The organism is Roseomonas sp. HF4 (assembly GCF_005222755.1).
Lineage (GTDB): Bacteria > Pseudomonadota > Alphaproteobacteria > Acetobacterales > Acetobacteraceae > Neoroseomonas.
Window position 1 is genome coordinate 1 of the sequence record NZ_STGD01000019.1, and the last position, 54,000, is coordinate 54,000.

Here is a 54,000-nt window from a genome sequence, read left to right on the forward strand (position 1 = left end):
CGAGGACTACAACACCATCCATCCTCACAGCGGCTTGCGCATGCGTTCGCCGCGTGAGTTCATCGCTGCGCAGTCAGCAACCCAAGCCGCATGTCCGGTTTGATGGGGGCAACTCCAGCAATGATGCAAGGTGAGCAGGTACCGCCTTTCGAATCCGACCCGGGGTGGCGATCAAAGAGAACCCGTCAGGTCCCGCAGTTTCGCTAGCGCAGCGGCTACCACACGACCTTGGTCAGCGATCGAGTCTAGGATCTGCGCAGTGGTCCGGGTGTCGCGTTCAACGCGTGCTCGCGGATTGACCGCTTTCAGATCAAAGGTCGCGGCATCGATGGCGTCCGCGGCGGCCTGGGCCTCGCGGGCAGTCCTCTCCGCGGTCAGAATTTGCTCACGGCATTCAGCCAGAGCCTTGTCGCTGCCGCCGGCCCTTCTCAGGACGCCCAGCCGCTCCTTCACCGCTACAGCATCGCTCTTCGCGCGCTCCACTTCTGCCAGGTGGGGCGCCATCTCTTCGCGGGCCTTGGCGCGGCGAGCGGCAAAGTCCATCACCCACGAGAAATCGCTATCCGCCTCTGGGGCGCCCCGACGATCCAGCAGCCGAGCGAAGGTCGGAAACGGCTTCTCGGCGTTACCGTCCTGCTCGCGCCAATCGCCCACCAGCGTGGTTGGCAGATCCTCGTCTTCGAGCACTTCGAACTTCGGGCCCCAGCCGAAGTGCGCCAGGGTCATCGGCGTCTTCTTGCCAACCTTCACGTGCGACAGATCATAGTACCAGATACGCTCAGTCTTCTGTCCCCTGGTGAAGAAGAGGAGGTTGGTCTTCACTCCGGCGCCGGCGGTGGAAAAGAGACCGCCGGGCAGACTGACGATGCACCAGAGATCGCACTCGTCGAGCAGTTTCCGCTTGGTCTCCACGAAGGCAGTCTCATTCGTCCGGAACAGGAGGCCCTCGTCTACAACCACAGCACAACGGCCACCAAGCTTGCCGTCCAGGGCTTGCTTCAGGTCGGATAGGATGTGCTGGACGAACAGGACCTGCGTAGAGCTGGTCTCGAAGCTGTAATTCTTCTGCGCCTCTCTTCCTTCCTTTCCGCCGAAAGGAGGATTGGTGAGGATCACGTCGAATGTGGTCGGGGCTGCTTCAAACAGACCTTCGTAAGTCGGCGCACCCGACAGCGTGTTGCCGTGCCAAAGGTTAGGTTGGTCGATTCCGTGCAGCACCAGATTTGCGAGCGCGATCGGAAAGACGAGATTTTCCTTTTCCCGGCCGAAGAAGGTGTCGTGCTTCAGACGCTCAAGATCGGTTGCTGATGCCCCATCGCCGAGCGCCCGTGCCAGGTAGTCATAGGCTTGCGCCAGAAATCCGCCCGTTCCGCAGCAGGGATCGTAGACGGTCTCGCCCAACTGTGGATCGAGCGTGCGCACCATCGCCCGCACGACCTCCCGCGGCGTGAAGAACTGACCACCGTCAGAATTCTTCTCGCCCATCTTCAACAGTAGGTCCTCATAGACCTGAGACAGGGTAAAGAAGTGACGATCGTCGATGTGGTCGATACTGATCTGGTGCACCAGGTCGAGGATGTTTGCGAAATCCGTCTCTGAATCGACACGGACCTTCTCGACTGCCGTCATGATGCGGCCAATCACCCGCTGCTTCGGACTCGCCGAGGGGTTCAGCTGACCGGCGTTGGGCCCTTCGCGCACGACATCCAAGCCGTGGAGATAGGGCAGCAGTTCCTTGTTGATGAAGCCGAACAGGTCGCCCACCTTGGCCTTGAGCTGATCCCGCTTCCAGCCAACCGCTTGGCCCTCTGGCGTCAGCAACTTGCCGGCTGGATCTGTCGGTGCCGCCCAGTCCTGCCAGCGGTACGGCGCCCGCAACGCTGGCGTGTATGGTTTGCCAACTGCCTCAGCGGCCTCTCGGTCGCGAGCCTCCTGCGCGTCGAGGATGCGCAGGAACAGGATCCAGGTCAGTTCTGGCACATACTGTAGTGCACTGGCGCAATTGGACCGGCGCATGATGTCGCAGATCGACTTGACGAAGCTGGACAGCGACTGCGTCGATGCGATGGACCTGGGCGCTTTTGGCGCCTTGGCTTTGCTCAAGGCATCGGAGCTTTTCTTTGTGCGAGCCATCTTCACGATTCTTCAAATGTTTGGGCAAGCAGGCGGCCGGGCAGCAGATCAATATCCCGAAGCTGCGCCTCGACCTGCTGCTTCATGGGTCGAATCTGTGCCAATGCCTGGCTCGCTGCCCTCTGCACTTCATACGGTGGCAGAGCAATCTCGCCCTCCGCCAGACGACTGAACAGCATCCGCTCTCGCACCGCACCGCGCGCCAGCGACGTGATGCATCTCTCGCCCTCGGGTGAGCGGAGCCAATAGTAGAACCAGCGCGAATCAACGACACCATCGCGTCCACGCAAGACCACATAGTCGGGGCTGGTTATCCCCGCCGTGTCGACGTCATCGACCATAGCAATCGAGCCGATCAGGATGCGCATCGGGTTGTAAAAGACGGTGCCTTGTAAGACCGGCTTGTAGCGGCTCGGGTTCTTTCCGACCGGTTCCTTGGCGGGCGCTAAACCGTTACGGGTGGCCCCTAGGACTGGAAAATCCGTCCAACTCGCGCCGATGCCGTCCTTCACCTCGCTCAGCACTTCCCCAAGTGGACGTGGCTCATCACCCGAAACCGCAAGAGTTTCCCGGACAATCGCGTTAGCCAAATGGGTGCAGTCCTCGATTTGTGTAATCGCTGCGACGCGAGCGTCACGGGCCGCGCTCATGAGGCCTTCGAGGCGCTTGGCGATATCGCACTGCTTGTCGCGCTTGGGCAGCGCGATGGGTATCGACGCGATGACATCCTGGCCGATGTTCCGCATAGAATCACTTGCACCGGTTGCGTAACGCTCAATATGATTTCGCGCCGCGGGAGAACGGAGGGCATAAAGCAGGAATGATTTATCTATCTTATTGGTGTCAACTATGAGCCTAAGGGTCTTATCTGAGAGTAATCGATAAGGATGATCTTCTTTCACGAGAACGACAGCGCCAACAAGATCTTGTGTATTGGATCGTGATATTAAAAGATCTCCACATCGAATGCGGTGGTGATATTCCGGTGTGTAATCGCTGATCGCTTTTGCTTCTTCAGGACGGAATTCCGACCACGTAACGGCGCTGACTTTAAGCACGCCGAGCTCATCCTTTCGCGCGATCGTTTCTTTGGTTTGGAAGCTTTTTCCTGTTTCGATTCCAATAAGAACGTCGCCCAAGGTTTTGTCTGCGATCATGCTCCAAATAGCCTAGTCTTCGCTTCGATCACCACGGCGCTTGGTATACCCAGGGAGCGCAATGCGTGAAGGCCGCCTGCGCGCCTGATCTCCGGGACATTCCATAGTTCTGCCGATTCGAGGGCGTCCGTTCCACCAAGACCAAACTGGTGGCCCAAACCCCTCAAGACGATTGCTGCTTTTGGATCCGCAGACGCAAACCACGAGGCTTGCCGCTCGAGGTAAGCGCCCTCGCGTTCGCTCCGCTTAAGCGCCTTCTCTCGATAACCGTAATGGGCGAAGAGATCGAAGTGATCGCACTCACCAAGGCCCATCAGCTCGCGCACCGTATCTGGCGAGAAGCGCTCACCGAGTAGGTGCTCGATAAGCTTGCGGCGCCGCTGTGTTTCCACCCAGAGGCCCCGAAAGTCGTGGATGGTTGCAGCTTCGCGTAGCACGCGGGCAACCATATCCTGCCGGTATTCGTCCAGGGGCACCGGCACTTCGCGGCGCACCCCGTTCACCATGCGCTCCTGCAGGATGAAGCGCCCCTGAACCACCACCGTGCCGTTGTGCCCGGTCTTCATCTCCGGGAGAGGCAAGGGGTCGCGCCCGCCGTCGTCCCCACCTCCGTCGTCTCCGCCGCCGTCGTCGTCGTCCGGTGTGGGTAAGCGCGGCTGGGTCGGCGCCGTGATGAAATCTGTTCCGAACAGGTCGGTCACGCCGGTGTAGTCATAGAGCCAGAATTTGTATTTCTGCGTTTCCTCGTGAATGCGCGTGCCGCGGCCGACCATCTGGTAGAATGTGATGCTCGATTGGAGATAGCGGAAGAACACCACGGCGTTCAGCCGCTCGATATCCACCCCGGTAGCCAGCAGGTCCACGGTGCACGCGATGAAGCATCGCTCGCCGGAGCCGCGCATCTGTTCGATCAGTTCAGACCCGCCCTCGGCCGTGCATTTGAACGCGTAGTGGTCCTTCGGCGTAACGCCCTGCTCCTGGCACCAAACGGCGTAAAGGCGCTGCATCTGCATGGCGACGCGGTCAGCGTGCAGGTCGCGATTGCAGAAGATGATGACCTTCTGTTCTGGCCCGCCGTGCTCGCACAGGCGCTGAAACAGGTCAGCGCACATCGTGGCGATGCGCTCGGGCAGCAGGATGTCATTGTCGAAGGTATTGGCGGCGTACTGTGCCTTCAAATCCTCTTCGGAGATCGGCCGGCCCGTGCGTGCGTCGATAGGCTTCGCGGCCAGTACATCGTCCCGCGTGAAGGTCTTCCAGTCGATGGACGGCTTGAGCCTGACGATCTCACAGGCTGCCAGGTAGCCGTCTTCCTGCGCCTGGATCAGCGTGTACTCGTAAACCGGCTCGCCGAAGTAGTTGAGATTGTTGGCTGTGATGCCGGCATCGTCTGGGGTCTGGTGCTTGGAGTCGCGCAGCTGCCGCGGGGTGGCGGTCAATCCGATCTGGATCGCCTCTGGGTTCCGCTTCAGCACCTCGGACCATCTACCCCAAGCCGAACGATGGCACTCATCGATGATGATGACCGAAAAGGCGTTCTCCGCGTAATGCTCTGTGAGGAAGCTGGCGTAGCTCTGGTCTTCATCATCCAAACCGAGCGTGTGGTACGTCGCGATGTGCACCTTGGCGTTCTTCGCGGCGTTCTGGCCCCGCTCGGTTCTCACGATGCGAACGCTGCCTTTCGGGAAGGCCTTCGAGATCTTTTCCCAGGCCTGCTCGCGCAACTCGTCACGGTCGCACAGGAACAACGCCGGCTTCGCCAGCTGGCCGGCTTCGTGGAGACGCCAGAGTAGGTTGGCAGCGATCACCGTCTTGCCGGCGCCAGTTGCAAGCGACAGTAGGGCGCGGGGCGGGGTGCTCGACTGCTGGCACTGCAGCACCTTCTCGAACGCTGCTCGAATGGCGGCGTCCTGATAGTAGCGGGGTTTGTTGTAGGCAGGGGCGTCGGCCATGAAGAGCATCGCCGCCTCTGGCGCCGCGATGTCGATTTGAATGTCCTTGGCGTACCGAGCGGTCAAATCGTCATGGCTGGGGAAGTCTGGGAACGGGTGCGGTCCGGCAGGCATCTGGGTGCCCTTGTCGAACTCTCCGTATCGGTGGCCATTGGTGGCAAAGACGTACTGGACGGCAAACCGGAGGCATTCGGCATAACGCTTGCCCTGCTGCATTCCCTTGAGAGGATCCTCGGTCTCGGCCTTGGCCTCGATGACGCCCACCGGGAGGGGCTTCGGCATCTCGCCGACCTGGACGCACAGCAGGTAGTCGGTTCGGCCATTGCCCGCACGACGCCGGCCCTTGTTTCCGGTCGGCTCGACGGGAGCCGGCGTTTCCAGTTTGACGCGCCACTGCCGGTAGCCCTTGTCCCTTAGGACAGGGTCAATGAGCTCGTAGCGCGTTTCAGCTTCGTTGTACGGCATCTGGAACCCCTACACCCGAGGGCCCGAACCACAGCGGGTGCGGGACACGGGCGGGTTCCTGGTGCGGGTGGCGCGAGCGTGGCCGTAGTCTCCGACCGGCAGGGCACCCCGTTGTCTTGAGGGCTGTGCCCGCTGCCGTTCCGCCATTCCCGATTCCCCTTGCAACTCAAGCGGGAGAATACAGAAAGAGAGACGGATTGCGCAGTCATTGCGGAGGCCGGACTGACCCGAGTTTGCGGTTCTTCTCGGGAGGCTCGGGACTTGCGGCTCACGGTTGGAACCGGGCCGCGATCGCCCGAGCGGTCTCACCCCCAACCCCAAGCCGAATGGGCGCCCGGAGATCGGCCTTTTACCTAGTTTTCAGGCTTGTAGACTGAATCGCCCAAGTCCCGAGCTTCGGAGAGAGAGTGGCCCTGGGGAGACGGAAAAGCCGGTCGTTCCGGTCTCCAACCCCCAAGCCTTTGCGGCAAAACCCCAGGAAACCTGCGGTTCACGGCGCTACTTGCAAAGGGAAAACATGAGGTTGGAAAACCGACTGGAGCGGGCGAAGGGATTCGAACCCTCGACCCCGACCTTGGCAAGGTCGTGCTCTACCCCTGAGCTACGCCCGCGCTCCGTGCGGGCGGCGCTAATGGCATGCTGCGCACCGGATTGCAAGCCACCCCCCTCGACAATCCGGCCGCCGTCGCCCGATGCTCGCGCACCGGCAGCCCGCCGGGGGGAAAACGTCCATGAACCGCCGCACCGCGCTCGGCCTCGCCGCCAGCGCCCTCGCCCTGCCCGCCATCCACGGCGCCGCCGCCCAGGGGTTCGACCGCCAGGTCCGCTTCGTGGTGCCCTTCGCCCCCGGGGGCACCTCGGACATCCTGGCCCGGCTTCTCTCGCCGGAGCTCACGCGGGCGTTCGGGCAGACCGTGGTGGTGGAAAACCGCTCCGGCGCCGGCGGCAACATCGGTGCCGACCTCGTCGCGAAGTCCCCGCCCGACGGGCACACGCTCCTCGTGATCGACGTCTCGACGCTGGCCACCGCGCCGGCGCTCTACACGCGCCTCCCCTTCGACCTGAAGCGCGACCTCGCCCCCGTCACGATGCTGATCTACGCCCCCTACATCCTGGCGGTGCATCCCTCCGTGCCGGCGCGGAATGCAGCGGAACTCGTGGCCCTGGCCAAGGCGAGCCCCGAGCGCGTGAACGTCGCCCATGCCGGCATCGGCGTCGGCAACCACCTGACGGGGCTGCTGGTCGCGCAGCATTGGGGCGCGCAGCTGACGCAGGTGCCCTATCGCGGCGGCGCCGCGGCGCTGACGGCGGTCGCGGCCGGCGAAGCGCAGATGATCATCAACGGCGCGACGGCGACCGCGCCCTTCTGCAAGCAGGGCACCCTCCGCCCGATCGCCGTCACCGGCCCCGCCCGACTGGCCGACTTCCCGGACGTGCCGACCTTCCGCGAGCTCGGCTGGCCGGCGGCCGACAGCGGCACCTGGCAGGGCGTGCTCGTGCGCGGCGGCACCCCGGCGCCGATCGTCGACCGGATCGCCGGCGACCTCAGGTCCGCCATGGCGGCGCCCGCCGTTGCACAGCGCATCACGGCGCTCGGCGCCGTGAACCGGGTCGAGGGGCCGGACAGCTTCCGCACCTGGCTCGACAACGAGATCGAGGTCTGGTCCAGGGTGGTCCGCGCCAACAACCTGCAACTGGACTGAATGCCCGAAACGACCGAGGGCCTGCTGGCCCGCCTCGCCGCCGCCGGCATCGCCGCCGAGACCCGCCGCCACCCACCCGTCTTCACGGTGGCGGAAAGCCGGGGCTTGCGCGGCGACCTGCCCGGAGGACACACCAAGAACCTGTTCCTGAAGCCGGCGAAGGGGAATGGCCCCTACCTGCTCGCGACGCTGGAGGAGGACCGCCAGGTCTCGGTCAATGCGCTCGCGCGCATGGCCGGCGCCGGCAAGGTCGCGATGGCGAGCGCGGAGGACCTGCAGGCCACCCTCGGCGTGCCGCCCGGCGCGGTCACGCCCTTCGGCCTGGTCAATGCCGCGCCGGGATCGGTTCGTTTTGCGATCGACCGGCACCTGGTGGAGGGCTTCGGGCGCATCTGGGTCCATCCGCTGACGAACGCCGCCAGCACAGGCCTCGCGCCACGCGATCTGCTCCGCTTCCTGGCGGAGGCCGGGCACGCGGCGGCGCTGCTCGACTTCCCTCCGGCCGCCTAGGCCGTTACCACGCCTTGCGCCCCGCCCCGGACGGCGCATCTATGCGCGAAGACTCGAGGAAAGCCTGCCATGGAAGTTCTGTTCGACCCGGCCCGCCAGGGCGCCACGCCCGGTGCCGCCCCCGCGGGGGCGATCAAGGATGGCGACCAGAAGACCTTCATGCAGGACGTGGTCGAAGCCTCCCGCGAGGTGCCGGTCCTGGTCGATTTCTGGGCGACCTGGTGCGGCCCCTGCAAGACGCTGACCCCGGCGATCGAGAAGGTGGTCAATGCCGCCGGCGGCCGCGTGCGCCTGGTCAAGATCGACATCGACAAGAACCGGCAGCTGGTCCAGCAGCTGACCCAGATGGGCCTGCCGCTGCAGTCCGTTCCCACGGTCGTCGCCTTCTGGCAGGGCCAGATCCTCGACCTGTTCCAGGGCGCGCTGCCGGAATCCGAGGTGAAGCGCTTCGTCGAGGGCCTGCTCAAGGCCGCCGGCGGCCAGATGCCCGGCGCCGACCTGCTGGCCGAGGCCGAGGCCGCGACCGCGCAGGGCGACCACGCCGCGGCGCTCGAGCTCTACGGCGCGCTGTCCCAGCAGGAGCCCGAGAACGCCAAGGCGCTGGCCGGCGTCGCCCGCACCCTGCTCGCACTGGGGGAGGAGGACCAGGCCAAGGCCGTGCTCGACAGCGCCCCCGACAAGATCAAGGACGCCGCCGAGATCACGGCCGCGCGCAGCGCCATCGAGCTCGAGATCGAGGGCCGCCGCGCCGCCGCCATGCTGGCCGAGTTCGAGAGCCGGATCGCCGCCGATGCGGACGACCACGCCGCCCGCATCGACCTTGCGGTGGCGCTGAATGCCGCCGGCAACCGGGACGGCGCCGTCGATGCGCTGATCGAGGCGATCCGCCGCGACCGCGCCTGGAACGAGGAAGCCGCACGCAAGCAGTTGCTGAAGTTCTTCGAGGCCTGGGGCTTCGACGACCCGGCCACGCGGGCCGGCCGGCGCAAGCTCTCGACACTGCTGTTTCGCTGACGGCCTGATGAGCGTCTTCCTCCCCCGCCTGGCCGAACTGCCGGAGGAGATCGCGATCTTCCCGCTGGGCGGCGCCCTCCTCCTGCCGCAGGGCCGCCTGCCGCTCAATATCTTCGAGCCGCGCTACCTGGCCATGACGCTCGACAGCCTGGCGAACGGGCGGATGTTCGGCATGGTGCAGCCCGACACGCGGGCACCGAAGGGGGAGGCGGGGCCGGGCGTCTACAGGATCGGTTGCCTCGGCCGGCTCTCGTCCTTCAGCGAGACCGATGACGGGCGCCTGCTCATCACCCTGACCGGCGTGGCGCGCTTCCGCATCCTGGGCGAGCTACCGCTGGCGCCGGGCGGGTATCGCCGCGTGCGCGCCGACTACGCCGGCTTCGCCGCCGACCTGGCGGAGGACGAGGCGGCGCCCGCGATCGACCGCGCCGAGCTTCTCTCGGCGCTCCGGCCTTATTTCCGCGCCCGCGGCATCGACGCCAACTGGGAGGCGGTCGAGCAGATGGACGACGCCACGCTGGTCACCACGCTGTCGATGGTCTGCCCCTTCGAGGTGCCGGAGAAGCAGGCGCTGCTGGAAGCCCCCGATGCGACCGAACGGGCGCAGATGCTCGTGGCGCTGATGCGCATGGGCGCGGCGGCGAACGCGGCGCCCGATGGGCCACCGAGTTGACCACCGCCCTTCCCGCAGGACTCCACAAGGACCCGAGACCGATGTCCGACACCCCCCCGGCCGGCGGCGCCGTCGACCCCCGCCTGCTCGAGATCCTGGTCTGCCCCGTGACAAAGGGTCCGCTGCGCTACGACCGGGAGAAGGGCGAGTTGGTCAGCGAACGGGCCGGCCTCGCCTACCCGATCCGCGACGGCATCCCGATCATGCTGCCGGATGAGGCGCGCAAGCTCGACGCCTGATGACCGGCGCGCCCACCGAGATCCGCCTCAAGCGCGCGGAGCAGGCGGTCGAGGTCGCCTGGGCAGACGGCACGCGCTTCCGCCTGCCGGCGGAATACCTGCGCGTGGAAAGCCCGAGCGCCGAGGTGCAGGGGCATGGCCCCGGCCAGAAGGTGATCGTCGCCGGGCGTCGGCATGTCGGCATCCTGCGCATCGAGGCGGTGGGCAACTACGCGGTCAGGATCGTCTTCGACGACCTGCACGACACCGGCATCTACTCCTGGGACTACCTCCGCACGCTCGGACAGGAACAGGACGGCCGCTGGGCCACCTACCTGGCGGAACTCGGCGCGCGCGGCCTGACGCGCGACCCGCCCCGGCGCGGCTGAGGTTGCCGCCCCGCGGCCCCGCCGCTATGCCGCGCCATCCCGGCAGGAAGGCGCCCGCGCAATGACCACCCTCGATATCCTCGGCATCGGCAACGCCATCGTGGACGTGCTCGCGCGCGCCGAGGAGGAGGTGCTGGTCCGGCACGGCATGGCCAAGGGCGGCATGGCGCTGATCGGCCCCGACCAGGCCGAGACGATCTATGCCGACATGGGCCCGGGCGTTGAGAGCAGCGGCGGCTCGGCCGCCAATACCTGCGCCGCGGCAGCCGCGCTCGGCGCGCGCGTCGGCTATCTCGGCAAGGTGGCGGACGATGCGCTGGGCGCCGTGTTCCGCCACGACATCACCGCCGCCGGCGTCCATTTCCCGACCGCGCCGCTGGCCGGGGGCGCGCCGACCGCGCGTTGCCTCATCCTGGTGACGCCGGACGGGCAGCGGACGATGAACACCTTCCTCGGCGCCTGCGTCACCTTCGGGGAGGCCGACCTCGACGCCGCGGCGATCGCCGGCGCGTCCGTGACCTACCTGGAAGGCTACCTGTTCGACCCGCCGGCGGCGCAGGCGGCCTTCCGCGCCGCGGCGCGCATCGCCCACGCCGCAGGGCGCAAGGTCGCGATCACGCTGTCGGACCCGTTCTGCGTGGAGCGCCACCGCGAGGCCTTCCTGGCCTTCGTCCGGGAGGAGGCGGACATCGTGTTTGCGAACGAGGCCGAGATCCGCGCGCTGTACCACGCGCAGTCCTTCGAGCAGGCGGCGGCGGCGGTGCGCGCCGACGTGGGCCTGGCCGCCCTGACGCGGAGCGAGCAGGGCAGCGTCATCCTGGCGGGGGAGGCTATGCACCGGGTCGACGCCGCGCCCGCGCAGGTGGTCGACACGACGGGCGCGGGGGATTCCTATGCGGCCGGCTTCCTCGCCGCATTGACCGCGGGGCATCCGCTGCCGGAATGCGGCCGCTGGGCGTCCATCGCGGCGGCCGAGGCGATCAGCCATTTCGGCGCGCGGCCGCAGGCGGACCTCAAGGCGCTGGTGGCGGGCGGGCCGAAGGGTGTGGCCGCCGCGCTGGGGTGATCTGTGCGAAATCCTGCGGGCCGCGCGCTTCGCCCGTTCATCGCGCACGGTCCTGCAGGGAAGAAACAGCGCAATACCGTGACGTTTCCCCCATGCCCTGCGCGACCAATTCACGAATGAACACACGGAACCGTTTCACGCATTGGTGTATCGCGTGAAGTTGAGGGCCTCGGAAGGCATACTTCTCTGCTGCGACACAGAATGGCCTTATTCAGGATCATTCTAAGACAAGCCCATAACGGAGAGGAGAAGGGAATGCGCACCGACGCAATTCGTCTCGCGATATTTGTCCTGAGCCTGGCGGCAACGCCGTCCCTGGCGCAGCCCGTCCCACTCAACGGCGGCGACCCGGTCGCCGCGCAGGCCGACGCCCTGGGCGCGCAGCAGGTCGACGGGCTGTTGCGGCAGGCCGACCAGGCCGCCCGCCAGGGCCGGCTGCCGCTGGCGAATGAACTCGTCGAGCGGGCCGAGACACTGGTCCTGACGCGATCCACCCTGGCCGGCACCGAGACCGTGCCGCTGCAGGATGGCGCCGTCGCGCGCCTGGCCGCGGCACGCGTGGCGCTGGCCCGCCGCGACATCCCGACGGCCACGGCGCTGATGGCCGAGGCGGCGAGCCTCGCCCGCGCGCCGACGATGTGATGGGCTCGGCGCGGGTCATCCTCCCCGGCACCCGCGCCGGACCCCGACGCGGCGGTCCGCGGCGCCCCCCGCATTTCGGCGCCGCGGACCGTCCTGCGCCGGCCACGGTTGCCGACGGGCTTTTTTCCTCGCCTTTCCGCCCGCGAGCCCCTATGTGTGCGCCGCAATAAGCCCGCCCGAGGAAGGCCACGCCGCTCGCCCACGACCGGGGCAGGGGCTTGGTCGTGCGTGCAGGCCCCCAAAGTGACAGGAGTGCGCGATGAGCGCCGCCCGCATCCGCAACGTCGCCATCATCGCGCATGTCGACCACGGCAAGACCACCCTGGTCGACCAACTGCTGCGCCAGGCCGGCGCCTTCCGCGCCAACCAGCAGGTGGCCGAACGCGCGCTCGACCGCAACGACCTCGAGCGCGAACGCGGCATCACCATCCTGGCGAAGTCGACCGCCGTGGAATGGAAGGGCGTCAAGATCAACATCGTGGACACGCCGGGCCACGCCGATTTCGGCGGCGAGGTCGAGCGCATCCTGTCCATGGTCGACGGCGCCATCGTGCTGTGCGACGCGGCGGAAGGGCCGCTGCCGCAGACCAAGTTCGTGCTGACCAAGGCGCTCGCGCGCGGCATCCGCCCGATCGTCGTGATCAACAAGGTGGACCGCCAGGACGCCCGTCCGCACGAGGTGCATGACGAGGTCTTCGACCTGTTCGCCGCCCTGGGCGCGTCCGACGAGCAGCTCGACTTCCACACCCTGTTCGCCTCGGGCCGGCAGGGCTGGGCGGATCTCGACCTGGAAGGCCCGCGCAAGGACCTCTCGGCGATGTTCGACTTGATCCTGAGCCATGTGCCGGCGCCGACGGTAGACGACGAGGCACCCTTCGCGATGAACGCCTCGATCCTGGAGGCCGACAATTTCCTCGGCCGCATCCTGACAGGGCGCGTCGAGCAGGGCGTGGCCAGGCTGAACATGCCGGTGCGCGTGCTGCGCCAGGACGGATCGGTCGTCGAATCCGGCCGGCTGACCAAGCTGATGACATTCTCGGGCCTCGACCGGGTGCCGGTCGAGGAAGTGCGCGCGGGCGACATCATCGCCATCGCCGGCCTGTCGGACGCCACCATCCCCGACACCATCGCCGCGCCTGAAGTGACCGTGCCGCTGCCCGCCATCCCAGTCGATCCGCCCACGCTGGCGATGACCTTCCGCATCAATGACGGCCCCCTGGGCGGTCGCGAGGGCAAGAAGGTCACCTCCCGCCAGATCCGCGACCGCCTGATGAAGGAGACCGAGGGCAACGTCGCGATCAAGGTCAAGATCAGCGAGGAAGTGGACGCCTTCGAGGTGGCCGGCCGCGGCGAATTGCAGCTGGGCGTGCTGATCGAGCAGATGCGCCGCGAGGGCTTCGAGCTCACCATCGGCCGCCCGCGCGTGCTGACGCGCGAGAATCCCGAGACAGGCGAGAAGGAAGAGCCCTTCGAGGAATGCCTGATCGATGTCGATGAGCAGTATTCCGGCGTGGTCGTCGACAAGATGGCGCAGCGCAAGGGCATGATGCAGGACATGCGGCCGTCCGGCGGCGGCAAGGTCCGGCTGACCTTCCACATCCCGTCGCGCGGGCTGATCGGCTACCACGGCGAATTCCTGACCGACACGCGCGGCACGGGCATCATGAACCGGCTGTTCCTCGGCTATCAGCCCTGGGCCGGGGCGATCGAGGGGCGGCGCAACGGCTCGCTGATCAGCAATTCCGACGGCGAGGCGATCCAGTACGCGCTGTTCTACCTGCAGGAGCGCGGCACGCTGTTCGTCGACCCCGGGCAGAAGGTCTATGTCGGGCTGATCCTCGGCGAGAATTCGCGCGACAACGACCTCGACGTGAACCCGATCAAGGAAAAGAAGCTCACCAACATCCGCGCCGCCGGCAAGGACGAGGCGCTGCTGCTGATCCCGCCGCGGCGCATGAGCCTCGAGCAGGCGATCGCGTATATCGAGGACGACGAACTGGTCGAGGTGACGCCCTCGGCCGTTCGGCTGCGCAAGCGCTACCTCGACCCGCATGAGCGCAAGAAGCACGCGCGCCGGGCGGAGAGCGAAGCGGCGTGACGTTGTTGCGAGGGAGGCGTCGCCTCCCTCGCGCTCCCTCCGCCAAGGGCCGAAAGGCCCTTGGAACCCTGAACCTAGAGACCCCGCGGCTTGAGCGCGGCGCGCGCTAGCGAGGCGATCTGGCGCCACCGCTCGAGGGCGGCGTCGAGTTCGTCCTCACGATAGACTTGGCCGGCGGCCGTCATGATCGATTCCAGCGACGACCGGTCGAGATTGACCGAATGCACGATGAAGAATTCGGGCCGCGGATCAGCCCGGTCGCGGATGATGCCATTGAAGGTGTAGTTCACCTCGGTTCCGGCGATCTTGATGGCGCTGTACGTGTTCAGCGCGATCCTGCCTGACTTGCCGAGACCGCCACCGGTTGTGAAGGCCGTGCTTGCATTTCCCGGAACCCCGCGGGCGATGGCAGCCACCGGCTCCATGCTGGCGAGAAGTCGCCTTCGTGCGGCCGAATAATCCGGATGCGGTGTATCGATCATCGCGGAAGCATCACCGGACCGGGTATCGGGTTCCAAGGGCCTTTCGGCCCTTGGCGGGAGGGGTTCGGGGAGGGCGGCGCCCTCCCCGCCGCACGCCCGATTTCCCTCGCCTGGCGATATCCCCGCATGCTAAGTGCATATCGCCATGTCTGACCTCGTGCTCGACGCCCCCGACCTGATCGCCGCCGTCCGTGCCGGCCTGCCGGTCGCCGCGGTGGATGAGGCCCTGGCCTCGGGCCGCGTCAGCGCCGCCGAACTCGACCGCCTCGCCATCCCGCGCAAGACACTGGCCCATCGCCGCGCCAAGGGTCGGCTGACGCCCGACCAATCGGACCGCCTGCTGCGTGTCCTGCGCATCGTCGGCGCGGCCGAGGACACCTTCGCCGACCGCGCCCGCGCCGGGATCTGGCTGCGCCGGCCGACCACAGCGCTGGGCGGGGAGGCGCCGCTCGACCTGCTCGATACCGAGATCGGCGCGCGGGAGGTCGAGACGCTGCTCGGCCGCATCGCCCACGGCATCGCCGCCTGATCACCGCCTGGCGCCTGGCCCGGCGGCCCTTCGCGGACCTTTCGGGGGACGGGGCGCGCCGCCATGGCGGCCGCTGGAACAGCCCCGGCCGGGCAGTCGTCTATTTCGCCGACCATCCGGCGCTGGCGGTACTGGAAGTGCGGGTCCATCTCGACCTGCCGCCCGACCTGCTGCCGGCGGACTATGTCCTGCTGCAGGCGGCGCTGCCCGATGCCGCGGAGGCGCTGGCAACCTTGCCGCCGGATCCCCGATCTGTCGGCGATGCCTGGCTCGCCGCCGGTCGGGCGCCCGTGCTGCGCGTGCCGTCCGTCCTGGTGCCGGCCGCGTCGAACCTGTTGCTCAACCCGGCCCATCCCGGGGCGGCCGCCGCCCGCATCACCGCGGTCACTCCCTTCGCCTTCGATCCCCGCCTCTGGCTGGGTGCGCGGTGATGGGTTCCGAGGGCCTTCCGGCCCTCGGCGGGTGGGTCCGGGAGGGCGGCGCCCTCCCGGTGCATCACCCCGGCGGCACGAGCACCTTGTCCCGGTAGTTGCAGAATTCGCGCACCACGCAGCGCCAGCATTCCGGCGCCCGCGCCTTGCAGACATACCGCCCGTGCAGGATCAGCCAATGATGCGCGTCGCGCAGCAACTCGGGCGGGCAGCGCTTCACCAGGCGTTCCTCGACCTCCCGCGTCGTGCGGCCTGGTGCCAGCCCACATCGGTTGCCGAGACGGAAGATGTGGGTGTCGACCGCCATGGTGTCCTGGCCGAAGGCCACGTTCAGCACGACGTTGGCGGTCTTGCGCCCGACACCCGGCAGGGCTTCCAGCGCCGCGCGGTCGCCCGGCACGGCGCCGGCATGCTTGTCCACCAGGCTCTGCGCCAGCGCGGCGACATTCTTCGCCTTCGCCTGCCACAACCCGATGGAGCGGATGAAGCGCCCGATCCCCTCGGCGCCCAGCGTCGCCATGGCCGCCGGGGTCGGCGCAGCCGCGAACAGCGCCGGTGTGGCGCGGTTCACTGCGGCATCTGTGGCCTGCGCGGACAGCACCACCGCCACCAGCAGGGTGAAGGGGTCGTGGAACACCAGCTCCGTCTCGGGCGCCGGGTTCGCGACGGCGAGCGCGCGGATGAAGGCCTCGGCCTGGCGCGCGGGCATCAGGCGGGCGCGGCGCGGCTGCTGCGCGCTGCCGTGGTCGGGTTTCCTGGTCCTGGCTGGCATCGGCGCGATCCTGGCCTATGTTCCGACGCAATGGCAGTCCCCGCCGAGCCCGTCCTGTTCCAGGCCGTCTGCACGCCGTCGCGGTCGCTCACGCCGCGGGGCTTTCGCATCTTCGGGATGCTGCTGGGCCTGTTCGCGATGCTGACCGGGGGGTTGTTCCTGGCGCTCGGGGCCTGGCCCATCCTGCCCTTCCTCGGCGCCGAGGTCGGCTTCGCGCTCGCGCTGGTCGCGATGCATGCGCGCGGCGCGGCGAGGACCGCGGAAGTCGTGGTGCTGACGCCTGCCCGGCTTGCCGTTTCACGCACCGACCGGCGCGGGCGGCGAGCGGAGGTGGTGCTCGACCCCTACTGGGCGCGACTGGTCCACCTGGAGGACCCGGCCCACGCCGGAGTCCTCCGCATCGAGAGCCGCGGCCGTGGTATCGAGATCGGACGGGACCTCTCGGCCGAGGAGAAGCGGTCGCTGCGCGATGCGCTTGACGCCGCGCTGGCCGCCGCGCGACAGCCAGACTTCGACAATCCGCAACTGCGGACCTGATATCGGCCGGCGCGTGTCTCTAAAGGTCGGGGGAGGAGAACCTCCCCCGAGCCCCCCTGTCTTCTATCGCACTTGGCGTCGGCCGTCGAATGTCGGCGCCAAGAGCCAAAGAAGGTTGAGGGGGGGTGTAGGGTGAGAAGTTCCCTTCTCCCCAACCTGATTCCCCATTCCCGTCGAGGGTCGCCAACCCGGCCGGCCGGCACGAAACCCGGCCGTGACGCCGCACGCCCCGGGGCGCGACTGGCCGCCCTACCAGCCCGAACGGCGCAGCGGCTCGACACCGCCCGGCGGGGTCGCGCCGCGGCGGATCATGCAGGCGCGCCAAGCGCGGGGCAGCGCGTCCTGCATCTCGCTCCGCACGCGGTCGTCCTGCGACGGGTTGGCACCCGCGGTGAAGGACGCGGCCAGGCGCCGCAGGTCGGGGTCCTGCTCGACCTCCCGCCGGCAGGCCTGCCCGTCGGGGCTGTCGTCGCGCGGCATGTGGGACCAGACGCCGCCTTGCTGGCAGGCAGCGAGGGCGAGCAGCGCGACCAGGGCGAGCGGACGTGTCATGCGTGCAGCCAGTCCTCGATCAGCCGGCGCGCGATGGAATCCGCGCGCGGCAGGGAAAAGCCCAGCGCCTGGTGGTCGCGGATCTGCGCCCGCGTGAACCAGCGCGCGTCCTTCAGCTCGTCCGGGTCGATGCGGATCTCGTCGCTCAGCCCCTCGGCATGGAAGCCGAGCATGATGGAGGACGGGAAGGGCCAGGGCTGGGAGGAATGATAGAGCACGCGGCCGACCTCGATCCCGGCCTCCTCCTTCACCTCGCGCCGCACGGCTTCCTCCAGGCTTTCGCCGGGTTCCACGAAGCCGGCCAGCGTCGAATACATCGTCACGTTCGGGAAGCGGTGCGAATGGCCGAGCAGGCAGGCGCCGTCGCGCACCACCAGCATGATCACCGCCGGGTCGGTGCGCGGGAAATGCTGCGCGCCGCAGCCCTGGCACACCATCACGTTGCCCGCGCTGCGCGGCTCGCACCGGCTGCCGCAGACGCCGCAGAAGCGGTGCTTGGTCCGCCAATGCATCATGCCGCGCGCATGGGCGAGCACCGAAGCCTCCCCGGACGGGAGCAGCCCCGCCACCTGGCGCAGGTCCGTGAAGGCGCCCATGCCCGAGGGCAGCAGCGGCAGCGGGTCGTCGGCCTGGGAACAATCCACCGCGAAGACCGGCCGACCCTCCCACAGGCCGAGGAAAGCCCAGGGGCCGTCCGCCATGCGCACCGCCTCGGCCGCGGCGCCGGTCAGCAGCACGGCCTCGGGGTGTCCATCCGCGACGTTCCTCATCAGGCTGCGCGCCCGCCAGACGGGGGCGAAGAGCGTATCTGGATGGGTCAGTGCCGTGGCGATGAAATCGGCGTCGTCGCGCTTCTCGGCAGCGCGGTCGAGCGGGCTGCAGGTATAGGCATTGGGGCGGCTGGCAGGGATCGAAAGCATGGCGCGCGGACCCTGCCACGCGGCCCGCCGCCCGTCCATCCGCGGCGGGGCGCCTACTGCGCGGCGAGGCGCGGCCAGTTTGCGTCCGCGCGCGTGATGCGGCCAGGGATGTCCTGCTCCCAACGCCGCTGCACCGACCTGTTGTAGTTCAGGTACAGCCGGCCATCGACGATCCGCCAGGCATTGGGGTCGATTGGCGCCGTGTAGCCCTCGCTGACAGCAAAGGCGCAGAAGCCCCCATAGGCCGGCGCGTAGCGTTCCGGGTCGGCCGCGAAGCGGTCGCGGTTGGCGGCGCTCGCGAAGCGCCAGGTCGCACCCCGCCAAGCATGGGTGAAGTCCGCTCGGCCGGCCACGGGGCGGCCCTCCGTGACATAGGCGACGACATCGGTGCCGCGCACGGCGACGCCGTCCTCCGCGTTCACCTGCGCGGCGGCGGCGGAGGGCAGCAGGCGCGCGCCCAGCGGCACGGCGAGCGTCGCACCGGGCACCATCCAGAGCATCGATCGGCGGGAAAAGGCCATGTCCATTCTCCTTCATCCCTGACTTCGCGCCGGGATGCGGCGCGGTTACGCACCCCCATTGGCGCAGGGGCGCCCCGGCATGATATGGTGTTCTTGGAAGGTCGGCGGCGGACGGGCTCCCCGCCAACCCGGTCAGGTCCGGAAGGAAGCAGCCGTAACGGGTTCTCGCCCGGGTCGCTTGCCGGCCTTCCACCCTTCAGCCACCCCGGCCCGGAGCGGCCGCGCCGCCCAGGGACAGCATGGCATCGGATCTCCTCGGCACACCCGCATCGGATGACAGCGACGCGGCAGCCGAAGAAGGCCTGCCCGAGCCCCCGGCGCCCGACGGCCCCGGCCTGTTCGGCGACCCCGCCCCCGCCCCCGCCGCGCCGCAGCCTGCCATCGCGCCGGCCGCACCGCCGGGCCGCGCGATGTCCTCCGCGAATGCGTATCGCGTGCTGGCGCGGAAGTACCGCCCGACCCATTTCGACGACCTGATCGGCCAGGAGGCCCTGGTCCGCACGCTGCGCAACGCCTTCGCGCAGGGCCGCGTGCACCACGCCTTCCTGCTGACCGGCGTGCGCGGTGTCGGCAAGACCACCACGGCGCGCATCATCGCCCGCGCGCTGAACTGCATCGGCTCCGACGGCACGGGCGGCCCCACCGCCGACCCCTGCGGTGTCTGCCCCGAATGCAAGGCGATCCTGGCCGACCGCCACCCCGACGTTGTCGAGATGGACGCCGCGTCCAACCGCGGCATCGACGACGTGCGCGAATTGCGGGAGGCGCTGCGCTTCCGCCCCGCCCAGGGACGCCAGAAGGTGTTCATCCTGGACGAGGTCCACATGCTGACCGACCAGGCCTTCAACGCGCTGCTGAAGTCGCTGGAGGAACCGCCTCCCTCGGTCACCTTCGTCCTGGCGACGACGGAACTGCGCAAGGTGCCGGTCACGATCCGCAGCCGCTGCCAGGTGTTCTCGCTGCGCCGCGTGCCGGTCGAGATGCTGCGCGGCCATTTCGCGCGCATCGCCGAGAAGGAAGCGGTCGCGGCGGACCCCGAGGCGCTCGGCATGGTGGCGCGCGCCGCCGACGGGTCCGTGCGCGACGGGCTCTCGCTGCTCGACCAGGCGATCGGGCTCGCCGGCGGCGGCGCCGTCACGGCCGAGGGCGTGCGCGACATGCTCGGCCTCGCCGACCGCTTCATGGTGTTCGACCTGATGGAGGCGGTGATGGGCGGCGACATCGCCGCCGCGCTCGGCATCCTGGATCGCACGCACGAGGTGGGCGCCGATCCGCTCTCGGTACTGCAGGACCTCGCGGACCTCACGCACCTTCTCACGCGTTTCCGCGCCGCGCCCGCGCTGAAGGACGACCTGACGCTGCCCGAGGCCGAGCGCACGCGCGGTGCCGCGCTCGCGATGCGGCTGTCGGTGCCGGTGCTCGGCCGCGCCTGGCAGATGCTGCTGAAGGGCATCGCCGAGGTGCAGCAGGAAGGCGTCGACCGCCGCGCCGCGGCCGAGATGGTGCTGATCCGCCTCGCCCACGTGTCCGACCTGCCGACGCCCGGCGAGATCGTGAAGCGCCTGACGCAGGACGGTGCCGGAAGCGCGCCGCAGCCGGCGCCGGGCGGTGGGTCGGGCGGGCTGCGCGCGCTGGCCGGCGGCGGCGCCGTGATGGCGGCGGCGGCGCCCGCACCTGCCCCAGCCCTGCCCCAGCCCTCCGAGTGGCGCGAAGTGGTGGCGCTCGCCTCCGGCGTGAAGCCGCTGCTGCACGCCCACCTGCTGCACGACGTGCATCCGGTGCGCATCGCGCCCGGGCGCGTCGAGATCCGCCCCGCGCGCACGGCGCCGCGCGACCTGGCGGCGCAGCTGACGGCACTGCTGGCCGAGCGCACCGGCACGCGCTGGACCGTGACGGTCAGCAACGAGCCCGGCGAGCCGACGCTGGCCGCGCAGGGCCGCAGCGCCGAGACCGACCGGCGCGAGGCCGCGCGCAGCCATCCGCTGGTGCAGGCGATCCTCGCCGCCTTCCCCGGCGCGACGATCGAGCGCGTGCGCGACGCCGGTGCCGACGACTACGGCCTGCCCCTGACGCCCGCCGCCGCGACCGCGGAGCCCGACGAAATGGATGGCCGCGACTTCGCGCCACCCGAGGCCGAGCCGGCCTGGACCGACGACGACACACCCACCGACGACTGAAGGCACGACACGCGATGAAGAACCTCGGCAACATGCTCAAGCAGGCGCAGCAGATGCAGACGCGCATGCAGGAGATGCAGGCGAAGCTGGAAGCGACCGAGGTCGAGGGTGCGTCCGGCGGCGGCATGGTCAAGGTGCGCCTGACCGGCAAGGGCGACCTTCGCCGCGTCATGATCGACCCGTCCCTGATGAACGCCGACGAGCGCGAGGTGCTCGAGGACCTGCTGGTCGCGGCACACGCCGACGCCAAGCAGAAGGTCGAATCCACGATGGCCGAGGAGATGCAGAAGGCGACCGCCGGCATCAACCTGCCGCCCGGGATGAAGCTGCCGTTCTGAGGGTGGCACCCGAGGGGGGCGCCGCCCCCCTCGACCCCCCGCCAAAGGCCGAAGGGCCTTTGGGAACCATCCTATTGGTCCCGACACCGGGGCGCGCCCTCCCCACCCACACCAGGTATTGGTTTCCAAAGGCCCGTCGGCCTTTGGTGGGGTGGTCCGGAGGGGCGAGGCCCCTCCGGATACCTGCCGTCCCCGCGTGATGCAGAACGACCCCATCGAGCACCTGATCTCGCTGCTCTCCCGCCTCCCCGGCCTCGGCCGGCGCAGCGCGCGCCGCGCCGTGCTGCGCATGCTGATGGACCCGGCCCAGCGCATGATCCCGCTGGCCGAGGCGCTGACCGCCGCCGCCGAGGCCGTCCGCCCCTGCGAGACCTGCGGCAACCTCGACACGCATTCCCCCTGCGGCATCTGCCGCGACACGCATCGCGACCGCCGACTGGTCTGCGTGGTGGAGGGCGTCGCCGACCTCTGGGCGCTGGAACGCGCGCATGCGCATCGCGGCACCTACCACGTGCTGGGCGGCCTGCTCTCGGCCATCGGCGGTACGGGGCCGGAAGACCTAGCGATCACGCCGCTGCTCCGGCGCATCGAGGCCGACGGCATCGAGGAAGTGATCCTCGCCCTGCCCGCCACCGTCGACGGCGCCACGACGTCCCACTACCTGACCGACCGCCTGAAACCCACGGGCACCGCCGTCACCCGCCTGGCCCAGGGCGTGCCGATCGGCGGCGCACTCGACGTCCTGGACGACGGCACGCTGGCGGCAGCGTTCAAGGCACGGCGGCCGCTGTAGATGGCGGAGGGCGTGCCACGGAAGGGCGCCGCCCTCCCGCACCCATCCGCCAAGGGCCGAAAGGGCTCTGGCGGGGAGTGCAGCAGGGCGGCGCACCCCTGCGGCACGCACTCCCCCACCACGCGCCGCCGTGACCTGGTTGCGGCGGCCCTGTGCGCCCTCGCCGCGCCCGTCGTCGCCGCGGCCGAGGGCGCGCGGTGGTTCCGGACGAGTGATGGCGTGCGGTTGCGGTATCTGGAGGCCGGGTCCGGCCGCGTGGTGGTGTTCGTGCCCGGCTGGTGCATGCCAGGGCGCATCTTCGCATCGCAGATCGAGGCCCTGTCGCGGCGCTGGCGCGTGGTGGCGCTGGACCCGCGCGGGCAGGGGGACAGCGAGGTGCCGCGCGCGGGCTATGAGCCGACGCGGCGCGGGCAGGATATCCGCGACCTGCTCACGCATCTGGGCGGCGGGCGGGTGGTGCTGGCGGGATGGTCGCTCGGGGTCCTGGATGCGCTGTCCTATGCCGACATGGCAGGGGATGCGCGGCTGGCCGGCCTGGTGCTGATCGACAATTCGGTGGGGGAAGGCGTGCCGCCGCCACCGCGCGCGTCACGCTTCTTCCAGAACCTGCGCCAGCGCCGCGATGCGACGGTGCGCGGCTTCGTCGCCGGCATGTACCGCACGCCGCAGGACTCCGCGTATCTCGACGGCATTGCGCGGGAGGCGCAGCGCATGCCGGTGGAGGCGTCCATTCGCCTGCTGTCCTATCCGCGGCCGCGGGAATTCTGGCGGGACAGCCTCTATGCCGTGCGCCGGCCGGTCTACTACGCCGTGACGCCGCGGCTGCGCGGCCAGGCGGAGTTGGTGGCGCAGAAGCACCCGCAGCCGGTGGTCGAGGTCTTCGACGGCGCCGGGCATGCCCTGTTCGTCGACGCGGCAGCGCGCTTCAATGCGTCCATGGAAGACTTCCTCGCGCGCCGCGCCGCCTGGGCCTGATGCAATCCCTGATCCCGCTGTTCCTGATCGCCGGCGCCGCCGTCGGTGTCGAGATCGCACTGACCCGCTTCTTCGCCGTCGCGTCGTGGTCAGAGTATGGCTACTGGGTCATCTCCATCGCCATGACGGGCTTCGCCGTCTCGGGCGTGGTGATGATGCTCGGGCGCACGGCGTTCCTCCGCCATGCGCGCTGGCTGCTGCCGCTGCTGCCGAGCGCGATGCTGGCGGCCGGAGGGCTCGGCTGGATCGGCGTCACGCTGAACGGCTTCAACCCGCTCGAGCTGCAGAACCCGGCGACGGCGGAGCCGCAGCTGGTCAATATCGCGCTCTACTACGCGGCGCTGTTTCCCTTCTTCTTCCTGGCCGGGCTCGCGGTGTCGCTCAACTTCGTCGTGCATGCGGGGGAAGTGGGGCGGGTCTATGGCTACGACCTGCTCGGCGCCGGCACGGGGGCGGTCGCGGCGCTCGGGCTGATGTTCGTACTGCATCCCTTCTGGCTGGTCCCGGCGCTGCTGCCGTTACTGGCGGTGGCGGCGATGATCGCGGGCGGGGTGCGCTGGCGCATCGCGGCGCTGGCCGTGCTGGTTGTGACCGAGGCCGCGGTGCTCGCCCTCGCGGCGCCGCGCGTCAACGAGTTCAAGCCGGTCTATGCGCCGCTCAACGTGCCGGACAGCCGCGTGGTGGCCGAGATCCTGTCGCCGCGCGGCGTCTACCTGCTGCTCGACAATTTCACCGAGCGGCTCGACACCGATGTCTCGAACAATGCGGGGGTGCTCGGCACGCCGGCGCCGCCGAGGACCTTCGGGCTCTATCGCGACGGGTCGCGCATCGCGGCGCTGCCGATGGAGCAGCCGGTCGCGGGCCACGCGCCGGCCGCACTGGACGGCGCGCCCTATGCGCTGCTCGAGGCGCCGCGCGTTCTGGCGCTGGGTGGCGCGGGCGGCTTCCGCGCGGCCGAGGCGCTGGCGCTCGGCGCCGCCCATGTCACGGTGGTCGAGCCGGAGCCGGTGCTGCGCGCCGCGCTCGCGCAGGGGCTCGGCCCTTCCCCGGCGCCGCCGGCCGACCCGCGCGTGACGCTCTCGGCGGCGCACCCGCTGACCGCGCACGGCCGCTACGACCTGGTGGACATCGCGGGCGACTTCCTGGGCGCCGACGAACAGAACCGCACGGCCTACACCGCCGAGGCGCTGGCCGGCTTCCTCGCGCGGCTCGAGCCCGGCGGGATGGTCTCGGTGCCGGTCGGCATCCGCGAATTGCCGGTCTATGCCGTGCGCGTGCTGGCCACGGCGCGGGAGGCGCTGCGGATCGCGGGCGTGGCGGAACCGGCGCGGCATGTCGCGGTCATCCGCTCGGCCTGGAATCTCCGCGTGCTGATCGCGCGCGAACCCTTCGACGAGGCCCGCGTCGCGCGCCTGGCGACCTTCGCCGACGAACGGTCCTTCGACGTCTCCTTCGCGCCGGGCCTGGCGGCGGACGGCCGCGAGGTCTGGAACGACCTGCCGACCGTCTCGCTCGAGGCGACGACGGTGGAGGCGGGCGGCGCAGCACAGGACGCCGTGGCGCGGGAGGCGGCGCTGGTGCTGGCCGGCACGCCCCCCGAGGATGCCTTCGACCGATCCCCGGTCACGGCCGACCGGCCCTGGCTGTCGCCGCTGGTGCGGCTCGGCTCGCTCGGCGCGGCGCTCGAGCGCATCGAGATCCTGCCGCAGCAGGAGATCGGCCTGCTGGTGAACGTGGCGGTGCTGGCGCAGGCGGTGGTGCTGGCGCTGCTGGTGTCCTTGCTGCCGCTTCTGGCGCGCGGCGCGCTCAGGGTGCCGCTGCCGGTGCTGGGCCGGGCGCTGGCCTATTTCCCGGCGCTCGGCCTCGGCTTCCTGCTGATCGAGATCGCCTTCATCGAGCATGCCGCGCTACTGCTGGGCGACCGGACCTCGGGCTTCGCGCTGGTGCTGACGACGATGCTCGTGTTCTCCGGCATCGGCGCGATGTGGGCGGGGCGCGTGGTGGCGCACGGGCGGGCGCTGCGCGTCGCGGTGCTGGTGGCGCTGGGCTGCGCGGCGCTCGCGCTGGCGGGGCTGCGCCCGGCGGTGCTGGCGGCGCTCGACCTGCCCTGGGCGGTCAGGGCGGGGCTGCTGATGGTGGCGCTTGCGCCCATCTCCCTGGCGCTCGGCTTTCCCTTTCCGCTCGGCCTCGACCGCTTCCAGGCGGAAGGCCCGGCGCTGCTCCCCTGGGCCTGGGCGCTGAACGGCGCGTTTTCCGTCGTGGCGACGCCGCTGGCGAACCTGATGGGGCACGGGATCGGCCTGTCGTGGCTTCTGGCGGCGGGCATGGTTTGTTACGGTGCGGCCGCATTGGCCTGGCCAAGGGAACGCGCATGAGCCTCACACGTCGTCCGCTTCTGCTCGCAGCGCTCGGCACGCTCGCCGCGCCGGCACGGATCAGCGCGCAGGGCGCGCCTGCCTGGAACCGTGATGCCTACCTGGCCGCGATGCGCGCCTCGGGGCGGGAGACGACGCTGTCCGAACCGGCCTTCGCGGCCATCCAGGCGCGCAAGGACGGCGCGCTGCGGCGGATCGAGGCCTACCTCGCCCGCCGCTTCGAGGCCGCCGACCCGGCGGTGATGCGCGCCTTCGCGGAGCTGCCGCGGGAATACTTCCACTGGAACTACCAGGGCCGGTCCAACCAGGCGACCGCTGCCTACGAGGCCGACCCGAAGCCATGGGGCATCGGGTACGGCTCGGCGCTGTCGGACTACCTCGGCCAGGCCTACATGACGCAGGCCTGCCAGCCGAAGCCCGAGCACGTGGTGATGGAAATCGGCACGGGCTCGGGCTTCCAGGCGGCGCTGCTGTCGCGCATCGTCGCGAAGCAGTATTCCATCGAGATCATCGAGCCGCTCGGCACCGGCGTGCAGCGCATCTTCGCCCCGCTGGGCTACGCGAACGTGGAAACCCGCGTGGGCGACGGCTTCTTCGGCTGGCCGGAGGTGCAGGGCGGCTTCGACACCATCATCGTCACCTGCGCCGCGCAGTACGTGCCGCCGGCACTGATCCAGCAGCTCAAGCCCGGCGGGCGGCTGGTCATCCCGATCGGCCAGCCGTTCCGGCGCGGCCAGCTCCTGTATATCTACACGAAGGACGAGGACGGGCGCGTGCGCAGCCGCAAGGATGTGGGCGTCTACTTCATCCCGATGACGGGCGCGATGATGAACCGGCCGCGGCCGGCAGACGCGCCGACGCAATAGGGTCGCGTTCCCGGAGCATCCGGCCGGCTCAGGCCAGCGGCTCCATCGCGGGCACGCCGGCCAGCAGGCGCTGTGCGATCGGGCGGACATGCTCCGCGTAGGTGATGGCGCGCGGGAAGCGGCCTTCCGCGACGCGCCTGCGGCCGAAGGCCTCCCAGCCAGGCTCCCACGCCTCGGGCCACGGGAAGCCCGGGGCCAGCAGGCGCTCGACGCGCAGCGCATCCGGCTCCGCCGCCATGATGCGGGCGGCTTCCTCTGCGAGCGGCGCATAGGCCGCGACGGCGGCCCGCTTGCGGTCCGCGACCGCGGCGCCAATTTCCCACGCCTCGGCCTCCTCGCCGATCGCGCTCGCGGTCGCGGCCGAGGCGAGATGGCGGAGATCGAGCCCATCCGCCGCCGCCCGCCGCGCCACGCCGGCGCCGATCGCCTCGCACAGGTCGTGCAGGGGGTTGTGGCCATCCACCGCGTCGGACACCAGGATGGGGGGCCGGTGCCGCAGCGCCGCGGCCGTCATCGCGTCGGCCACGCGCAGGAACGGCGCCGCGTCGCGGGCCAGCATGGCGGCATACCACGCGATGTCGCTCATCTGCCCGAACACCTCGCCGGCCTCTGCGCCGGCGCGCCCGATCGTCGCGAGCGAGTGCGCGATGCGCGACCGCGCCGCGCCGCCCGACCCGTCGCTCAGGATGAAGACGACCGGCCGGTGGCGCTCCATCCAGCCGAACAGCCGCAGCTCGTGGCCGGGATGCGCCAGGAGCAGGAATGGCCGTCCTGTCCTAGGATGGGCGTCGTTCATCGCGGCATGATCCCTGTCGGACGTGCTGGCGCAACGGAGTAGCACGGATGGGCCTGCGCGTTCTGATCACCAACCTCTATGTCGCGCATGGCAGCGGCTCGGAGGCGGTGATCGAGCTGCTGGCCGATGGGCTGCGGCGGGCCGGCCACGATCCGATGCTCTACGCGCCGACGCTGGGCGAACAGGCCATCCGCATGCGGCGACGCGGCCATGTGGTCGTCGACCGCATCGCCCAACTGCCGCATCGGCCCGACATCCTGCACCTGCAGCACGCCACCCCCGCGGCAATGGCGCTGGCCGCCTTTCCCGCTGTCCCGGCGATCTTTTCCTGCCACAGCGCCTTCTTCGAGGTCGAGGCGCCGCGACCGCATCCGCAGATCCGCCGCTGGATCGCGGTGGACGACCTCTGCCGCGACCGCTGCCTGTCGCGCGGCGTGCCGGCGGAACGCCTCAGCGTCATCCTGAACGCCGTGGACACCGAACGCTTCGCGCAGCGCGCGCCGCTGCCGCCCCGCCCGCGCCGGGCGCTGATGCTGACCAAGACCACCGAGCAACAGAATTTGGTGCGCGCCGTCTGCGCGGAGATGGGCATCGCGCTGGACGAGTTGGGCCCCGGGACCGGCCGCGTCACCGACCGGCTGGAGGATGAACTGCCCGCCTACGACCTGGTCTTCGCGACGGCGCGCATGGCGCTCGAGGCCGCCACGGTCGGCTGCGCCGTCGTCGTCGGGGACGGCCGCGGCTTCGCGGGGCTGCTGACCGGCGGGAACCTCGATGCCTGGCGGCGGCTGAACTTCGGCGCGGGCCTGCTGTCGCGGCCCATGACGGCGGAGGCGTTGCGCGCGGCCATCGCCGGCTACGACCCCGCGGACGCGGCGCGGATCGCGGCGCGGCTGCGCGCGGAGGCGACGGCGGAAGACTATGCCGCCCGGCATGTCGCGCTCTATCGGTCCGCCACGGCGGAGGCTCCCGGCCTGGCGGAGGAGGCCGCCCGCGCCTCCGCCGCCTGGCTCGAGGACCTGCTGCCCTCGGCGGCCGAGCGCCCGTGGCGCGACATCGTGCGCGAGATCGCTGGGCCCCTGCCGCAGCCGATGCAGGAGATGGCCGGCGAGATCCGGCGCGACATGTCCGCGACGCTGGCGGAGGCGCTGCCCGCGGCGATCGACGCCGCGACGGCACGCGTGCTGCAGGGCCCGATGCAGCACTGCCTCGTCGCGGCCGTCGACGCGGCCGTCGCGACGCGGATGGAGGCCGCTGTCGCGGCGACCTCGGACCAGGTGCTGCGCGGCATGCCCGGCGTGCGGGCGGAGCGGGCGCTCCGCGGCCTTTGGCGGCGCATCCTTCCAGAGCGGGTCAGGCGCCCACTGCACCGCTGGCGGCGCGCCCTCCTGCGGCGCATCGGGGCGGGCTGAGGCCTGCCGCCGGGGCGCGTGTCAGCGGTTCGGATAGACCCGCGGGTAGGTGACCTCCTCCGCCGGCCCGGGCGGGCGCACCGGCCCGACCTTGCCGCAGGCGCCGAGCAGCAGCGCCAGCGCCAGCGCGCCCAGCACGGCGCGCGTCATGCGAGGCGCGCCTTCCACTCGGCCGCCATCGCCGCGACATTGGCCGGCGCCGTGCCGCCAAAGGAGGTGCGGCTGCGCACCGAGGCGGCGACGCTCAGCACGTCGTAGACGCCTTCGGTGATGCGGGGCTCGGCCTCACGCATCTCCTCGATGGTCAGGCCCGCGAGGTCGACGCCGAGCGCCTCGGCCTTCGCCACCAGCGCGCCAGTCACGTGGTGCGCGTCGCGGAAGGGCATCTTCAGTTCGCGCACCAGCCAGTCGGCCAGGTCCGTCGCGGTCGAGAACCCCGCCCCGGCGGCGGCGGCCAGCCGCCCGACATCGGGCTTGAGGTCCCGCACCATCCCTGCTGTCGCGGCCAGCACCAGCGTCATGGTCTCGGCGGCGTCGAAGACACCTTCCTTGTCCTCCTGCATGTCCTTGAAATAGGTCATGGCGAGGCCCTTCATCACCGTCAGCAGCCCGACCAGCGCGCCGACCACGCGCCCGGTCTTGCCGCGCACGAGCTCCGCCGCATCCGGGTTGCGCTTCTGCGGCATGATGGAACTGCCGGTCGTGAAGGCATCGGACAGCTTCACGAACCCGAAATAGGGGTTCGTCCAGATCACGATCTCCTCGGCCAGGCGCGACAAGTGCGTCGCGCACATCGCGCAGGCGAACAGGAACTCGGCGGCGAAGTCGCGCGACGCCACGCTGTCGAGGCTGTTGCGCGTCGGCTGATCGAAGCCGAGCGCGGCCGCCGTCATGTGCCGGTCGATCGGGAAGCCCGTGCCGGCCAGCGCCGCCGCGCCCAGCGGGCATTCGTTCATGCGCGCCCGGCAGTCCCGCAGCCGCGACAGGTCGCGGGAGAGCATCTCGACATAGGCCAGGAAATGATGCCCGAGCGTCACGGGCTGCGCCGGCTGCAGATGCGTGAAGCCGGGCATCACCGTGCCGGCATGTTCCGCGGCGCGGTCCACCAGCGCGCGCATCACGTCCTCGACCTGGCCGGACAGCCCGTCGATCGCATCCCGCACCCAGAGCCGGACATCCAGCGCCACCTGGTCGTTCCGGCTGCGGCCCGTGTGCAGGCGCTTGCCGGCATCGCCGATCACGGCCGACAGCCGCGCCTCGATGTTCATGTGGATGTCCTCGAGCGCCTCGTCGAAGGGGAAGTCCCCCTTCCCGATGCGCGCGGCAATGTCATCGAGGCCCCTGCGGATCGCCTCCTCGTCATCCGCGGAGATGATCCCCACATGCTTCAGCATCGCGGCATGGGCGAGCGAGCCACGGATGTCCTGCCGCCACATCTTGCGGTCGAAGCCAATGGAGGCGTTGATCGCCTCCATGATGGCCGAGGGGCCTTCGGCGAAACGCCCGCCCCATTGCCGATTGGCGTTGCTGCTCACGTGAGGGGGTGTCTTTCGTGCTGGTTCCGACGCGCCGTTCCGTCCTTCTCTCCGCCCCGGCGCTGGCGGTGGCGACCGTGATACAGGCGGCGCTTCCGGCCCGTCCAGCCATGGCCGCGCCGCACGGCTTCGCGCGGCTGCGCGAACGGGACGCAGCCTTGCCCGAGTTCTCCTTCACCGATGCCTCCGGCCGCGCGCATGGCGTGGCGGATTTCGCGGGCCGCGGCCTCGTCATCAACCTCTGGGCGACCTGGTGCCCGCCCTGCGTGCGGGAAATGCCGGCGCTGGATGCGCTGGCCGAAGCGCTGCGCCCGGACGGGGTGGCCGTGCTGCCGCTGTCCTCGGACCGCGGCGGACTACCGGTGGTGCAGGAGTTCTACCGGCGCACGGGGCTGCGCCATCTCGGCATCTGGCTCGACCCGGGCGGCGCGGCCGGGCGGGCGGTCGGCGCGCGCGGCCTCCCCACGACCGTCATCGTGGACAGCGGCGGGCGCGAGCGCGCGCGGCTCGAGGGCGACGCCGAATGGGACGCGCCGGATTTCGTCGCGGCCATCCGGCGCCTGACGGCGCGCGGCGGGCCGGCCGCGCCGCGTGGCGCATGACGGCTGCCGGCGCGCCCACTCCGCCCATCCTCGTCATCCGCCCCGGCATCGCCTTCTGGGTGGAGGCGGCGGCGCCCGAGGCATGGACGGCGACCGCCCAGGCGATGGCGGAGGGCTGCTGGACAGACTGCCTGTGCTGCGACGCGGGTGGCGGGGCGTGGGCGGTGCTCGCCGCCGCGCCTGCCGGGCCCACCCCCTTGGTGCCGTGGCGACGCATGCCGGTGGCGGTATGCCTCGGCCCTCGCCGGGACATGGCGTTGCCGGACCTTCGCGCCCTGCTGGAAGGCGTGCTTTCGACCGACGGTTCCTTCGCCGAGGCGCATGACGTGACGGCGGCACGGGCCGCCTTCGCCGCGGCGCCGGATGCCGGCGCGCTGATCGCGGCGGCCCGCGCCCTCGACTGACCGCATGCGAAACAGATTGATAGGCGCCGGCCGGAGCGCCGAGGGGAACGGCCTCGTGAACAGCCTCCCGACCCTGCCGATCCTGCCCGTGCGTCGCCGCCTCGTGCTGCATGTGCCGGGCTACGAGCCGCTGCCGGCCGCGGCGCAGCAGCGGCGCCTCGCGCGCACCCTCGCGCGCAGCGCGGCCTGCTGGGGGCTCTCGGCCAGCACGGGGGAGGGCCGGGCCTCCGCCGACGGGGCGGTGCTGACCTTCGCGGCCCGACTGTCCGGCCCCGACTGGGCGACGGAGGCGGAGATCCGCGTCCTCGCCTGGGACGACCTGATCGCGCGCGACTTCGCGGTGCCGCTGCCGCACCGCATCCTGGGCGGGCTCGCGGCCCTCGCGGCGCTGCTGCGGGACGGCACGATCGCGCGCTACCGGGCGGCGCATTGGCGCTACCTGCTGTTCGTCGCGCTGCCGGTCACCATGCTGGCCGGGGCCATGCTCGGCGGGCTGGGGGTGGCGCTGGCGCTCGGCGGCTGGGTGGGGGCGTTGTTCGGCAGCGCGCTGGCGCTGGCGCTCATCGTGCTCGCTGACCGGCGTGCGCATCTCGGCCATCTCTGCGCCGACTGGATCTTCGCGCGCGACCTCGCGCGCGGGGCGCGGCCCGAGGTGACGGCGCGCATCGCGCGCTTCGCCGGGGAGATTGCCGCCGCCCGCCGACGCCGCGACGTGGATGAGGTCGTGCTGGTCGGCCACAGCCTCGGCATGGTGCTGCTCGCCGAAGCGCTCGCGCAGATGCCGGACGGCGGGCGGCCCGGCCCGCGCCTGGTGCTCGTCGGCCTCGGATCCTCGCTTCTCAAGATCGCCCTGATGCCGGGGGCGACGCGGCTGCGCGCGGCGGTCGGGCGGGTCGCGGCCCTGCCGGGCCTCGCCTGGATCGAGTTCACGTCCCGCCGCGACCTCGTCTCCTTCCACCGGGCGGATCCGGTGGCGACGCTCGGCCTTCCCGGCACGGGGCCGCGCATGGAGCGCGTCCATCCGCGCGCGATGCTCGACGCACCGGGCTGGCGCCGCGTGCGCGCCTCCATGCTGCGCGCGCACAGATGCTACGTGACCGGCAACGGCCGGCGCTATTTCTTCGACTGGGGGCTGATCGCCTGCGGGCCGGGCGCGGTCGGGCGCGACCCGACGCCGGACCGGCTGCTCGGCGCCGACGGGCGCATCGCCGCGCTGCCCTTGGAGGCCGCCGCATGACGCCACTGCTGGCCAAGCTGCTGCACGGGCTCTGCATGGTCGCCTGGTGGGTCATCCGCCGGCCCTTCGAGCGCAAGACCAAGCGCAACGTCCTGGCGCGCGACGCGATGGACCTTCGGGAGAAGGCACTGCTGTCCGTCTCCTTCGCCGGGCTCGGGCTGATCCCGTTCGCCTATATCGCGACCGGTTTTCCGGCCGCGCTCGACCAGGCCTTCTCGGCACCGCGCGCGTGGGCGGGCCTGCTGCTGTTCGGCGCGGCGCTGGCGCTGTTCCGCGCGACGCACAAGGCGCTCGGGCGGAACTGGTCGGTCACGCTGGCGGTGCGGGAAGAACATTCCCTGGTCACCAGCGGCGTCTACCGCTTCGTCCGCCACCCGATGTACACGGCCTTCTGGCTCTGGGCGATCGCGCAGGCGCTGACACTGCAGAACTGGTTCGCGGGGCCGGCGGGCATCATCGGCTTCGGCACGCTCTATCTGCTGCGCGTCGGGCGGGAGGAGGCGCTGATGCGCGAGACCTTCGGCCCGGCCTGGGACGATTATGCGGCCCGCACGCCGCGGGTCGTGCCCTTCCTGCGCTGACATTCCGACCGGATTCCCAGCGAGACCCTGGCTGCTTCCGATGCCTCCGATCTCTCCGGCGCGCCCGACGCGCCGTGCCTCCCTGGCCGCCCTCACGGCCCTGGCCGCCTGCGGCCCGACGCGGCTGGCGCCCCTGCCCGGCCCGCCGCGCGGGCGCGTGCTGCTGCTGCGCGGCCTCGCGAACCTGTTCTCGACGGGGCTGAACGTCCTGACGCAGCGGCTGCGCCAGGCGGGCTTCGACGCGCGCGTGCACAACCATGTCGAATGGCGCCGCCTCGCCGCCGAGACGGTGGCGGAGGCGCGCGCCGGCACCCTGCCGCGGCCGCTCGTCGTGATCGGCCATTCCTTCGGCGCCGACGACGCGATCGCCCTGGCCGGGCGGCTCGGGCAGGCCGGCGTCGCGGCCGACCTGCTCGTCACCTTCGACCCGCAATGGCTGCACGAGATCCCGCGCGGCCCCCGGCGCGTGGTGAACTTCCACCAGGAGAGCGACCCGATCCGGCGCACGGTCCGCCCGGGTGCCGGCTTCGACGGCATGCTCGAAAACCGGCTCGTGGAGGGTGAATCGCACCTTTCGATCGAGAAGGCCGAGCGTCTGCACGACCAGGTTATGACGCTGATGGAGGCGCTGACGGCCCCGGAGCCAGCCGCGCCGCCACGTCCCGCCGCGCGCCCGCTGTCGCCGCCCGCCGCACGGCCGGCGGCCCTGCCCCTGCCCCCGCGTCGGCCCGTCAGGGCAGGCGGCTGATCCGCCGTTCCAGCATGGCGCGCCAGGGCGCATCGGGCGGCGATTCGTCGATCACCGCCTGCCAGTAGGCGCGCGCGCCGTCGCTGCGGCCGGCGGCTTCCTCGGCCAGGCCGCCCAGGAAGCGCAGCCGCATGTCGCCCGGCGCGGCCTCGAGCCCGCGGCGGATCCAGGACAGCGCCTCGTCATAGGCCTGGCGGGAGATCTCGGCCTCGGCGATGTCGGCCGCGAGGTCCGCGTCGAAGCGCGCGGCCTGCGCGCGGCGCCAGGCGGCGACCGCGGCCTCTGCGTTGCCGCGGCCGCGTTCCGCGTTGCCGAGCAGGACCCAGCCCTGCCGCGCCTGTTCGCTGGCAGGGTCGAGGGCGGCGAGGCGCTCGCGCAGTGCCGTGAGTACCTGCTCGTCGCGCGCCTGCGCCGCGGCGCGCAGGTCGTAGGGCGCCGAGGGCATGCCCGGCGAACCGCGCATCAGGTACAGCCCGATCCCGGCAGCGGCGAGCAGCGGCAGCACCGCGACCAGCACGCCCGGGTTGCGCCGCGCGGTCGTCTCGGCCTCGGCCTGGTCGGCGGCGGCGATCAGGCGGCGCTGCACCTCGACCCGCGCGGCGCGATGGCCTGCCTCGTCGAGGCGCCCGGCCTCGCGCTCCCGGTCGAGCTCGGACAGCTGCGCGCGAAAGAGCGCGACATCGGCTTCCCGCCGCCCGCGGGCGGCGCGCGGGCGCAGCACAGCGGCGGCGAGCGGCAGCAGCGCGGCGAGCGCGAGCAGGATCAGCGGTATCCAGATCGTCATGCGCCGCTGCCGCGCTCCAGCTCCGCGAGGCGTCGGCGCTCGGCGTCCGAGAGCGGCACGGGCTCGATCCCCAACGCCGCGAAGCGACGCCGCCGCGCCAGGATCACGGCGGCGCCACCGCCCAGCGCGATCAGCGGCATGGCCCAGAGCAGCGCCGTGACCGGGTTGAAGGGCGGACGCAGCAAGACGAAGTCGCCATAACGGTCATGGACGAAGCGCATCACCGCGGACCGGTCGTCGCCCGCGGCCACGCGCTCGCGCACGATGCGGCGCAGGTCGCGTGCCAAGTCGGCGTCGCTGTCCTCGATGGACTGGTTCTGGCAGACCATGCAGCGCAACTCGCGCCCGATGTCCTGGGCGCGGGATTCCAGCGCGGGGTCTGACAGGCGGTCCTCAGGGCGGCCCACGGCGGCCAGCGCCGGTGCAGCGGCGACGAGCAGCAGCAGCAGGGCCGCAAGGATGCGGCGGGCGCAACCGGGGAGCCCACCGCCTTCTCCGAAACCCCACCCGCCAAGGGCCGAAAGGTCCTTGGAATCCAATACGTGGCGGGGGCGAGGCGGGGCGGAACCGTCGGGCACGGCGTACGCGCGATGTGCCTCCCTCGCCCCGGCCAACGCATGGTGTCCAGAGGCCTTTCGGCCTCCGTCGGGGTGATATCCGGAGCGGGGCGGCGCCCCTGTCCGGTCGCACGCGGCGCTCACGCATGCCTCCGCAGCAGCGGCCGCAGGTCGCGGTCCAGCACCTCCGGCGTGATCGGCCCGGCGAAGCGCCAGCGCACCAGCCCCTGGCGGTCGACCAGGTAGGTCTCGGGCACGCCGTAGACGCCCCAGTCGATCGCGACGCGGCCGGGTTCGTCGCGCCCAAGCCGCCGGAACGGGTTGCCGTGCTGGCGCAGGAAGCCGGCGCCGGCTTCGGCGCGGTCCTTGTAGTTGATGCCGAAGACCGGCACGCCCTCGCGCGACAGGCGCATGAGCTGCGGATGCTCGATGATGCAGGGCACGCACCAGGACGCCCAGAAGTTCACGAGCACCGGGCCGGGCAGCGGCCCGCGCAGGTCCGTGGCGGCCAGGGCGGGCAGATTCGCGGCTTCGAGCGGCGGCAGGCTGAACTCCGGCGGCGTTCGGCCGAGCAGCACCGAGGGCACGCCGCGCGGGTCGTACTCCCCGGTCTGCAGCCCGCGCAGCATGACGTAGAAACCGGCGCCCGCCGCGGCGGCAAGGCCGAGCGGCGCGTAGAGCATCCAGCGCCGGCTGCGTGACGCCGGGGCTGGGGCAGGGGCGGTCGGTTCCTCGTGCGCGCTCATGCCGGGGCCGTCGCGCCCTTGGGGGCGGGCGCCGCCACGCGCATCCGGCGATCCGAGAGCGACAGCCCGGCGCCAAGCGCCATGATGATCGACCCGAACCAGATCCAGGGCGCCAGCGGGTTGTGGTGCAGGCGCAGCACGCCGGCCTCCTCCCGTTCTTCGCCGAGCACGGCATAGAGGTCGCGCAGCGCATTGGTGTGGATGGCGGCTTCCGTGGTGGTCTGGCGATCCACCTGGAAGGTGCGGCGTTCGGGCGAGAGCACGGTCACGACGGCACCGTCACGCGTGACGGTCACCGTGGCGCGGCGCGCGGCGTAGTTCGGCCCCTGCACATCCGTGATGCTCTCCAGCCGCCATTCGTAGCCGGCGAGGCGCGTGCTCTCCCCGGGCTTCAGCGCAACCAGCGTGTCGGTCGCGATGCCCATGCCGGCGACGCCCGCGATGGTCACGCCCATGCCGGCATGCGCGATGGCCGCGCCCCAGGCGGCGCGCGGCAGGCCCTTAGCGCGTTGCCAGGCCTGGCCGGGGCGGCGCCACAGCGCGATGCGATCGGCGACGTCGGCCGCGGCGCCGGCCAGCAGCCACATCGCCATGGCCATGCCGATCGCCGGCCAGACCGGATAGCCGAGCGCCACGAGATACAGGAAGCCGACCGCGAGCGACGCCAGCGCCGCCCACCACAGCCGCTGCAGCGCGCCCCAGGCATCGGCGCGCTTCCAGGGCATCATGGCGCCGATCGGCATGGCAAGAACGAGCGGGATGGCGAGCGGGGCCGTCGCCGTGTTGAAGAAGGGCGGGCCGACCGAGATCTTGGCCCCCGTCAGGATGTCCGCGAACAGCGGCCAGAGCGTCCCGGCCAGCACCACCGCCGCGATCGAGCACAGCAGCAGGTTGTTCAGCACCAGCGCCCCTTCGCGCGAAATGGGCGCGAAGATGCCGGTGGGCGCCAGCCGCGGCGCGCGCCAGGCGAACAGCGCGAAGGCGCCCGCCACGTAGATCATCAGCAGCGCCAGGATGAAGACGCCGCGCGCCGGGTCGTTGGCGAAGGCATGCACGGAATTCAGCACGCCCGAGCGCACCAGGAAGGTGCCGAGCAAGCTCATGGCGAAGGCGAGGATCGCCAGCAGCACCGTCCAGATCTTCAGCGCGTCACGCTTCTCGACCACGATGGCCGAGTGCAGCAGCGCCGTGCCGACCAGCCACGGCAGCAGGGAAGCATTCTCGACCGGGTCCCAGAACCAGTAGCCGCCCCAGCCCAGTTCGTAATAGGCCCACCAGGACCCGAGCGCGATGCCGAGCGTGAGGAACCCCCAGGCCATCAGCGACCACGGCCGGACCCAGCGCCCCCAGGCCGCGTCCACGCGCCCTTCCAGCAGCGCGGCCACGGCGAAGGCGAAGGTCACGGCATAGCCGACATAGCCGAGGTAGAGCATCGGCGGATGCAGCGCCAAGCCGATGTCCTGCAGCACGGGGTTGAGCCCCTGCCCGTCCGGCGGCGGCGGCCAGACCCTGTCGAAGGGGTTGGATGTGAAGATGATGAACAGCAGGAAGCCCGCCGCCACCCAGCCCAGTACGCCGATGACCCGCGCCTTGAGCGCGGTGGGCAGGTCGCGCCCGAAACCCGCGACGGCGCCGCCGCACAGCGCCAGGATGAGCACCCAGAGGACCATCGAGCCCTCGTGGTTCCCCCAGGCGCCGCTGAACTTGTAGATCAGCGGCTTGGCCGAATGGCTATTGGCGACGACGTTGGACACCGTCGTGTCGTTCACCGCAAAGGCCCAGAGCAGGCAGCCGAAGGCGACCGCGACCGAGACGAGCTGCCCCGCCGCGAGCGGCCCGGCGGTGCCCATCCAGCGGGCGTCGCGCCGCGCGGCGCCGATGATGGGAAGCACCGACTGCGCGACCGCGAGCACCACGGCGAGGGCGAGCGCGAAATGGCCGAGTTCGGGGATCATGCGGCGCGGCTCCGACGGCGAGGGGCTGGCCCCCCGGACCCGTGATGGGCGGGGGTCATCCGCCGCTCCGTGTGGGCGGCTGACGCGGGGAGGTGTTCCAGGTCTCGGCGGGCGGCGCCGGGCCATCGGCCGGGTTCCAGTGGCCGGCTCGGCGCAGCGCGTCGGCCACTTCGGGCGGCATGTAGGTCTCGTCGTGACGGGCCAGCACCTCGGTCGCGCGGAAGGACCCGTCGGGCAGCAGGCGGCCCAGGGTGACGACGCCCTGGCCTTCCCGGAACAGGTCGGGCAGCACGCCAGAATAGCTGACGCTGATGGCGCGGGCGCCGTCGGTCACGCGGAAGGTGGCGGCGGGGCGGCCATCCGAGCCCGTGCGGCGCTCGACCGAGCCGGCCTCGACCAGGCCGCCGAGGCGGACGGCGCGGTCCCCGGCCGGCGGGTTGGCCAGCACGTCAGAGGGGGAAAAGAAGAAGACGATGTTGTCCTGGAAGGCCGTCAGCGTCAGCGCGGTGGCCGAGCCGAGCCCGAGCCCCGCCAGCAGCAGCACCATCAGCCGGCGCTTCTTGCGCGTCATGGCCGGTCCCCGCGCGGGTCGAGCGTGGCGAGCAGCCGCTTCGCCGTGCGGTGGCGCAGAGCCGCGCCGACCGCCAGCGCGCCGAAGGTGCCCAGCACCAGCGCGTAGGATGCGGTGATGTGCCACCAGTGCAGCGTCATGCGGGCGCCCCTTCCTCCCGCCGGGCGCGGGCCAGCTGCAGCGCGCGGACGCGCCGTTCCATCACCGCGGCGCGCACCCGCGCCAGCACCACCGCGCCGAACAGCAGCGAGAAGCCGAGCGCGCAAACAAGCAGCGGGTAGAGGATGTCGACATGCATCCCCGGCGCATCCAGCCGCGTGACCGAGGCGGGCTGGTGCAGCGTGTTCCACCAGTCGACCGAGAACTTCACGATCGGCACGTTGACGATGCCGACCAGCGCGAGGATGGCGCCGGCCTTCGCGCCGCGCTCCGGGTCCTCGAAGGCGCGCACCAGGGCGGCGTGGCCGAGCCACAGGAAGAACAGCACCAGCACCGAGGTCAGCCGCGCGTCCCACACCCACCAGGTGCCCCACATCGGCTTGCCCCAGAGGCTGCCGGTGGCAAGGCAGAGCGCGGTGGCCGCCGCGCCGACCGGGGAGAGTTCCCGCGCCGTCAGGTCGGCCAGCGGGTGTCGCCAGACCAGCGACATGACCGAGACCACGGCAAGGCCCGTGTACCCCCCCATGGCCAGCCAGGCCATCGGCACATGGACGTACATGATGCGGACCGTCTCTCCCTGCTGCCAGTCGGCCGGGGAGAACACCAGCCCCCAGGCGAGCCCGGCGCCGAGCACGATGACCGCCGCCGCCCAGAGTGCGGGCAACAGGCGCCCCGTCGCCCGCAGGAAGCGGCCGGGGTTGGCGAAGCGGTGCAGACTCCGCCCGCCCGCCGGTCGCGGGGCGGCGGAGGCTCCGGTGCCGGCTGTCAGGCGTCCATCCACGCTGACAACCTAGGTGAACACCGCCGGTTATTGAAGCGGGGCCGATGCGGCGTTACGTGCCGTCACGTTTCGTCCGCCCGGTCCAGGGGCGGGCCTGGGGGGAAGACGATGCTGTTCGCGGTGACGATCGAGGACAAGCCCGGCATGGCGGCGACGCGCCGGTCGGTGCGCGTGGCGCATCTCGACTGGCTGGAGCGCCACCGGGAGATGATGGTCCTGGCCGGCCCGATCATGGATGCGGACGGCAACTCCATCGGATCCGTCCGGGTGGTCGAGGCGCCAGACCGCGCGGCGGTCGAGGCCCTGACCCAGGGCGACCCCTTCGCCACCGCAGGCTGCTTCGCCCGCGTGGCGATCAATCCCTATCGCATCGTCTACAAGAACGGAGCCCGCGCCGAATGACCCGCCCCGCCAAGGCGGCCTGCCGCCGGCAGGCCGAGAGCGCACAGTGCGACCGCGCCCAGGCCAACCGCCGCCACCCGCGCAACAGCGCATGGCGCGAAGGCAAGGCGGCCGGATGGCCGTCGCCCGCCGCCTGAGGGACAAACGAAAATGAATCACTGGCTGGTGAAGTCCGAGCCCGACGCCTTTTCCTGGGACCAGCAGGTGGCGAACGGCGTCGAGCCCTGGACGGGCGTGCGCAACCACATGGCCAAGGCGAACCTGATGGCCATGCGGAAGGGCGACCGCGCCTTCTTCTATCATTCCAACATCGGCAAGGAGATCGTGGGGGTGGTCGAGGTCGCGCGGGAAGCCTATCCCGACCCGACGGCCGAGTCCGGCTCCCCCTGGGTCTGCGTCGACATGAAGGCGGTCGGGCCGGTGCCGAAGCCGGTGACGCTCGCCGCCATCAAGGCCGAGCCGGCGCTGGCCGAAGTGGCGCTGGTGCGGATGTCGCGGCTGTCGGTCATGCCGATCTCGGCCGAGCACTGGAAAATGCTGGCGAGGATGGGCGGGTGGAAGGGAAAGTGAGGGAGGCGAAGGCCGAGCGCGTGCTCTGCGCGCTGGACGACATCCCGGACGGCCAGTCCAAGGGCTTTCCGGCCGCGCCCGGCGCCTTCACGGGGCTCTTCGCGGTGCGGCGCGGCACGCGCGTCTGGGTCTACTTGAATTCCTGCCCGCATATCGGCGTGCCGCTCGACCCCGTGCCCGACCGGTTCCTCGACACGAAGCGGCAGAACATCGTGTGCTCGACGCATGGCGCGCGCTTCCGGGTCGAGGACGGGTTCTGCACCTCCGGCCCCTGCTACGGGGAATCGCTGGAGGCGGTGCCGCACCGGATCGACGAGGCGGGGCGGGTGCTGGTGCCGGAGGATGCGGGGCTGTAGCGCCCTGCCATGGCGTTGCCACGCCTGCCGCGGCGCCGCCGCGATCGCCGCGAAACGACCTTGCCGCCGCCGCGGCGCGGACGCGGTGGCGGGGTCTCATCCTCCTTGCGCTCGGACCAACCAAAGGAGGACCAGATGCGCCAGATCTCCCGGACCACTCTTCTCGCCGCCGGCCTGATGCTCGCGACCGGCGCGGCCTTCGCGCAGGGGGGCGCGTCGCAGCCCCCGGCGGGCGGCGCGGCAGCCGCGCCCCGCGCGCAGCCCGCGACGCCGGCCGTGCCCGCGCAGGCCGCACGCCCCGCCACCCCGGCCAACCCGGGCGGCACCACGGCCGCCACGGCGCCGCGCCCCGCCACCCCGGCGGCGCCGCAGGCCGGCCGGCAGGAACGGCCGGGCCAGGCCACGCCTGCCGCCCCGGCGCCCACCCGCACCAACTGAAGCGCGCCTTCCCATCCTGAGCCTGCCCCGCCCGCCCGGCCTCCGCCGGGCGGGCGGACCCGCGCGGTTCCGCGGGCCCTGCCGCGGAACCTGCGAGTCATCTTAGGTTGACCTGAATCAAATCCCTCCGCCAAATCCGCCGCCACACAAGATGTACTGAAGGGAGAGCAGTCCATGGCGGACGAGATCATCGCCGTGAAACCCGAGATCGCCGCGCGCGCGCGCATCGATGCCGCGAAGCGGGAGGCGATGGTCGCCGCCGAGGCTGCCGACGCCACCGCCTTCTGGCGCGGCGAGATGTCGCGCATCGCGTGGATGAAGGAACCCTCGAAGATCAAGGCGGTGGACTTCACCGGCGACGTCAGCATCAAGTGGTTCGAGGATGGGGTGCTGAACGCTTCGGTCTCCTGCCTCGACCGGCATCTCGCGACGCGCGGCGACCAGGTGGCGATCATCTGGGAAGGCGACGACCCGAACAGCGACGCCAAGGTCACGTACCGGGACCTGCATGCGCGCGTCTGCCGCATGGCGAACGCGATGCGCCGGCTCGGCGTGAAGAAGGGCGACCGCGTCTGCATCTACCTGCCGATGATCGTGGAAGCCGCCGTCGCGATGCTGGCCTGCGCGCGCGTCGGCGCGATCCATTCCATCGTCTTCGGCGGCTTTTCGCCCGACAGCCTGGCGTCGCGCATCCAGGACAGCGCTTGCTCGATGCTGATCACGGCCGACGAAGGCAGGCGCGGCGGCCGCAAGGTCCCGCTCAAGGCCAATGCGGACGAGGCGCTGCTGACCTGCCCGTCGATCCGCCACGTGATCGTCGCGAAGAACACCGGCGGCGCCGTCGAGATGATGGCAGGCCGCGATCACTGGTGGGACGCGATCACCGCCGGCGAAGGCACCACCTGCGAACCCGAGCCCATGTCCGCCGAGGACCCGCTCTTCATCCTCTACACCTCGGGCTCGACCGGGAAGCCCAAGGGCGTGCTGCACACCACCGGCGGCTACATGGTCTGGGCGTCCTTCACGCATGAGAATGTGTTCGACTACCGCGACGGCGAGATCTACTGGTGCACCGCAGACGTGGGCTGGGTCACGGGGCACACCTACATCGTCTATGGCCCGCTCGCGAACGGCGCGACCACGCTGATGTTCGAAGGCGTGCCCTCCTGGCCCGACAATGGCCGCTTCTGGCAGGTCTGCGCCAAGCACAAGGTCAACATCTTCTACACCGCGCCGACCGCCATCCGCGCCCTGATGCGCGACGGGGAGGCGCCGGTGAAGAAGCATGACCGGTCCAGCCTGCGCATCCTCGGCAGCGTGGGCGAACCCATCAATCCGGAAGCTTGGCTCTGGTACTACCGCGTGGTCGGCGACGAGCGCTGCCCGATCGTCGACACCTGGTGGCAGACCGAGACGGGCGGCATCCTGATCAGCCCGCTGCCCGGCGCCGTCGCGCAGAAGCCAGGCTCCGCCACCCTGCCGCTGCCCGGCGTGAAGCCCGCCATCGTCGACGGGGAGGGCAACATCCTGGAGGGCGCGACCGAGGGGAACCTCGTGCTGCTCGACAGCTGGCCCGGCCAGATGCGCACCATCTACGGCGACCATGCGCGCTTCGGGCAGACCTACTTCAGCACCTTCAAGGGCATGTACTTCACCGGCGACGGCGCGCGGCGCGACGCCGACGGCTACTACTGGATCACGGGCCGCGTCGACGACGTGATCAACGTGGCCGGCCACCGCATGGGCACGGCCGAGGTCGAATCCGCGCTGGTCGCCCACCCCGCCGTGGCGGAGGCCGCCGTCGTCGGCATGCCGCACGACATCAAGGGCCAGGGCATCTACGCCTATGTCACGCTCAAGGCCGGCATCGACGCCACCGACGTGCTGAAGCGCGAACTGGTGGCCTGGGTGCGCAAGGAGATCGGGCCGATCGCCACGCCCGACGCCATCCAGTGGGCGCCCGGCTTGCCCAAGACGCGGTCGGGCAAGATCATGCGCCGCATCCTGCGCAAGATCGCGGCGAACGAGACCGAGGGGCTGGGCGACACCTCCACCCTTGCCGATCCCGGCGTGGTGCAGGACCTGATCGACAACCGGGCCGGCTGATGCGATGAGCGCCGCGCGGTATCGGGACGTCTACATCGCGGGCCCTGACCTGGTGGCCCCGGTGCTGCGCGGCGTCGTCCCCCCGGTGGACGGCGCGCCCTACCGCATCAGTCCCTTCTTCCCGCCCTCGGCGCTGGACGTCTTTGCCGAGGTGGTGGAGCGCATCCACCGCGGTGCGCTCACGGGCCGGCAGACGGCCGCGGCCTGCTGGTGCGCGCTGGTCTCGCCGACCGAGATCGCGTCCCTGATCGACGAGGTCTATGGCGGGGCGGCGGAAGATGCCGCGCGGCTCCTGCAGCTGCGCAGCTTCGTCGCGGCGCTGCCCGGCGACTGCCAGTTCTCGCTGGTGGCGCTGGCCTTCTGAGGGCAGGCCAGAACCCCCGCCAGCCGGTCGCGATCCTCGCGCCGCACCCGCGGCGATCGGCGCCAGGGGACACGGACGGGAGGGGGCTCGGGGGAGGTTCTCCTCCCCCGCGCCTTCGTCAGATGCTGAGCCCCCGCGCCTGCAACGCCTTCAGGAAGTTCGGCTCCGGGTTGGGCAGCGGCGGCAGGTCCCAGGACCCCGTGCCGATCGGGCGGATGTCGCGGTCTACCGGCACCTCGACCAGGTAGGGGCGGTTCGCGCGGATCGCGGTCTGGATCGCGTCCTCGACCTCCCCCGCATGGGTCACGCGATGGGACGCCACGCCGTAGGACTTCGCCATCATCGCGAAATCGGGGCTGTAGAGTTCCCCGCTGCGCTGGACCTCGAAGGCGGTGGCGAGTTCGCGGCCGCCGAACATGCCGTGCTGGATGTCGCGGATCGAGCAGAAGCCGTTGTTGTTCCAGACCACCCAGACCACCGGGATGTCGTATTCGACCGCGGTGGCGAGCGCATGCGGCGTCATGAGGAAGGACCCGTCGCCGACCACCGCGACGCAGGGCCGGTCCGGCGCCGCGAGCTTCGCGCCCAGGATGCCCGAGGTCGCGAAGCCCATCGCCGCGAAGCCCCAGGAATGGATCAGGTGGCGCGGGCGGAGCGTGTCCATCAGCTGGATGATCCAGTTGTGGTGCACGCCGACATCCGATGCGACGACCGCATCCTCGGGGATGGCGCGCGACAGGGCGCGCATCAGGCGTTCGGGGCGGAGCGGCATCTGGTCGGATTGCGCGAGCCCATCCTGGTATTCGCGCCAGACCTGGCGGCCCTTCTCCAGCCGAGCGATCCAGGGGGCGATGCTGCGGCCCGGGTTCAGCCGCGGCCGCGCCGCGCCGGTCAGGAATTCGAGGCTCGCCCGCGCATCGCCGAGGATGCCGTATTCCGCCGGATAGTTCCGCCCGATCTCGGACGGGTCGATGTCGATCTGGATGAGGCGGGATGGCGGGATCGAGAGCGTGTAGCCATCCAGCCAGGCGCTGGTCGCCCGGTCGTCGAAGGAGAAGCCGATGGCGAGGATGACGTCGGCGTTGCGCGTCGCATCGTTCGCCGCATAGGCCCCGTTGCGCCCCGTGGCGCCGAAGGCCAGCGGATGCCGGTCCGGGATGGCGCCCTTGCCGTTCGGGCTGGTGACGACGGGAATACCCGTCAGCTCCGCGAAGGCGACAAGTGCGTCGCAGGCGCCGCCGATGATCACGCCCTGCCCCGCGATGATGACCGGCTGCCGCGCGCCCAGCAGCAGGTCCAGCGCCTCGGTCAGCGCCTGGGGGTTGCCGGGCGCGGCGTTGCTGATCCGGCTCTGTGCGCCATGGGCGGTGACGCTCGTTTCCTCGACGAAGACGTTGAGCGGCACGTCGAGGTTGACCGGGCCCGGCCGGCCTGAGGTCAGCAGATCCCAGGCCTGCGTGACGGCCAGCGGCACCATGTCGGCGCGCGTCGGCTGGAACGACCGCTTCACGTAGGGCCGCACGACCGATGGGAAGTCGCCCTGGAAGTGCCGCCCGGTTTCCTGGAAGGGGCCGCGGTTGAACTGACCGGTCGGGACATTGCCCGTGATGGCGAGGAAAGCGCTGCTGTCCATCATCGCCGCCGCCAGCGCGACCACCAGGTTGGCCGAGCCCGGCCCGCAGGAGGTGAAGGTCGCCACCGGCTCCCCGCGCACCTTGTAGTAGGCGTCGGCCATGTGTCCGGCGGTCTGCTCGTGGTGGGTGGAGACGGTGCGGATGCGGTTCTGCGCCTTGAAGGCGGCATCCATGAAGCCGGTGATGCCGTGGCCGCAGAGGCCGAACAGGTAGGGCACCTTCTGCTTCACGAGGTGGTCCACGATGATGTCCGCGCCGTTCATCAGCGCGGCCTTCGATCCGCCGTCCATGTCCGTATCCTCCGGGGTGTCGTGGTCAGGCCGCCGCCGCCGAGGGGCTGCCGAGCATGCGGGAGATGCGCGCCGCCGCCGCCTTCACGGCCGGCAGCAGCGCCGCCGCGCGGGCCGCGTCCATGCGCGCCGCGGGTGCCGAGATCGCCACCGCCGCGGTCGGCCGCCCGACGGCGTCCGTGATCGGCGCGGCGAGGCAGCGGAGCCCCACCTCGATCTCCTCCGCGTCCTCGGCGTAGCCGTCCAGGCGCACGCGGTGCAGCGCGCCGCGCAGCGCGCGCGCGTCGGTGATGGTGCTCGCCGTGTAGCGCGCCAGGCCGTGGCGCCCGACGATCGCGTCCACCTCCGCATCCGGCAGGTGCGCCAGCAGCACCTTGCCGAGCGCGCTCGCATGCGCCGGGCTGCGCTTGCCCACCGTCGAATGCATCCGCACCGCGTGCGTGCCCTCGACGATCTGCACGGTGACGACCACGCCCTCGTGCAGGATGCCGACATGCACGGTCTCCCCGCTGCTCGCGGCCAGGTCCTGCAGCGGCGGCAGCGCCTGCCAGCGCAGGTGCTCGTGCCGCATGGCCGAACTGCCGAGCGCATGCAGCCGCATCCCCAGCGCATAGCGGCCCGTGGCCACGTCCTTCGCGAGGTAGCCGAACTGCTCGAGCGTGTGCAGCACGCGAAAGACCGTCGCCTTGCTCTGGCCGAGGTGCTGCGCGAGGTCGGACAGCGTCCAGGCGTCGCGCTCAGCGAAGCAGTCCAGCACCTCGAGCCCCCGATGCAGCGAGGCGAGGAGGTAAGGGTCGCGGCCCCCGCGGGGGGGCGTCTCGGACTCGGTCATGTGGCTTCCTGCCGGGGCCGTACCGCCCCACGAAACATCATCTGTGTTTCCTACACTTGACGGCAAATTCCGAAAAGGGTTTCGCTATGCGGAATACGCGGGGCGCCTGACCCCGCCCTCGGGAGGAGATCGGACGTGAAACGGATTCTCGCCGCCGCCGCGGCGCTGCTGCTCGCCTGCGGCCTGCCCGCCCGCGCGCAGGACTTCCCCGCCCGCAACATCAGCATGATCGTCGTCTTCGCCCCGGGCGGCGCGACCGACGTGCTGGCGCGCATCGTCGCCGAGCACATGACGCGCACCCTCGGACGCAGCGTGCTGGTCGAGAACGTCTCGGGCGCCGGCGGCACCATCGGCGGCGCGCGCGGCGCGCAAGCCGCGCCGGACGGCTACACGCTGACGGTCGGCAGCCTCGGCAGCCATTCGGCGGCGCCCTCGATCTACCGCGCCATCGCCTACGACCCGCGGGAATTGCAGCCGATCGGGCTGATCGCCGGCACGCCGCTGTTCTTCGTGGTGCGCAACGGCCACCCGGCGCAGACGATGCAGGATTTCCTGGCCTATGCCCGCGCCAATCCCGGCCGCGTCACGAACGGGAACGCCGGCATCGGGTCGACCAACCACCTGGCCTGCGCGCTGTTCCAGCACCTGACCGGCGTGCAGCTCAACAACATCCCCTATCGCGGCGAGGGGCCGGCGCTGAACGACGTGGTGGCGCAGACGGTGGACAGCGCCTGCCTGCTGGCGCCGGCCGCCGTGCCGCAGATCGCGGCCGGCACCATGCGCGGCCTGCTGACCGGCGCCGCGGCGCGCAACCCGAACGCGCAAGGCGTGCCCTCGGCGCCCGAGGCGGGCGTGCCCGACTACATCTTCCAGGGCTGGAACGCGATCTTCGCGCCGCGCGGCACGCCGGCGCCGGTGGTGGCGCGGCTCGACCAGGCGCTGCGCGCCGCGATCAACGACGCCACGGTCCGCCAGCGGATCGAGGCGCTGGGCTCCATCCCCGCCGCGCCCGAGGCGCAGGGGCCCGAGGCGCTGTCCCGCCTGGTGCGGGCCGAGGTGGATCGCTGGGCGACCGTGGTGCGCGCCGCCGGCATCCAGCCGCAATAGGGACGCCCCCTCGCGGGGCTGGCAAGGAAGATCGGGGGGAGAAGGGAACTTCTCCCCCCGGACCCCCCACAACCTTCCTTGTCTCTTGGCGCCCGGCCTTCGGAGGTGAGCGTCAGGTGCCAAAGAAGGGAGGGGGGCTCGGGGGAGGTTCCCCTCCCCCGACCTTCCCGGGCACCGGCCCGGCGCCTTGCGGCCGCCCTCGCTGCGGCGCAGCATCCGGCCGATGACAGCCGCCGACGACGACGCTTCCAGCCGCGCCCGCATGCGGCGCGTGCTGGCCATGTACGGCCCGGCGGTCTTCGCGGGCGCGCTGGCGACCCGCGCCACCGACCCCGTGGTAGCCGAGATCGCGGCCGATTTCGGCACCACGGCTGCGCAGGCCGCGCTGCTCGGCACCGCCTACACCCTGCCCTTCGCGCTGGTGCAGCCCATCCTGGGCCCGATCGCAGATTCCGTCGGCAAGCGGCGCGTCGTGACCATCTGCATCGCGTTGCTGGCCGTGCTGCTGCTGGGCGCGGCGCTCGCCGCCTCGCTCGGCTGGCTGATGGCCTTCCGCGCGCTGTCGGGCGCCGCGGCGGGGGGCATGATGCCGCTGACGCTCGCCATCATGGGCGATGCCGTGCCGCTCAAGGACCGCCAGGTGGCGCTGTCGCGCATCCTGGTCTTCGGCATCTCGGGGCAGATCGCGGGCGGCGCCATGGCCGGGCCGGTCGCGGCGCTGGCGGGCTGGCGCGGCGTGCTCGTGCTCTGCGCCGTCTCGGCCGCGGCGGGGCTGTTGGCGCTGCTGCTGGCCGCGCGCGGCGCCCCGGCCGAGCCCGTCACGCGCTACGACCCCGTCATCGCCGCCAAGCGCTACCGGACCATCCTGCAGAACCCGTCCGCCATCCCGCTCTATGCCACCGTCGCGGTTGAGGGCGCGCTCGTCTTCGGGTCCTTCCCCTTCCTCGCGACACTGATGATGGACCGCGGCATCGGCGGCACGGCGGAGGCCGGCTACGCGATCGGCGCCTTCGGGGCCGGCGGCCTGCTCTACGCCGCGGTGGCGCGGCCGCTGCTGGGGCGCTTCGGGCAGGCGGGGGTGGTGCGCATCGGCGGCGGCCTCGGCGCCGCGGCGCTGGCGGGCTTCGCCGTCGCCGGCGCCCTCTGGGTGGCGGCGCTGGCCGGCGTCCTGCTCGGCATGGCGTTCTACATGATCCACAACGCCATCCAGACGCGGGCGACCGAACTCTCCCAGGCGTTCCGCGGCAGCGCCATCTCGCTGCACGCCTTCTCCTTCTTCGCGGGGCAGTCGCTCGGGCCGATCGCCTTCGGGCTCGGCGCGGCGACGGTCGGGCTCGGGCCGTCGCTCGGCCTCGCGGCCGTGCTGCTGGCGGCGCTCGCCTGGCTGCTCGCACGACGCCCGGCGTGAGGTTTGGAACAGAAGGTGATTCCGGCGCCCGGATCGCGAAATCCGTCCTGCGTCGAATCAATCACTTGGCCCGAGTCGCGCGAACGAATCGCTGACATCCGGGGCCCGAGTCGCAGAACCCCACGAAATCAAGGGTTTGTGGTGCGGGTGGGTGGGTCGCCACAAGGGCGTTCGCGCTCCGGTCCATCGCCGCGCCCGAGTCGCAGCGTGGGCGACCGGGAGGGGCCTTGCCCCTCCCGGGCCCTCCCCACCAAAGGCCGAAAGGCCTTTGGAAACCGATACCCGCCATCGGGCGCCAAGGGCGGGCCGCGCGCCGAAGCGCCCAGGCGGCATCAAGCGCGAGGCGGCACGCCCGCCACGTTCAGGGCCCGGTCACTGCGGTCCAGGGGCCCGCAGGCCCCTGGCGGGGTGGCTTGGAGGGGGAGAGCCTCTCCAACCCCAGCCACCCGGGCTCAACCCCACTCCGCCCGCGCCCGCGCCAGCGCGCCCTCCATCAGGGGGCAGGCGAGCAGCAGCGGCAGGGCCTGCACGGCCAGCCGCAGCCCGGCCTCGCTGTCGCTCGCGTAGTGCACGCCGATCACCTCCCGGTTGCGCGCCACGCGCTGCGCGATGCGCCAGAGCGGCGTCAGCCGCATGCGCTCGGCCGTCGCCGGGTCTGCGTCCAGGCGCGTCGTGATGCTGCCCTGCACGCGGTCGAGGTCGGCCTGCGTCACCGGCATGCGCGCGCCGCCCTTGCCCTCGCCCCAGGCGATGCCGGGCAGGATCTCCGCCAGCACCATCGCGATGAGATAGGCTTCGGTCGCGTGGCCGCTCGGGTAGGCGGGGTGACCGGGCGGATCGACCGGCGGCATGAGCGAAGGCGCCAGCGCGGAGGGCCGCGCACGCATGTGCCGCGCCTTGTGGTGCAGCGCGACAAGTTGCGCGCAGCGCACTGCCGCCTGGCAGGCGCGCCAGGTCCAGGGGTGCGAGCCCGGCTTGAAGGTCAGGATGCCCGAGAAGTAGCTCAGGATGTCGCCGCGCTGGCGCAGCGCCTCGCCCATCACGCCGGCGCGGAACTCCGCGACCTCGTTCAGCTCCCGCAGCTCGGCCTCGATGTCCTCCCGCGTGGTCGGCGGGCCGGGAATGGCGGTCGCGGCCCAGCTGCCGCCGCCGAGCGCGGCGAATTCGCCGAGCGTGGCCACCGCGAAATGCTCGAAGGTCCAGTCATCCGGGCGGAATCCGGGCGGCGCGGACGCGCGGGTCCAACCGCGCAGCGCGGCAAGGTCCTGCGGCGGCCAGCGGTCGGCGCGGAACCAGTCCTCGCCCTCGAGCCGCCGCAGCGCGGGCGACAGGCCGAGGGGCCGGGGGCCTCCCGCGCCGGGGCTGCGGCCGCCGCTGCCCGCGGAATCGGCGCTGTCGGCGGAATCGGCGCTGTCGGCTGAGTCCGCGCTGTCTGCGCTGTCCGCGGAATCGGCGCTGTCCGCGGAGTCAGAAGGTCCGATGCCGCCACTCATGTCGCACTCCGTCGAGTCTCGTTCAGTCCGGCAGTCCCGCCGCACGCAGGTCCGCCAGGTAGCGTGCCCGGATCGCCGGGTCGCGGAAAGGCAGGCGCGTGCTCGCGTATTCCGCCAGCGTGAAGCTGGGCTCGAATTCCAGCAGTGTCCGTGCGCTGGCGCACGCGTCGTCGGTGCGCCCGGCCGCGGCCAGCGCGGCGATCATGATCCTGAGGTTCGACGTGAACCGCGGGGTCTCGCCCGCGGACAGGCGGCACCACCGCACGGCCTCGGCCACGTTGCCGTGCGCGTAGTGCGCGATGCCGATGAGATTGTAGTAGGAAAACAGGTTCTGGTCGAAGGGCGAGAGCCGTAGCCCGTGTTCCGCATGGCGGATCGCCTCCTCCGTCCGCCCGACATAGGACAGCGTGGCCGAGGAGAGCAGCCAGGCCAGCGCCGTGTTCGGCCCGGCGGACAGGGCGCGTTCGAAGTACACGAGCGCGGTGTCGTAGTCGTGGAACAGGAAGGACCGGATGTGCCCGCAGGTCGCGAGCGCGATCGCGTTCTGCCGGTCGAGCTCGATGGCGCGGGCGGCGAGGTCCGCGGCGCGCTCCATGTCGGCCCGTGGCGCCGCCGACCAGCCCTGGCCCACGTTGATGCTGTGCCAGCGGGCCGCCCAGGCCGCGGGCAGCGCGAAGCCGGGGTCGTGCGCCATGGCGCGGCCGAACATCTCCCGCGCCTCGGCGAAGCGTTCGCGGTCGAGGTTGTGGATCAGGCCCATGCCGCGCAGCGTCAGGTCGTAGGCGGTGAAGCTCTCGGGCCGCTTGCGCATCGCCCGCTGGAGTTCCGCCGCGCGCACATGCGGCGCCACGCCGGCCACGATGCGCGTGACGATGTGGTCGTGCAGGGCGAACAACTCGCCGCCGCGCGTCTCGGCGCGCTCTCCCCAGATCGTCGATCCGGTCTGCCCGTCCGCCAGCTCGATCTGCACCCGCGCGTCGCGCCCCGCCCGCCGCAGGCTGCCCGTGACGACGTAGCGCACGCCGAGCGCGCGGCTGACGTCGCGCGGATCGGCGTCGCGCCCGCTCCAGGCGAGCGTGGAACTGCGCGAGACCACCATCAGTTCCCGCAGGTTCGCCAGCGACGCGACGATGTCCTCCACCACGCCGTCGGCGAAGTAGTCGTCCTGCGGGTCGCCGCCGAGGTTGCGCAGCGGCAGCACCGCGATGGAGGGGAGCGGCGAGACGTCGGGCGGGCTCGGCAGCCGCGTCGGCGGCCGTTCGGGGTCGAGCGCGAAGGCGCGTTCGGCGACGGGCAGGTGACGGAGCGTCAGCAGGCCGAGGTCGCGCACGGCGCGCGGCAGCACAGCGCCCGCCGCCCGGTGCATCGCCTCCGAGAGCACGAGGCCGCCGGCCGGGGCGTGCTCCTGCAGCCGGGCCGCGAGGTTCACGTCGCTGCCGTAGATGTCGTCCTCGGTCGCCGCCACCTCGCCCATGTGCACCGCGATGCGGAGCGCGAGGCTCGGCGCCTCGGGCTCGGCGGCCTCGGCCGCCGCCATGCCGTCCTGCAGGTCGAGCGCCCAGGCGAGCGCGGCCTCGGGCGCGCCGAATTCCGCCAGCACGCCGTCGCCGGTCGACTTCACGATGCGGCCCGCGTGCCGCGCCGCGAGCGGGCGCAGAAGCCCGTCCAGCAGCGCCATCCAGCGACGGTGCGTGCGCGCCTCGTCCGTCGCCATCAGGATCGTGTATCCGACCACGTCCGCGAAGGCGAAGGCGGCAAAGCGCCGCGAACCCAGGGACGCGGTGGGATGGGCGGCTCGCGCGTCTGTCTGGGCCGACATCGTCGGGCGGATCTGCTCGTGTCCCGGGGCTTAGGATGACGAAGATTTCACGAATTGCCGCGGCAGTGCAAGAATATGTGCCGCGACGGAACGGAGGCCCAGCGGATGGTGGCAGTCTCGGGAGGCCCCGCGGCGGCGCGGGCGGTCAGGCGCAGTTTCCTCTTTCGCGACGCCGCCTGGCTGCGGGCGGAGGAGGCGGAGTTGCGCGCGGCCTACGCGGCGCGCGACCTCGATGGGCTGTCCCGCCTGATCACCGGCCGGATCGGCCTGCCCGAGCGCGACCCCGCCACGGGCGAGGCGCCGCTCCGCGTCACGCACCTGCCGCTCGCCGACTGGGACATCGCCCTGCCCGCCGACCCTGCCGCGGAACAGGCGGTGCGCGACGGGCGCCGGCCGAGCTCCGACGCCGCCCTCGCCATCCGCTTCGCGCGCCCGGCGTTCGAGGCCGCCTTCCGCGCCGCGGTCGAGCCGATCTTCGGCTGCTGCGCGCCGCATACGGGCGACGTCGCGATCGGCAGCGCGTTGCACTGGGTGCCCGGCCGCGGGGAGGGCAACGGCTTCGGCGCGCTGGCCGACGCGCATCGGCTGATCCGCGCCGGCGCGCTCGCCGCGCGGGGCCTGGACGGGGCGGGCGTCAATGTCGTGATCGTCGACCAGGGCATCGCCGCCGCGCGCCTGCCGGCGGGCACGCGCTTCATGGGCGGCTGGACCCGCCGGGGCGGCCCCGTGCCCGGTGCGGCGGCGCCGTACAACCACCACGGCACCATGGTCGCGCGCAACGTGCTGGCGCTCGCGCCCAGGGCCGCGATCTGGGACTGCCCGCTGATCCCGGCGCGCATCCTCGGCAACGTGCAGGCCTTCATGTCGGACGCGCACGGCGCGGTCGAGCGCATGAAGGAGGACATCGCCCTGCTTCGAGCGCACGATCCCGCCACTTATGGCGGCCGCTGGGTCTTCGTGAACGCCTGGAGCATCTATGACCGCCGCGGGGAAGCCGAGCCCGGCGACTGCACCTGCAGCGCGGAGCACCAGGCGCTCCGCGCGGTGCAGGAGGCCGCGCAGCTTGCGGACATCATCTTCTGCGCGGGCAATTGCGGCCAGTTCGGCCCGGATGGCCGCTGCGCCGACAACGTGATCGGGCCCGGCGCCAGCATCCTCGGCGCGAATTCGCTGCCCGAGGTGCTGACCGTCGGCGCCGTGCGCGCCGACGGGGTCTGGGCGGGATATTCCTCGCAGGGCCCGGGCCAGTTCGACTGCGGCTGCGAGGGTGCGCGGGAGAAGCCGGACCTCGCGGCGCCAAGCAACTTCGCCATGGGCGGCCTCGCGGGCGGGCATGCGGGCGGCACCTCGGCCGCGTCCGCCATTGCGGCCGGCGTGGTCGCGGCGCTGCGCACGCGCGGCACGGCGGGGGAGGCGCTGGCGCCCGCCGCGCTGTTCGACCTGCTGCGCCGTAGCACCCGCCAGGGGGGGACGTCGGGCTGGAACGGACGCACCGGCCACGGCGTGATCGACGCCGCCGCTGCGATTGCGTTGCTGCAGGCGGAGGCCGGCCCGTGATGCGCGTCACTCGCGCGGGCCGTGCGAAAGCGGCAGCCTCCCCGTCCGTCGGGCCGCCACGACGGCGCCGGCGTGGAGGTCTTCCATGCGTGCGATCCAGGATCCCTCGCTTCCGCACCTCGTCTGGCTGCGGCCGGCCATGACCGATCCGCAGCGCCCGTCCGTCCTGACGGACCTCGCCTTCTTCCGCGGCGCGGACCCGGCGATCCTCGCCAGGGTCGCGGCCGTGGCGCGCTGGCGCACGGTCGAGCCCGGCCAGGTGGTGGTGGACGAGGACGAGCCCTCGACCGACATCTTCTTCGTCGCCGCCGGTTCGGTGCGGGTGCAGCTGCGCGCCGCCTCGGGGCGCGAGGTGCTGCTGAACGAGTTCGGGCCGGGCGAGTTCTTCGGCGAACTCTCCGCCATCGACGGCGCGCCGCGCGCGGCGAATGTCAGCGCGATCGCGCGATCGCGGCTCTGCATCATCCC

At 71.3% G+C, this 54,000-nt stretch carries 57 protein-coding genes, 1 tRNA gene and 1 other RNA gene (1 of these 59 only partly in view); 36 read left to right on the forward strand and 23 right to left on the reverse strand.

Features of this window, described 5'->3' with window-relative positions; all coding sequences use genetic code 11:
- Window positions 1-171 precede the first annotated feature (171 nt).
- The 4 genes from E8M80_RS22290 to E8M80_RS22305 form a co-directional block, all read right to left on the reverse strand.
- A complete protein-coding gene (locus tag E8M80_RS22290; RefSeq protein WP_137127944.1) occupies window positions 172-2,133 on the reverse strand; it encodes an N-6 DNA methylase in 1,962 nt (653 codons plus the stop codon).
- 2 nt (window positions 2,134-2,135) lie between these two features.
- A complete protein-coding gene (locus E8M80_RS22295) occupies window positions 2,136-3,290 on the reverse strand; it encodes a restriction endonuclease subunit S (RefSeq protein WP_137127945.1) in 1,155 nt (384 codons plus the stop codon).
- Window positions 3,287-5,707 carry a DEAD/DEAH box helicase family protein gene (locus E8M80_RS22300; RefSeq protein ID WP_137127946.1) on the reverse strand — a complete coding sequence of 807 codons (2,421 nt, stop codon included), beginning with the start codon at window positions 5,705-5,707 and terminating at the stop codon, window positions 3,287-3,289. The genes E8M80_RS22295 and E8M80_RS22300 overlap by 4 nt, the downstream gene beginning before the upstream one ends.
- Window positions 5,708-6,243: 536 nt before the next feature.
- Window positions 6,244-6,318, reverse strand: a tRNA-Gly gene (locus tag E8M80_RS22305).
- A gap of 120 nt (window positions 6,319-6,438) precedes the next feature.
- Here E8M80_RS22305 and E8M80_RS22310 point away from each other — a divergent pair.
- The 9 genes from E8M80_RS22310 (at window position 6,439) to typA (ending at window position 14,020) form a co-directional block, all read left to right on the forward strand.
- Window positions 6,439-7,410, forward strand: coding sequence for a tripartite tricarboxylate transporter substrate binding protein (locus E8M80_RS22310; protein ID WP_137127947.1), 972 nt, complete (start codon window positions 6,439-6,441; stop codon window positions 7,408-7,410).
- On the forward strand, window positions 7,411-7,920 hold the full coding sequence (locus tag E8M80_RS22315; RefSeq protein ID WP_137127948.1) for a prolyl-tRNA synthetase associated domain-containing protein: 510 nt from the start codon (window positions 7,411-7,413) through the stop codon (window positions 7,918-7,920). It abuts the gene before it with no gap.
- A gap of 69 nt (window positions 7,921-7,989) precedes the next feature.
- On the forward strand, window positions 7,990-8,934 hold the full coding sequence (locus tag E8M80_RS22320; protein WP_137127949.1) for a tetratricopeptide repeat protein: 945 nt from the start codon (window positions 7,990-7,992) through the stop codon (window positions 8,932-8,934).
- Window positions 8,935-8,941: 7 nt separating this feature from the next.
- Window positions 8,942-9,607: an LON peptidase substrate-binding domain-containing protein gene (locus tag E8M80_RS22325; protein WP_137127950.1), complete on the forward strand. Its 666-nt coding sequence runs from the start codon at window positions 8,942-8,944 to the stop codon at window positions 9,605-9,607.
- Between the two features lie 41 nt (window positions 9,608-9,648).
- Entirely contained in the window at window positions 9,649-9,846 is a 198-nt protein-coding gene (locus E8M80_RS22330; RefSeq protein ID WP_137127951.1) for a Trm112 family protein, read from the forward strand.
- A complete protein-coding gene (locus E8M80_RS22335; protein WP_137127952.1) occupies window positions 9,846-10,214 on the forward strand; it encodes a gamma-butyrobetaine hydroxylase-like domain-containing protein in 369 nt (122 codons plus the stop codon). The genes E8M80_RS22330 and E8M80_RS22335 overlap by 1 nt, the downstream gene beginning before the upstream one ends.
- 61 nt (window positions 10,215-10,275) lie before the next feature.
- Window positions 10,276-11,280: an adenosine kinase gene (locus E8M80_RS22340; RefSeq protein WP_137127953.1), complete on the forward strand. Its 1,005-nt coding sequence runs from the start codon at window positions 10,276-10,278 to the stop codon at window positions 11,278-11,280.
- 255 nt (window positions 11,281-11,535) lie between these two features.
- Window positions 11,536-11,922, forward strand: coding sequence for a hypothetical protein (locus tag E8M80_RS22345; RefSeq protein ID WP_137127954.1), 387 nt, complete (start codon window positions 11,536-11,538; stop codon window positions 11,920-11,922).
- Window positions 11,923-12,181: 259 nt separating this feature from the next.
- Window positions 12,182-14,020 (forward strand): translational GTPase TypA, encoded by a 1,839-nt coding sequence (gene typA, locus E8M80_RS22350; RefSeq protein ID WP_137127955.1) that lies wholly within the window; start codon window positions 12,182-12,184, stop codon window positions 14,018-14,020.
- A 74-nt stretch (window positions 14,021-14,094) separates the two neighbouring features.
- Here typA and E8M80_RS22355 read toward each other — a convergent pair whose 3' ends face one another.
- Complete coding sequence (locus E8M80_RS22355) at window positions 14,095-14,502, reverse strand: hypothetical protein (protein ID WP_137127956.1); 408 nt, start codon at window positions 14,500-14,502, stop codon at window positions 14,095-14,097.
- A gap of 145 nt (window positions 14,503-14,647) precedes the next feature.
- Between E8M80_RS22355 and E8M80_RS22360 the strand changes: the two genes are divergently transcribed.
- Both E8M80_RS22360 and E8M80_RS22365 read left to right on the forward strand, forming a co-directional pair.
- Window positions 14,648-15,031, forward strand: a complete 384-nt coding sequence (locus E8M80_RS22360) for an antitoxin Xre/MbcA/ParS toxin-binding domain-containing protein (protein WP_137127957.1) — start codon at window positions 14,648-14,650, stop codon at window positions 15,029-15,031.
- A gap of 14 nt (window positions 15,032-15,045) precedes the next feature.
- Entirely contained in the window at window positions 15,046-15,462 is a 417-nt protein-coding gene (locus E8M80_RS22365) for an RES family NAD+ phosphorylase (RefSeq protein WP_240790174.1), read from the forward strand.
- 64 nt (window positions 15,463-15,526) lie between these two features.
- Here the strand turns inward: E8M80_RS22365 and nth are convergent, their stop codons facing one another.
- Complete coding sequence (gene nth / locus E8M80_RS22370; RefSeq protein WP_137128017.1) at window positions 15,527-16,171, reverse strand: endonuclease III; 645 nt, start codon at window positions 16,169-16,171, stop codon at window positions 15,527-15,529.
- 93 nt (window positions 16,172-16,264) lie between these two features.
- On the opposite strand from nth, the gene E8M80_RS22375 reads away from it, so the two are divergent.
- Window positions 16,265-16,771, forward strand: coding sequence for a DUF2244 domain-containing protein (locus tag E8M80_RS22375; protein ID WP_137127959.1), 507 nt, complete (start codon window positions 16,265-16,267; stop codon window positions 16,769-16,771).
- A gap of 249 nt (window positions 16,772-17,020) precedes the next feature.
- Here E8M80_RS22375 and E8M80_RS22380 read toward each other — a convergent pair whose 3' ends face one another.
- From E8M80_RS22380 to E8M80_RS22390, 3 genes are read right to left on the reverse strand one after another with little or no spacing between them, the layout of a single operon-like run.
- Window positions 17,021-17,323 carry a phosphoribosylamine--glycine ligase gene (locus tag E8M80_RS22380; protein WP_137127960.1) on the reverse strand — a complete coding sequence of 101 codons (303 nt, stop codon included), beginning with the start codon at window positions 17,321-17,323 and terminating at the stop codon, window positions 17,021-17,023.
- Window positions 17,320-18,243 carry an NAD(+) diphosphatase gene (nudC, locus tag E8M80_RS22385; RefSeq protein ID WP_137127961.1) on the reverse strand — a complete coding sequence of 308 codons (924 nt, stop codon included), beginning with the start codon at window positions 18,241-18,243 and terminating at the stop codon, window positions 17,320-17,322. Before nudC ends, E8M80_RS22380 begins: the two co-directional genes overlap by 4 nt.
- Before the next feature lie 53 nt (window positions 18,244-18,296).
- Window positions 18,297-18,764 (reverse strand): YHS domain-containing (seleno)protein, encoded by a 468-nt coding sequence (locus tag E8M80_RS22390; RefSeq protein WP_137127962.1) that lies wholly within the window; start codon window positions 18,762-18,764, stop codon window positions 18,297-18,299.
- Between the two features lie 98 nt (window positions 18,765-18,862).
- Here E8M80_RS22390 and ffs point away from each other — a divergent pair.
- The 7 genes from ffs (at window position 18,863) to E8M80_RS22425 (ending at window position 26,288) form a co-directional block, all read left to right on the forward strand.
- Window positions 18,863-18,955, forward strand: an RNA gene (gene ffs, locus E8M80_RS22395) — signal recognition particle sRNA small type.
- 48 nt (window positions 18,956-19,003) lie between these two features.
- Window positions 19,004-20,941, forward strand: coding sequence for a DNA polymerase III subunit gamma/tau (locus E8M80_RS22400; RefSeq protein ID WP_137127963.1), 1,938 nt, complete (start codon window positions 19,004-19,006; stop codon window positions 20,939-20,941).
- Between the two features lie 14 nt (window positions 20,942-20,955).
- Entirely contained in the window at window positions 20,956-21,279 is a 324-nt protein-coding gene (locus E8M80_RS22405; RefSeq protein WP_137127964.1) for a YbaB/EbfC family nucleoid-associated protein, read from the forward strand.
- Window positions 21,280-21,478: 199 nt separating this feature from the next.
- Complete coding sequence (gene recR / locus E8M80_RS22410) at window positions 21,479-22,072, forward strand: recombination mediator RecR (protein ID WP_137127965.1); 594 nt, start codon at window positions 21,479-21,481, stop codon at window positions 22,070-22,072.
- A 219-nt stretch (window positions 22,073-22,291) separates the two neighbouring features.
- On the forward strand, window positions 22,292-23,047 hold the full coding sequence (locus E8M80_RS22415) for an alpha/beta fold hydrolase (protein ID WP_170979575.1): 756 nt from the start codon (window positions 22,292-22,294) through the stop codon (window positions 23,045-23,047).
- A complete protein-coding gene (locus tag E8M80_RS22420; protein WP_137127967.1) occupies window positions 23,047-25,422 on the forward strand; it encodes a hypothetical protein in 2,376 nt (791 codons plus the stop codon). The genes E8M80_RS22415 and E8M80_RS22420 overlap by 1 nt, the downstream gene beginning before the upstream one ends.
- The gene (locus E8M80_RS22425; protein WP_137127968.1) at window positions 25,419-26,288 is read left to right on the forward strand and encodes a protein-L-isoaspartate O-methyltransferase; all 870 of its coding nucleotides are present in this window, start codon (window positions 25,419-25,421) and stop codon (window positions 26,286-26,288) included. Before E8M80_RS22420 ends, E8M80_RS22425 begins: the two co-directional genes overlap by 4 nt.
- Window positions 26,289-26,316: 28 nt before the next feature.
- Here E8M80_RS22425 and E8M80_RS22430 read toward each other — a convergent pair whose 3' ends face one another.
- The gene (locus E8M80_RS22430) at window positions 26,317-27,084 is read right to left on the reverse strand and encodes a hypothetical protein (RefSeq protein WP_137127969.1); all 768 of its coding nucleotides are present in this window, start codon (window positions 27,082-27,084) and stop codon (window positions 26,317-26,319) included.
- Between the two features lie 47 nt (window positions 27,085-27,131).
- Between E8M80_RS22430 and E8M80_RS22435 the strand changes: the two genes are divergently transcribed.
- A complete protein-coding gene (locus E8M80_RS22435; protein ID WP_137127970.1) occupies window positions 27,132-28,496 on the forward strand; it encodes a glycosyltransferase in 1,365 nt (454 codons plus the stop codon).
- 21 nt (window positions 28,497-28,517) lie between these two features.
- On the opposite strand, the gene E8M80_RS26870 is transcribed toward E8M80_RS22435, so the two are convergent.
- On the reverse strand, window positions 28,518-28,646 hold the full coding sequence (locus tag E8M80_RS26870) for a hypothetical protein (protein ID WP_255467548.1): 129 nt from the start codon (window positions 28,644-28,646) through the stop codon (window positions 28,518-28,520).
- Window positions 28,643-30,031, reverse strand: coding sequence for an argininosuccinate lyase (gene argH / locus E8M80_RS22440; RefSeq protein WP_137127971.1), 1,389 nt, complete (start codon window positions 30,029-30,031; stop codon window positions 28,643-28,645). The genes E8M80_RS26870 and argH overlap by 4 nt, the downstream gene beginning before the upstream one ends.
- Window positions 30,032-30,141: 110 nt before the next feature.
- Here argH and E8M80_RS22445 point away from each other — a divergent pair, with 110 nt between their 5' ends.
- The 5 genes from E8M80_RS22445 to E8M80_RS22465 are packed head-to-tail and all read left to right on the forward strand — an operon-like array spanning window position 30,142 to window position 33,603.
- Complete coding sequence (locus E8M80_RS22445) at window positions 30,142-30,633, forward strand: TlpA disulfide reductase family protein (RefSeq protein ID WP_137128018.1); 492 nt, start codon at window positions 30,142-30,144, stop codon at window positions 30,631-30,633.
- Complete coding sequence (locus E8M80_RS22450; RefSeq protein ID WP_137127972.1) at window positions 30,630-31,037, forward strand: hypothetical protein; 408 nt, start codon at window positions 30,630-30,632, stop codon at window positions 31,035-31,037. Before E8M80_RS22445 ends, E8M80_RS22450 begins: the two co-directional genes overlap by 4 nt.
- 55 nt (window positions 31,038-31,092) lie before the next feature.
- On the forward strand, window positions 31,093-32,274 hold the full coding sequence (locus E8M80_RS22455) for a hypothetical protein (protein WP_137127973.1): 1,182 nt from the start codon (window positions 31,093-31,095) through the stop codon (window positions 32,272-32,274).
- A complete protein-coding gene (locus E8M80_RS22460) occupies window positions 32,271-32,855 on the forward strand; it encodes a protein-S-isoprenylcysteine O-methyltransferase (RefSeq protein WP_137127974.1) in 585 nt (194 codons plus the stop codon). The genes E8M80_RS22455 and E8M80_RS22460 overlap by 4 nt, the downstream gene beginning before the upstream one ends.
- Before the next feature lie 40 nt (window positions 32,856-32,895).
- On the forward strand, window positions 32,896-33,603 hold the full coding sequence (locus E8M80_RS22465; protein ID WP_137127975.1) for a hypothetical protein: 708 nt from the start codon (window positions 32,896-32,898) through the stop codon (window positions 33,601-33,603).
- Here E8M80_RS22465 and ccmI read toward each other — a convergent pair.
- The 7 genes from ccmI to E8M80_RS22495 all read right to left on the reverse strand — a co-directional run bounded on the left by ccmI (window position 33,587) and on the right by E8M80_RS22495 (window position 39,156).
- Window positions 33,587-34,387, reverse strand: a complete 801-nt coding sequence (ccmI, locus tag E8M80_RS22470) for a c-type cytochrome biogenesis protein CcmI (RefSeq protein ID WP_137127976.1) — start codon at window positions 34,385-34,387, stop codon at window positions 33,587-33,589. The two genes, E8M80_RS22465 and ccmI, sit on opposite strands and share 17 nt — an antisense overlap.
- Window positions 34,384-34,848, reverse strand: coding sequence for a cytochrome c-type biogenesis protein (locus E8M80_RS22475; RefSeq protein WP_137128019.1), 465 nt, complete (start codon window positions 34,846-34,848; stop codon window positions 34,384-34,386). Before E8M80_RS22475 ends, ccmI begins: the two co-directional genes overlap by 4 nt.
- 236 nt (window positions 34,849-35,084) lie before the next feature.
- The gene (locus tag E8M80_RS22480) at window positions 35,085-35,690 is read right to left on the reverse strand and encodes a DsbE family thiol:disulfide interchange protein (protein WP_137127977.1); all 606 of its coding nucleotides are present in this window, start codon (window positions 35,688-35,690) and stop codon (window positions 35,085-35,087) included.
- A complete protein-coding gene (locus E8M80_RS22485) occupies window positions 35,687-37,645 on the reverse strand; it encodes a heme lyase CcmF/NrfE family subunit (RefSeq protein ID WP_137127978.1) in 1,959 nt (652 codons plus the stop codon). Before E8M80_RS22485 ends, E8M80_RS22480 begins: the two co-directional genes overlap by 4 nt.
- 55 nt (window positions 37,646-37,700) lie before the next feature.
- Window positions 37,701-38,216, reverse strand: a complete 516-nt coding sequence (gene ccmE, locus E8M80_RS22490) for a cytochrome c maturation protein CcmE (RefSeq protein ID WP_137127979.1) — start codon at window positions 38,214-38,216, stop codon at window positions 37,701-37,703.
- Complete coding sequence (locus E8M80_RS26125; protein WP_170979576.1) at window positions 38,213-38,356, reverse strand: hypothetical protein; 144 nt, start codon at window positions 38,354-38,356, stop codon at window positions 38,213-38,215. The genes ccmE and E8M80_RS26125 overlap by 4 nt, the downstream gene beginning before the upstream one ends.
- Entirely contained in the window at window positions 38,353-39,156 is an 804-nt protein-coding gene (locus E8M80_RS22495) for a heme ABC transporter permease (protein WP_370287466.1), read from the reverse strand. The genes E8M80_RS26125 and E8M80_RS22495 overlap by 4 nt, the downstream gene beginning before the upstream one ends.
- 108 nt (window positions 39,157-39,264) lie before the next feature.
- On the opposite strand from E8M80_RS22495, the gene E8M80_RS22500 reads away from it, so the two are divergent.
- The 7 genes from E8M80_RS22500 to E8M80_RS22525 all read left to right on the forward strand — a co-directional run bounded on the left by E8M80_RS22500 (window position 39,265) and on the right by E8M80_RS22525 (window position 43,392).
- Window positions 39,265-39,558: a YciI family protein gene (locus E8M80_RS22500; protein WP_137127980.1), complete on the forward strand. Its 294-nt coding sequence runs from the start codon at window positions 39,265-39,267 to the stop codon at window positions 39,556-39,558.
- Window positions 39,555-39,695 carry a hypothetical protein gene (locus E8M80_RS26130; RefSeq protein ID WP_170979577.1) on the forward strand — a complete coding sequence of 47 codons (141 nt, stop codon included), beginning with the start codon at window positions 39,555-39,557 and terminating at the stop codon, window positions 39,693-39,695. The genes E8M80_RS22500 and E8M80_RS26130 overlap by 4 nt, the downstream gene beginning before the upstream one ends.
- A gap of 13 nt (window positions 39,696-39,708) precedes the next feature.
- Window positions 39,709-40,128, forward strand: coding sequence for an EVE domain-containing protein (locus E8M80_RS22505; protein WP_137127981.1), 420 nt, complete (start codon window positions 39,709-39,711; stop codon window positions 40,126-40,128).
- Window positions 40,125-40,484, forward strand: coding sequence for a Rieske 2Fe-2S domain-containing protein (locus E8M80_RS22510; protein ID WP_137127982.1), 360 nt, complete (start codon window positions 40,125-40,127; stop codon window positions 40,482-40,484). The genes E8M80_RS22505 and E8M80_RS22510 overlap by 4 nt, the downstream gene beginning before the upstream one ends.
- Window positions 40,485-40,619: 135 nt before the next feature.
- Window positions 40,620-40,922 (forward strand): hypothetical protein, encoded by a 303-nt coding sequence (locus E8M80_RS22515; protein ID WP_137127983.1) that lies wholly within the window; start codon window positions 40,620-40,622, stop codon window positions 40,920-40,922.
- Between the two features lie 174 nt (window positions 40,923-41,096).
- Entirely contained in the window at window positions 41,097-43,028 is a 1,932-nt protein-coding gene (gene acs, locus E8M80_RS22520; protein WP_137127984.1) for an acetate--CoA ligase, read from the forward strand.
- A gap of 4 nt (window positions 43,029-43,032) precedes the next feature.
- Entirely contained in the window at window positions 43,033-43,392 is a 360-nt protein-coding gene (locus tag E8M80_RS22525) for a hypothetical protein (RefSeq protein WP_137127985.1), read from the forward strand.
- A gap of 118 nt (window positions 43,393-43,510) precedes the next feature.
- Here E8M80_RS22525 and E8M80_RS22530 read toward each other — a convergent pair whose 3' ends face one another.
- Both E8M80_RS22530 and E8M80_RS22535 read right to left on the reverse strand, forming a co-directional pair.
- Entirely contained in the window at window positions 43,511-45,316 is a 1,806-nt protein-coding gene (locus tag E8M80_RS22530) for a thiamine pyrophosphate-binding protein (protein ID WP_137127986.1), read from the reverse strand.
- A gap of 25 nt (window positions 45,317-45,341) precedes the next feature.
- On the reverse strand, window positions 45,342-46,148 hold the full coding sequence (locus E8M80_RS22535; RefSeq protein ID WP_137127987.1) for an IclR family transcriptional regulator: 807 nt from the start codon (window positions 46,146-46,148) through the stop codon (window positions 45,342-45,344).
- A gap of 135 nt (window positions 46,149-46,283) precedes the next feature.
- On the opposite strand from E8M80_RS22535, the gene E8M80_RS22540 reads away from it, so the two are divergent.
- Both E8M80_RS22540 and E8M80_RS22545 read left to right on the forward strand, forming a co-directional pair.
- Window positions 46,284-47,255 (forward strand): tripartite tricarboxylate transporter substrate binding protein, encoded by a 972-nt coding sequence (locus tag E8M80_RS22540; RefSeq protein WP_137127988.1) that lies wholly within the window; start codon window positions 46,284-46,286, stop codon window positions 47,253-47,255.
- Between the two features lie 223 nt (window positions 47,256-47,478).
- Window positions 47,479-48,663: an MFS transporter gene (locus E8M80_RS22545; RefSeq protein WP_137127989.1), complete on the forward strand. Its 1,185-nt coding sequence runs from the start codon at window positions 47,479-47,481 to the stop codon at window positions 48,661-48,663.
- A gap of 452 nt (window positions 48,664-49,115) precedes the next feature.
- Here E8M80_RS22545 and E8M80_RS22550 read toward each other — a convergent pair whose 3' ends face one another.
- Together E8M80_RS22550 and E8M80_RS22555 are read right to left on the reverse strand one after the other, a co-directional pair.
- Complete coding sequence (locus E8M80_RS22550) at window positions 49,116-50,156, reverse strand: hypothetical protein (protein WP_137127990.1); 1,041 nt, start codon at window positions 50,154-50,156, stop codon at window positions 49,116-49,118.
- 22 nt (window positions 50,157-50,178) lie between these two features.
- Entirely contained in the window at window positions 50,179-51,975 is a 1,797-nt protein-coding gene (locus E8M80_RS22555) for an adenylate/guanylate cyclase domain-containing protein (RefSeq protein WP_137127991.1), read from the reverse strand.
- 105 nt (window positions 51,976-52,080) lie between these two features.
- On the opposite strand from E8M80_RS22555, the gene E8M80_RS22560 reads away from it, so the two are divergent.
- A complete protein-coding gene (locus tag E8M80_RS22560; protein WP_137127992.1) occupies window positions 52,081-53,532 on the forward strand; it encodes a S8/S53 family peptidase in 1,452 nt (483 codons plus the stop codon).
- A gap of 85 nt (window positions 53,533-53,617) precedes the next feature.
- Window positions 53,618-54,000: the 5' portion of a Crp/Fnr family transcriptional regulator gene (locus E8M80_RS22565; protein ID WP_137127993.1), read on the forward strand. 382 nt of this gene lie beyond the right edge of the window; the window shows 383 of its 765 coding nt (coding positions 1-383); its start codon is at window positions 53,618-53,620; its stop codon lies beyond the right edge, outside the window.

Excerpts from the sequence above, each read along its gene's own strand:
- E8M80_RS22295 (WP_137127945.1), bottom strand. The coding sequence starts at position 3,290 with ATGATCGCAGACAAAACCTTGGGCGACGTTCTTATTGGAATCGAAACA.
- E8M80_RS22435 (WP_137127970.1), top strand. The coding sequence starts at position 27,132 with ATGGGCCTGCGCGTTCTGATCACCAACCTCTATGTCGCGCATGGCAGC.
- E8M80_RS26125 (WP_170979576.1), bottom strand. The coding sequence starts at position 38,356 with ATGACGCTGCACTGGTGGCACATCACCGCATCCTACGCGCTGGTGCTG.
- E8M80_RS22355 (WP_137127956.1), bottom strand. The coding sequence starts at position 14,502 with ATGATCGATACACCGCATCCGGATTATTCGGCCGCACGAAGGCGACTT.
- E8M80_RS22450 (WP_137127972.1), top strand. The coding sequence starts at position 30,630 with ATGACGGCTGCCGGCGCGCCCACTCCGCCCATCCTCGTCATCCGCCCC.
- E8M80_RS22465 (WP_137127975.1), top strand. The coding sequence starts at position 32,896 with ATGCCTCCGATCTCTCCGGCGCGCCCGACGCGCCGTGCCTCCCTGGCC.
- E8M80_RS22375 (WP_137127959.1), top strand. The coding sequence starts at position 16,265 with ATGGCAGTCCCCGCCGAGCCCGTCCTGTTCCAGGCCGTCTGCACGCCG.
- acs (WP_137127984.1), top strand. The coding sequence starts at position 41,097 with ATGGCGGACGAGATCATCGCCGTGAAACCCGAGATCGCCGCGCGCGCG.
- E8M80_RS22550 (WP_137127990.1), bottom strand. The coding sequence starts at position 50,156 with ATGAGTGGCGGCATCGGACCTTCTGACTCCGCGGACAGCGCCGATTCC.
- E8M80_RS22480 (WP_137127977.1), bottom strand. The coding sequence starts at position 35,690 with ATGAGCGCGCACGAGGAACCGACCGCCCCTGCCCCAGCCCCGGCGTCA.
- E8M80_RS22335 (WP_137127952.1), top strand. The coding sequence starts at position 9,846 with ATGACCGGCGCGCCCACCGAGATCCGCCTCAAGCGCGCGGAGCAGGCG.
- nth (WP_137128017.1), bottom strand. The coding sequence starts at position 16,171 with ATGCCCGCGCGCCAGGCCGAGGCCTTCATCCGCGCGCTCGCCGTCGCG.
- E8M80_RS22530 (WP_137127986.1), bottom strand. The coding sequence starts at position 45,316 with ATGGACGGCGGATCGAAGGCCGCGCTGATGAACGGCGCGGACATCATC.
- E8M80_RS22505 (WP_137127981.1), top strand. The coding sequence starts at position 39,709 with ATGAATCACTGGCTGGTGAAGTCCGAGCCCGACGCCTTTTCCTGGGAC.
- ccmI (WP_137127976.1), bottom strand. The coding sequence starts at position 34,387 with ATGACGATCTGGATACCGCTGATCCTGCTCGCGCTCGCCGCGCTGCTG.
- E8M80_RS26130 (WP_170979577.1), top strand. The coding sequence starts at position 39,555 with ATGACCCGCCCCGCCAAGGCGGCCTGCCGCCGGCAGGCCGAGAGCGCA.
- E8M80_RS22485 (WP_137127978.1), bottom strand. The coding sequence starts at position 37,645 with ATGATCCCCGAACTCGGCCATTTCGCGCTCGCCCTCGCCGTGGTGCTC.
- E8M80_RS26870 (WP_255467548.1), bottom strand. The coding sequence starts at position 28,646 with ATGACGCGCGCCGTGCTGGGCGCGCTGGCGCTGGCGCTGCTGCTCGGC.
- E8M80_RS22500 (WP_137127980.1), top strand. The coding sequence starts at position 39,265 with ATGCTGTTCGCGGTGACGATCGAGGACAAGCCCGGCATGGCGGCGACG.
- E8M80_RS22460 (WP_137127974.1), top strand. The coding sequence starts at position 32,271 with ATGACGCCACTGCTGGCCAAGCTGCTGCACGGGCTCTGCATGGTCGCC.
- E8M80_RS22525 (WP_137127985.1), top strand. The coding sequence starts at position 43,033 with ATGAGCGCCGCGCGGTATCGGGACGTCTACATCGCGGGCCCTGACCTG.
- E8M80_RS22315 (WP_137127948.1), top strand. The coding sequence starts at position 7,411 with ATGCCCGAAACGACCGAGGGCCTGCTGGCCCGCCTCGCCGCCGCCGGC.
- E8M80_RS22515 (WP_137127983.1), top strand. The coding sequence starts at position 40,620 with ATGCGCCAGATCTCCCGGACCACTCTTCTCGCCGCCGGCCTGATGCTC.
- E8M80_RS22320 (WP_137127949.1), top strand. The coding sequence starts at position 7,990 with ATGGAAGTTCTGTTCGACCCGGCCCGCCAGGGCGCCACGCCCGGTGCC.
- recR (WP_137127965.1), top strand. The coding sequence starts at position 21,479 with ATGCAGAACGACCCCATCGAGCACCTGATCTCGCTGCTCTCCCGCCTC.
- E8M80_RS22325 (WP_137127950.1), top strand. The coding sequence starts at position 8,942 with ATGAGCGTCTTCCTCCCCCGCCTGGCCGAACTGCCGGAGGAGATCGCG.
- E8M80_RS22300 (WP_137127946.1), bottom strand. The coding sequence starts at position 5,707 with ATGCCGTACAACGAAGCTGAAACGCGCTACGAGCTCATTGACCCTGTC.
- E8M80_RS22340 (WP_137127953.1), top strand. The coding sequence starts at position 10,276 with ATGACCACCCTCGATATCCTCGGCATCGGCAACGCCATCGTGGACGTG.
- E8M80_RS22555 (WP_137127991.1), bottom strand. The coding sequence starts at position 51,975 with ATGTCGGCCCAGACAGACGCGCGAGCCGCCCATCCCACCGCGTCCCTG.
- E8M80_RS22380 (WP_137127960.1), bottom strand. The coding sequence starts at position 17,323 with ATGACACGTCCGCTCGCCCTGGTCGCGCTGCTCGCCCTCGCTGCCTGC.
- E8M80_RS22420 (WP_137127967.1), top strand. The coding sequence starts at position 23,047 with ATGCAATCCCTGATCCCGCTGTTCCTGATCGCCGGCGCCGCCGTCGGT.
- E8M80_RS22390 (WP_137127962.1), bottom strand. The coding sequence starts at position 18,764 with ATGGCCTTTTCCCGCCGATCGATGCTCTGGATGGTGCCCGGTGCGACG.
- E8M80_RS22345 (WP_137127954.1), top strand. The coding sequence starts at position 11,536 with ATGCGCACCGACGCAATTCGTCTCGCGATATTTGTCCTGAGCCTGGCG.
- typA (WP_137127955.1), top strand. The coding sequence starts at position 12,182 with ATGAGCGCCGCCCGCATCCGCAACGTCGCCATCATCGCGCATGTCGAC.
- nudC (WP_137127961.1), bottom strand. The coding sequence starts at position 18,243 with ATGCTTTCGATCCCTGCCAGCCGCCCCAATGCCTATACCTGCAGCCCG.
- E8M80_RS22405 (WP_137127964.1), top strand. The coding sequence starts at position 20,956 with ATGAAGAACCTCGGCAACATGCTCAAGCAGGCGCAGCAGATGCAGACG.
- E8M80_RS22560 (WP_137127992.1), top strand. The coding sequence starts at position 52,081 with ATGGTGGCAGTCTCGGGAGGCCCCGCGGCGGCGCGGGCGGTCAGGCGC.
- E8M80_RS22425 (WP_137127968.1), top strand. The coding sequence starts at position 25,419 with ATGAGCCTCACACGTCGTCCGCTTCTGCTCGCAGCGCTCGGCACGCTC.
- E8M80_RS22360 (WP_137127957.1), top strand. The coding sequence starts at position 14,648 with ATGTCTGACCTCGTGCTCGACGCCCCCGACCTGATCGCCGCCGTCCGT.
- E8M80_RS22545 (WP_137127989.1), top strand. The coding sequence starts at position 47,479 with ATGACAGCCGCCGACGACGACGCTTCCAGCCGCGCCCGCATGCGGCGC.
- E8M80_RS22330 (WP_137127951.1), top strand. The coding sequence starts at position 9,649 with ATGTCCGACACCCCCCCGGCCGGCGGCGCCGTCGACCCCCGCCTGCTC.
- E8M80_RS22535 (WP_137127987.1), bottom strand. The coding sequence starts at position 46,148 with ATGACCGAGTCCGAGACGCCCCCCCGCGGGGGCCGCGACCCTTACCTC.
- E8M80_RS22310 (WP_137127947.1), top strand. The coding sequence starts at position 6,439 with ATGAACCGCCGCACCGCGCTCGGCCTCGCCGCCAGCGCCCTCGCCCTG.
- E8M80_RS22290 (WP_137127944.1), bottom strand. The coding sequence starts at position 2,133 with ATGGCTCGCACAAAGAAAAGCTCCGATGCCTTGAGCAAAGCCAAGGCG.
- E8M80_RS22430 (WP_137127969.1), bottom strand. The coding sequence starts at position 27,084 with ATGAACGACGCCCATCCTAGGACAGGACGGCCATTCCTGCTCCTGGCG.
- ccmE (WP_137127979.1), bottom strand. The coding sequence starts at position 38,216 with ATGACGCGCAAGAAGCGCCGGCTGATGGTGCTGCTGCTGGCGGGGCTC.
- E8M80_RS22400 (WP_137127963.1), top strand. The coding sequence starts at position 19,004 with ATGGCATCGGATCTCCTCGGCACACCCGCATCGGATGACAGCGACGCG.
- E8M80_RS22445 (WP_137128018.1), top strand. The coding sequence starts at position 30,142 with ATGGCCGCGCCGCACGGCTTCGCGCGGCTGCGCGAACGGGACGCAGCC.